Annotated in this window: 46 protein-coding genes and 1 riboswitch; of the genes, 37 read left to right on the top strand and 9 right to left on the bottom strand. The window is 59.9% G+C overall.

Going from position 1 to position 50,265, the window contains the following annotated elements:
• Positions 1-130: 130 nt before the first annotated feature.
• The 26 genes from DWZ22_RS10245 to DWZ22_RS09035 all read left to right on the top strand — a co-directional run bounded on the left by DWZ22_RS10245 (position 131) and on the right by DWZ22_RS09035 (position 27,172).
• On the top strand, positions 131-280 hold the full coding sequence (locus DWZ22_RS10245; protein WP_158573322.1) for a hypothetical protein: 150 nt from the start codon (positions 131-133) through the stop codon (positions 278-280).
• A gap of 178 nt (positions 281-458) precedes the next feature.
• Positions 459-2,120, top strand: a complete 1,662-nt coding sequence (locus DWZ22_RS09150) for a CTP synthase (RefSeq protein ID WP_118405967.1) — start codon at positions 459-461, stop codon at positions 2,118-2,120.
• A 2-nt stretch (positions 2,121-2,122) separates the two neighbouring features.
• Positions 2,123-3,064, top strand: a complete 942-nt coding sequence (gene xerD, locus DWZ22_RS09145; protein WP_199412325.1) for a site-specific tyrosine recombinase XerD — start codon at positions 2,123-2,125, stop codon at positions 3,062-3,064.
• A 462-nt stretch (positions 3,065-3,526) separates the two neighbouring features.
• Positions 3,527-3,961, top strand: coding sequence for a division/cell wall cluster transcriptional repressor MraZ (locus tag DWZ22_RS09140; protein WP_006234269.1), 435 nt, complete (start codon positions 3,527-3,529; stop codon positions 3,959-3,961).
• 20 nt (positions 3,962-3,981) lie between these two features.
• On the top strand, positions 3,982-4,947 hold the full coding sequence (gene rsmH, locus DWZ22_RS09135) for a 16S rRNA (cytosine(1402)-N(4))-methyltransferase RsmH (RefSeq protein ID WP_006234266.1): 966 nt from the start codon (positions 3,982-3,984) through the stop codon (positions 4,945-4,947).
• Positions 4,948-5,037: 90 nt separating this feature from the next.
• Positions 5,038-5,508, top strand: a complete 471-nt coding sequence (locus DWZ22_RS09130; RefSeq protein WP_022094483.1) for a hypothetical protein — start codon at positions 5,038-5,040, stop codon at positions 5,506-5,508.
• A 182-nt stretch (positions 5,509-5,690) separates the two neighbouring features.
• Positions 5,691-7,391, top strand: coding sequence for a peptidoglycan D,D-transpeptidase FtsI family protein (locus DWZ22_RS09125; protein WP_369833971.1), 1,701 nt, complete (start codon positions 5,691-5,693; stop codon positions 7,389-7,391).
• A 127-nt stretch (positions 7,392-7,518) separates the two neighbouring features.
• On the top strand, positions 7,519-8,943 hold the full coding sequence (gene murF, locus DWZ22_RS09120; protein ID WP_118405965.1) for a UDP-N-acetylmuramoyl-tripeptide--D-alanyl-D-alanine ligase: 1,425 nt from the start codon (positions 7,519-7,521) through the stop codon (positions 8,941-8,943).
• A gap of 3 nt (positions 8,944-8,946) precedes the next feature.
• A complete protein-coding gene (gene mraY / locus DWZ22_RS09115) occupies positions 8,947-9,966 on the top strand; it encodes a phospho-N-acetylmuramoyl-pentapeptide-transferase (protein WP_118405964.1) in 1,020 nt (339 codons plus the stop codon).
• A gap of 9 nt (positions 9,967-9,975) precedes the next feature.
• On the top strand, positions 9,976-11,409 hold the full coding sequence (murD, locus tag DWZ22_RS09110) for a UDP-N-acetylmuramoyl-L-alanine--D-glutamate ligase (protein ID WP_118405963.1): 1,434 nt from the start codon (positions 9,976-9,978) through the stop codon (positions 11,407-11,409).
• Positions 11,410-11,576: 167 nt separating this feature from the next.
• Positions 11,577-12,938, top strand: coding sequence for a putative lipid II flippase FtsW (gene ftsW, locus DWZ22_RS09105; protein ID WP_158573321.1), 1,362 nt, complete (start codon positions 11,577-11,579; stop codon positions 12,936-12,938).
• Positions 12,928-14,043, top strand: coding sequence for an undecaprenyldiphospho-muramoylpentapeptide beta-N-acetylglucosaminyltransferase (gene murG / locus DWZ22_RS09100; protein ID WP_118405961.1), 1,116 nt, complete (start codon positions 12,928-12,930; stop codon positions 14,041-14,043). Before ftsW ends, murG begins: the two co-directional genes overlap by 11 nt.
• A gap of 97 nt (positions 14,044-14,140) precedes the next feature.
• Positions 14,141-15,559, top strand: a complete 1,419-nt coding sequence (gene murC / locus DWZ22_RS09095; protein WP_118405960.1) for a UDP-N-acetylmuramate--L-alanine ligase — start codon at positions 14,141-14,143, stop codon at positions 15,557-15,559.
• A gap of 5 nt (positions 15,560-15,564) precedes the next feature.
• Positions 15,565-16,476: a UDP-N-acetylmuramate dehydrogenase gene (murB, locus tag DWZ22_RS09090; RefSeq protein WP_006234257.1), complete on the top strand. Its 912-nt coding sequence runs from the start codon at positions 15,565-15,567 to the stop codon at positions 16,474-16,476.
• Positions 16,433-17,689 (top strand): cell division protein FtsQ/DivIB, encoded by a 1,257-nt coding sequence (locus tag DWZ22_RS09085; RefSeq protein WP_233546485.1) that lies wholly within the window; start codon positions 16,433-16,435, stop codon positions 17,687-17,689. Before murB ends, DWZ22_RS09085 begins: the two co-directional genes overlap by 44 nt.
• A 199-nt stretch (positions 17,690-17,888) precedes the next feature.
• A complete protein-coding gene (gene ftsZ / locus DWZ22_RS09080) occupies positions 17,889-19,043 on the top strand; it encodes a cell division protein FtsZ (protein WP_117734951.1) in 1,155 nt (384 codons plus the stop codon).
• A 209-nt stretch (positions 19,044-19,252) separates the two neighbouring features.
• Positions 19,253-20,053 carry a polyphenol oxidase family protein gene (locus DWZ22_RS09075; protein ID WP_117734952.1) on the top strand — a complete coding sequence of 267 codons (801 nt, stop codon included), beginning with the start codon at positions 19,253-19,255 and terminating at the stop codon, positions 20,051-20,053.
• Complete coding sequence (locus DWZ22_RS09070) at positions 20,050-20,886, top strand: phosphate ABC transporter substrate-binding protein (RefSeq protein ID WP_117734953.1); 837 nt, start codon at positions 20,050-20,052, stop codon at positions 20,884-20,886. The genes DWZ22_RS09075 and DWZ22_RS09070 overlap by 4 nt, the downstream gene beginning before the upstream one ends.
• A gap of 1 nt (position 20,887) precedes the next feature.
• Positions 20,888-21,814 carry a phosphate ABC transporter permease subunit PstC gene (pstC, locus tag DWZ22_RS09065; RefSeq protein ID WP_117743761.1) on the top strand — a complete coding sequence of 309 codons (927 nt, stop codon included), beginning with the start codon at positions 20,888-20,890 and terminating at the stop codon, positions 21,812-21,814.
• Positions 21,815-21,817: 3 nt separating this feature from the next.
• On the top strand, positions 21,818-22,723 hold the full coding sequence (gene pstA / locus DWZ22_RS10350; RefSeq protein ID WP_117734955.1) for a phosphate ABC transporter permease PstA: 906 nt from the start codon (positions 21,818-21,820) through the stop codon (positions 22,721-22,723).
• Positions 22,724-22,735: 12 nt separating this feature from the next.
• The gene (gene pstB, locus DWZ22_RS10345) at positions 22,736-23,539 is read left to right on the top strand and encodes a phosphate ABC transporter ATP-binding protein PstB (protein WP_117647229.1); all 804 of its coding nucleotides are present in this window, start codon (positions 22,736-22,738) and stop codon (positions 23,537-23,539) included.
• 92 nt (positions 23,540-23,631) lie between these two features.
• Positions 23,632-24,489, top strand: a complete 858-nt coding sequence (locus tag DWZ22_RS09055; RefSeq protein WP_118405959.1) for a PhoU domain-containing protein — start codon at positions 23,632-23,634, stop codon at positions 24,487-24,489.
• Positions 24,490-24,609: 120 nt separating this feature from the next.
• Entirely contained in the window at positions 24,610-25,347 is a 738-nt protein-coding gene (locus DWZ22_RS09050; protein ID WP_117734957.1) for a YggS family pyridoxal phosphate-dependent enzyme, read from the top strand.
• A 60-nt stretch (positions 25,348-25,407) separates the two neighbouring features.
• Positions 25,408-26,133: a cell division protein SepF gene (locus DWZ22_RS09045; RefSeq protein WP_117734958.1), complete on the top strand. Its 726-nt coding sequence runs from the start codon at positions 25,408-25,410 to the stop codon at positions 26,131-26,133.
• 15 nt (positions 26,134-26,148) lie between these two features.
• Complete coding sequence (locus DWZ22_RS09040) at positions 26,149-26,436, top strand: YggT family protein (RefSeq protein ID WP_369832059.1); 288 nt, start codon at positions 26,149-26,151, stop codon at positions 26,434-26,436.
• Positions 26,437-26,497: 61 nt separating this feature from the next.
• Positions 26,498-27,172, top strand: a complete 675-nt coding sequence (locus DWZ22_RS09035) for a DivIVA domain-containing protein (RefSeq protein WP_118405958.1) — start codon at positions 26,498-26,500, stop codon at positions 27,170-27,172.
• 175 nt (positions 27,173-27,347) lie between these two features.
• Here DWZ22_RS09035 and DWZ22_RS09030 read toward each other — a convergent pair whose 3' ends face one another.
• From DWZ22_RS09030 to DWZ22_RS09020, 3 genes are all read right to left on the bottom strand, one after another.
• Positions 27,348-27,878, bottom strand: a complete 531-nt coding sequence (locus DWZ22_RS09030) for a nitroreductase family protein (RefSeq protein ID WP_118405957.1) — start codon at positions 27,876-27,878, stop codon at positions 27,348-27,350.
• 278 nt (positions 27,879-28,156) lie between these two features.
• Positions 28,157-28,780 carry a DUF47 domain-containing protein gene (locus DWZ22_RS09025; RefSeq protein ID WP_117734961.1) on the bottom strand — a complete coding sequence of 208 codons (624 nt, stop codon included), beginning with the start codon at positions 28,778-28,780 and terminating at the stop codon, positions 28,157-28,159.
• 67 nt (positions 28,781-28,847) lie between these two features.
• Positions 28,848-29,897: an inorganic phosphate transporter gene (locus DWZ22_RS09020; RefSeq protein WP_117734962.1), complete on the bottom strand. Its 1,050-nt coding sequence runs from the start codon at positions 29,895-29,897 to the stop codon at positions 28,848-28,850.
• A gap of 249 nt (positions 29,898-30,146) precedes the next feature.
• Here DWZ22_RS09020 and DWZ22_RS09015 point away from each other — a divergent pair, with 249 nt between their 5' ends.
• The 5 genes from DWZ22_RS09015 to DWZ22_RS08995 all read left to right on the top strand — a co-directional run bounded on the left by DWZ22_RS09015 (position 30,147) and on the right by DWZ22_RS08995 (position 33,956).
• Complete coding sequence (locus tag DWZ22_RS09015; RefSeq protein WP_147351590.1) at positions 30,147-30,485, top strand: hypothetical protein; 339 nt, start codon at positions 30,147-30,149, stop codon at positions 30,483-30,485.
• 82 nt (positions 30,486-30,567) lie between these two features.
• On the top strand, positions 30,568-31,263 hold the full coding sequence (locus DWZ22_RS09010; RefSeq protein WP_118405956.1) for a Bax inhibitor-1 family protein: 696 nt from the start codon (positions 30,568-30,570) through the stop codon (positions 31,261-31,263).
• A gap of 137 nt (positions 31,264-31,400) precedes the next feature.
• The gene (locus DWZ22_RS09005; RefSeq protein ID WP_118405955.1) at positions 31,401-32,531 is read left to right on the top strand and encodes a TIGR02452 family protein; all 1,131 of its coding nucleotides are present in this window, start codon (positions 31,401-31,403) and stop codon (positions 32,529-32,531) included.
• A gap of 74 nt (positions 32,532-32,605) precedes the next feature.
• A complete protein-coding gene (locus DWZ22_RS09000) occupies positions 32,606-33,265 on the top strand; it encodes an SGNH/GDSL hydrolase family protein (RefSeq protein ID WP_118405954.1) in 660 nt (219 codons plus the stop codon).
• 85 nt (positions 33,266-33,350) lie between these two features.
• Entirely contained in the window at positions 33,351-33,956 is a 606-nt protein-coding gene (locus tag DWZ22_RS08995; RefSeq protein WP_233505133.1) for a pentapeptide repeat-containing protein, read from the top strand.
• Positions 33,957-34,017: 61 nt separating this feature from the next.
• Here DWZ22_RS08995 and thiD read toward each other — a convergent pair whose 3' ends face one another.
• Entirely contained in the window at positions 34,018-34,848 is an 831-nt protein-coding gene (thiD, locus tag DWZ22_RS08990) for a bifunctional hydroxymethylpyrimidine kinase/phosphomethylpyrimidine kinase (RefSeq protein WP_118405953.1), read from the bottom strand.
• Between the two features lie 182 nt (positions 34,849-35,030).
• Entirely contained in the window at positions 35,031-36,365 is a 1,335-nt protein-coding gene (gene thiC, locus DWZ22_RS08985; RefSeq protein WP_117734969.1) for a phosphomethylpyrimidine synthase ThiC, read from the bottom strand.
• Positions 36,357-36,473: riboswitch (TPP riboswitch) on the bottom strand. Its footprint overlaps the gene before it by 9 nt.
• Positions 36,474-36,535: 62 nt before the next feature.
• Between thiC and DWZ22_RS08980 the strand changes: the two genes are divergently transcribed.
• Positions 36,536-37,057, top strand: a complete 522-nt coding sequence (locus tag DWZ22_RS08980; protein ID WP_118405952.1) for a hypothetical protein — start codon at positions 36,536-36,538, stop codon at positions 37,055-37,057.
• Positions 37,058-37,096: 39 nt separating this feature from the next.
• Here the strand turns inward: DWZ22_RS08980 and DWZ22_RS08975 are convergent, their stop codons facing one another.
• Together DWZ22_RS08975 and DWZ22_RS08970 are read right to left on the bottom strand one after the other, a co-directional pair.
• Positions 37,097-37,906 carry a YaaA family protein gene (locus DWZ22_RS08975; RefSeq protein ID WP_118405951.1) on the bottom strand — a complete coding sequence of 270 codons (810 nt, stop codon included), beginning with the start codon at positions 37,904-37,906 and terminating at the stop codon, positions 37,097-37,099.
• Positions 37,907-38,009: 103 nt separating this feature from the next.
• Positions 38,010-39,407, bottom strand: coding sequence for an aminopeptidase (locus DWZ22_RS08970; RefSeq protein ID WP_118405950.1), 1,398 nt, complete (start codon positions 39,405-39,407; stop codon positions 38,010-38,012).
• Positions 39,408-39,574: 167 nt separating this feature from the next.
• Here DWZ22_RS08970 and polA point away from each other — a divergent pair, with 167 nt between their 5' ends.
• Positions 39,575-42,325 (top strand): DNA polymerase I, encoded by a 2,751-nt coding sequence (gene polA, locus DWZ22_RS08965; protein ID WP_118405949.1) that lies wholly within the window; start codon positions 39,575-39,577, stop codon positions 42,323-42,325.
• A 278-nt stretch (positions 42,326-42,603) separates the two neighbouring features.
• Here polA and DWZ22_RS08960 read toward each other — a convergent pair whose 3' ends face one another.
• Positions 42,604-43,431 (bottom strand): Cof-type HAD-IIB family hydrolase, encoded by an 828-nt coding sequence (locus DWZ22_RS08960; RefSeq protein ID WP_118405948.1) that lies wholly within the window; start codon positions 43,429-43,431, stop codon positions 42,604-42,606.
• A gap of 553 nt (positions 43,432-43,984) precedes the next feature.
• On the opposite strand from DWZ22_RS08960, the gene DWZ22_RS08955 reads away from it, so the two are divergent.
• The 3 genes from DWZ22_RS08955 to ndk all read left to right on the top strand — a co-directional run bounded on the left by DWZ22_RS08955 (position 43,985) and on the right by ndk (position 47,852).
• Positions 43,985-45,211 (top strand): argininosuccinate synthase, encoded by a 1,227-nt coding sequence (locus tag DWZ22_RS08955; protein WP_118405947.1) that lies wholly within the window; start codon positions 43,985-43,987, stop codon positions 45,209-45,211.
• A gap of 423 nt (positions 45,212-45,634) precedes the next feature.
• Positions 45,635-47,065, top strand: a complete 1,431-nt coding sequence (argH, locus tag DWZ22_RS08950; protein ID WP_118405946.1) for an argininosuccinate lyase — start codon at positions 45,635-45,637, stop codon at positions 47,063-47,065.
• A 382-nt stretch (positions 47,066-47,447) separates the two neighbouring features.
• Positions 47,448-47,852 carry a nucleoside-diphosphate kinase gene (gene ndk, locus DWZ22_RS08945; protein ID WP_117776707.1) on the top strand — a complete coding sequence of 135 codons (405 nt, stop codon included), beginning with the start codon at positions 47,448-47,450 and terminating at the stop codon, positions 47,850-47,852.
• Positions 47,853-48,085: 233 nt separating this feature from the next.
• On the opposite strand, the gene rpiB is transcribed toward ndk, so the two are convergent.
• Entirely contained in the window at positions 48,086-48,553 is a 468-nt protein-coding gene (rpiB, locus tag DWZ22_RS08940; RefSeq protein ID WP_055251633.1) for a ribose 5-phosphate isomerase B, read from the bottom strand.
• A gap of 267 nt (positions 48,554-48,820) precedes the next feature.
• Between rpiB and DWZ22_RS08935 the strand changes: the two genes are divergently transcribed.
• Positions 48,821-50,143 (top strand): serine dehydratase subunit alpha family protein, encoded by a 1,323-nt coding sequence (locus tag DWZ22_RS08935; protein WP_118405945.1) that lies wholly within the window; start codon positions 48,821-48,823, stop codon positions 50,141-50,143.
• Positions 50,144-50,265 lie beyond the last annotated feature (122 nt).

Here is a 50,265-nt window from a genome sequence, read left to right as displayed (position 1 = left end):
GCCGACTATATTTGGCTAAATTTTTCCGACACTAACACCGTATGGTTTCTCGCGCAAAACGCTTGCCGAGTGCGTGGGGGTTTCGCCGTATCGTGCCCGCGCCGCAATCGATCGCTTGGATTCCGAAGGCATGATTGATGTCGTCTCGCGTTATAGCGACGACGGCGGTCAGCTTGCAAATGGAATTTGCCTCACCGAACGTGGCGAGTGGTATCTTGAGGGCGTCCGTGCCGGTATGCTCGTTCAAGAAATGCTTGAGGACGAGGTTGCTGATCGATAGCAGCGTGTAGCCCTTGCCATAGCGACGCTGCCTGGGACACCGGGCGGCGTTTTGTTTCAAGACTGAGAAATGCAATCGCACGCGAGAAAAATTGCGAACGGTCCGCGGCGCGAGTATTACAATGAAGACCCGTAAGATGTGGATAAACAACTTCTACGGGAAGCGCAGGTAACTCAATATGACCAAGCATGTGTTCGTAACCGGTGGCGTGGTTTCGTCCCTGGGCAAGGGTATTACCGCGGCCTCGCTGGGCCGTCTGCTCAAGTCGCGTGGCTACAAAGTAACGATGCAAAAGGCCGACCCGTATCTGAACGTCGACCCCGGTACCATGAGCCCCTTCCAGCATGGTGAGGTCTTCGTGACCGAGGACGGTTACGAGTCCGACCTGGACCTGGGTCATTACGAGCGCTTTATTGATGAGAACCTGACCCGCGATTCCAACTTTACGACCGGTGCCATCTACAAAAGCCTAATCGCCCGCGAGCGTCGCGGCGACTTTTTGGGCGGTACCGTGCAGGTGATTCCTCACGTCACCAATGCCATTAAGGACAAGTTTCGCCGCATCGAGGAGCAGACCGGCTCCGATGTAGTCATCACCGAGCTGGGCGGCACGATCGGCGACATCGAGTCCCAACCGTTTGTCGAGGCCATCCGTCAGTACCGCAAGGAGGCCGGCCCCGAGAACGTCTGCTACATCCACGTGTCGCTCGTTCCCTATATTGCCGCCGCCCACGAGGTCAAGACCAAGCCCACACAGCACTCCGTCAAAGAGCTCCGCAGCTTTGGTATCCAGCCCGACATCATCGTGCTACGCTCCGATCACCATATTGACGATGCCATCCGCGGCAAGATCGCGAGTTTCTGTGACGTCGACACCGACTGCGTCTTTACCAACGAGGACTGCGCGAGCATCTACGACGTGCCGCAGCTGCTTGCCGAGCAGGACTTTGACCTGCGCATTTGCGAGCGTCTGGGTCTGGATCCGCGTGAGCGCGACATGAGCGAGTGGAACGAGTTCCTGCGCAAACAGAATCACGCCAACCATCACGCTGACAAGGTAAAGATCGCCGTCGTGGGCAAGTACACGCAGCTGCCCGATGCGTACCTGTCGGTTATCGAGGCCCTGCACCATGCGGGCGTCTTCTACGATCGCCATGTGGACGTCCAGCTGGTCGACGGCGAGAGCCTCGACGAGCAGAATGTCTCCGAGGTTCTGGGCGACGCCTCGGGCATCCTGGTCCCCGGCGGCTTTGGCAAGCGCGCCCTGGAGGGCAAGATCCTCGCGGCCGAGTTTGCCCGTGAGCACAAGATTCCGTATCTGGGCATTTGCCTGGGTATGCAGGTGGCCGTGTGCGAGTTCGCCCGCAACGTCGTCGGCCTTGCCGGCGCCAGCTCCTCTGAGTTCGATCCGGACGGCCCGTTTAGCGTCATCGATCTGATGAGCTCGCAGGAGGACGTGACCGAGAAGGGCGGCACCATGCGCCTGGGCGCCTATCCGTGCAAGCTCGCCGCCGATACCCTCGCTCGCGAGGCATATGGCGAGGAGCTCGTCTACGAGCGTCACCGTCACCGCTTTGAGTTCAACAACGCCTTCCGCGACCAGCTCGAGGACGCCGGTTTGGTTATCTCGGGTCTGTCGCCCGACGAGCGCCTGGTCGAGATGGTCGAGCTGCCGCGCGACGTGCATCCGTGGTATGTGGCAACCCAGGCTCATCCCGAGTTCAAGAGCCGCCCGACCAACCCGCAGCCGCTGTTCCGCGAGTTCGTGCGCGCTTCGATCGGCCAGCACGAGGGTGTCGACCGTCTGCAGGTGACGCCCATGAACCTCGCTATGGACTAAGGGTGCCGGCGAACAAAGAACATACCGGAGCTACTCCCTCGTCGCTCGCCGTGGCGGCGGGGGAGTATCTCGATTACCTCGCGGTCGAGCGGGGTTTGGCGCGCAACACGATTGCGGCCTATCGTCGTGACCTGACGACGTACTGCGTCTATCTGGAGCGGGCGGGTATTGTGTCTTTTGAAGAGGTGACCCGTCAGGTCGTGGAGGGCTTTGTCGCCGATCGCCGCGACGGAGGCTATTCCGATGCCTCGGTGGAGCGTGCGCTTGCGGCCGTGAAGGGCCTGCATGCCTTTTTGGTGCGCGATGGGGCCGTGGCCCAAAACCCGACGGCGGCGTTGCGCCTGCCTAAAAAGGCTGAGCGTTTGCCGGAGTATCTATCGGTGGAGGATGTCTCGGCGCTGCTCGATCAAGACTTCCCCGAGGGCGAGATGGGCTTGCGCGACCATGCCATCTTGGAAGTGCTCTACGGATGCGGTTTGCGTGTGAGCGAGTTGGTGGGGCTCGATGTGGGCGATATCCATATCGACGATGGCTTTGTGCTCGTTCGCGGTAAGGGCTCAAAGGAACGCCTGTCCCCGCTGGTGGGAAGCGCGGCGCGAGCTCTGACGCTTTATGTAACTGAGGGGCGTTCTCGCTTGGCGGCCCATGCCCGCGGAACCGAGACCTCGGCGGTCTTTTTAAATAAGAACGGCCGCCGTCTGTCGCGCCAGGGCATCCATGCCATCTGTGAGCGCTATGGGCGCCAGGTGGGGCTGGTGGGGCTCCATCCCCATACGCTGCGTCACTCCTTTGCCACCCATATGCTTGCGGGCGGCGCAGACCTCCGTGTGCTACAGGAGATCTTGGGACATGCCGATATATCGACCACGCAGGTCTACACGCATGTCGATCGTACGCAACTGACCGAGGTCTATCTGGCGGCGCACCCGCTGGCGCATCGTTAGCACATCGCTGACCTGCAAATTTATAGGTATTTGAGGACGGGCCCCAGATTGCCGCGGCGTGCTTTTGCGCGCGCATGGGCAATCTGGGGCCCGTCCTATTTTTCGCCACATGTCGTCGCGGTGGTGGGCCGCACGTGCCTTGGGTGGGGGAGTTTGGGGGCGATGTGAACGGCATGTAAAGGGACGCAAAAATCGCCTCAAGGTCAACTTGAAGGTTGAGGATGAACGGCGGGGTGCCACAGGTGGCATCCCGCCGTTGCTGTAAACACAACATATTGTGTTTTCGAACATATGATTGGGGGTGTTTTGCAATATATGGTGGGTGGAGTGGTGGGGCGGAGTGGGGGAAGGGGTGGGGAAAGGTGTTGAAAAATGGGGCGGTTCCCCATATTATTAATGACGTCGACAGGCGGGGTGGTTCCCCGCGTACGTGCCATCTGAGTAACCGAGGGGAGGGCGCACATGGGAATGACTGGCGCATACGAGCGCAATCTCGATGCAAAAGGCCGTCTGTCCCTGCCTGCACCCCTTCGCGAGGAGCTTGGAGAGCACGTTCGCGTGTTCAAAGCCCTGGATGTCGATGCTCTGTACGTGTTCTCTGCCGAGGCCTTCGATAAGTGGGTCGAAGGACTCTTCGCGGGTCGTGAGGGCCACGAGGGTTTTAACCCGCGCGACATCAACGACCAGAAGCTCATGAGGGCGATCAACAAGCGCACCACGTCGATGGACGTGGACAGCGCCGGTCGTATCGGTCTTTCCGAGTCTCTCCGCAAGCAGGCGAACCTCGACCGCGAGGTCACGGTTGTGGGCAACTACGACCACCTTGAGGTTTGGGATCGCGCCGCGGCCGATGAGGACGATGACGACGAGGCCCTGCTGGACCTCTTCTTCTCGTAAGGGCAAGGCACGGGTAACGGATGGAGCGTGGGATCTTGACACAAGAATATCGGCATGAACCTGTCATGCTCGGCGAAGTGCTTGAGTCGCTGCGGCTAAAGAGCGGCTCCGTTGTCTGCGATTGCACCCTTGGCGGTGCCGGCCATTCGGTAAAGATGGCTGCGCAGGTGGGGGAGACGGGCCTTTTGCTCGGCGTCGATCAGGACGACATGGCCCTCGAGGCCGCTGGCGCCCGTCTGGACCGCGAGGTTCCCGGCGTTCCGCACCAGCTGCTGAAGGGCAACTTCGGCGACTTGGACGAGCTGCTTTGCTCGGCCGAGGTGCCCGGGGTCGATGGCTTCCTGTTCGATTTGGGCGTTTCGTCACCGCAACTCGATATCCCTGGCAGGGGCTTTTCGTATAACGAGGACGCCCCATTGGACATGCGGATGGATCCGGGTAATAACACCTTAAACGCAGCTGAGGTCATCAACACCTATAACGAACACGACCTCGCCCGGATTCTACGCGTCTACGGCGAAGAGAAGTTCGCCTCGCAGATCGCGCGCGAGATCGTGCGCCGCCGCGAGCAAGAACCGATCGAAACCACCGGCCAATTTGTCGAGATCATCAAGGCGGGTATCCCGGCTGCCGCTCGTCGGCATGGCGGACACCCGGCCAAGAAAAGTTTCCAGGCCATTCGCATCGAGGTCAATCACGAACTCGATGTGCTCGAACGAGGGCTTGATGCCGCCACCAGGTGGCTCAACCCGGGCGGACGTATCTGCGTCATCTCGTATCACTCGCTCGAGGACCGTATCGTAAAGAACCACTTTAAGGAGATGAGCCAGGGGTGCACGTGTCCGCCGGAGATTCCGGTGTGCGTGTGCGGCAACGTGCCGATACTCAAGGTCATCACCCGCAAACCCTTGGTTGCCCAGCCTGATGAGGTTGAGCGCAACCCTCGGGCGAGATCAGCCAAAATCCGCGTGGCGCAGCGTCTGTAGGCGCGACCGCGCGATATTGGACCTCCCGCTCGCACCATAAACGAAGCTTAAACACACTACCAACGTACTCGGGATGGGAGGCGGCATATCATGGGCTACAACACTTCAAGCGCAGCACTTGCCTATGATATGAACGCCATGCCCGCCTATCGTGAGACACCGCAGGCCCCCGTTGCTCCCCGTGAGCAGCGCACGCCGCGCTTTGATGTCTACACGGGCGCGGGCCGTCAGGCAAACCAGGCGGTAAGCCCGGTTTTCATGAGCGTTCTTAAAACGTTTTGCATCATTGCGGCTATCTTCATGACGATCGGCGTCGCCCGCGTGGCGCTCGCCGGCGTTACGGCCCAGGTGCTCAACAGCAACGCCGAGCTAACCAACACGCTCGAAAAGGCGACCGATGAGAGCTCCGACCTGGAGGTCATGCATTCGGTCTATGGCGCCGACACGCGCATTCGCGACCTTGCGGGCGCTTATGGCATGGTGGAGCCCAGCGAGAGCGTTACACTTGACTTTTCGCAGGATGCAGCCGCGGGCGCCAACGCGACCGCGACCGCTCAGTAGCAAGACGGTAGCTGAGTATGACAAATGACTATCGCCGCGGTTCCGATGGGGGCCGCGGTTCTGGACGTCCCTCGTCGCGGGGACGTTCTGGTTATCAAGGAACGGGTCGGCAATCTTACAACGCCGGGCGGTCCCGTGGCAACGACCCGGCGTCGCGACTTCGCGGCTCGGGCGGCCCTCAAGTGCATAACACCAGGTCGCGCAAGAGTTCGTCGACCGAATGGCTCACAGGCACGCCGCTGCCTCGCCGCAAAGCCGTCATGGGATTCATTGGGCTTGGCTTGGGCTTGGGCGTCTTTCGCCTTGCCGACTATCAAATTGTCGAAGCCGATAAACTGCGCGAGCGTGCCGATGCGCGGCGCCTGCTTGCGCAGACCCTCTATGCCAAACGTGGCACCATCTACGACCGCAACGGTAACGTGCTGGCGTCGTCGGTCGAATGTCGCAACATCGCCGTGAACCCGCAGCTTGTCGAGGATGTTGACAAGACGGTGTCGGCGCTGGTCAAGGCAACTGGAATCGATAAAATGACCTGCCGTAAGCTCGTCGAGTCCGATGGAACCTGGGTGTATATCAAGCGCCAGGTGGACGAAGACGATGCTGCGGCGCTGGAGAAGAAGAACCTGCCCGGCGTGCTTTTTGAGCAGGCCATGAAGCGCGTATATCCATACGGCAATCTGGCATCGCAGGTGCTGGGTGTAGTGAATGTAGACAACGACGGCTTGACGGGTCTCGAAAAGCAATACAACAAGCTTCTGACCGGCACGAACGGTTCTCTCGTACGCGAGCGCGCGAGGGACGGCAGCTATATCGCGGGCGGTGCCTATAAAAAGGTGGCTGCGGTCGACGGCGTTGATATCGTGACGACGCTCGATGTCAATATCCAGCGTACGGCTGAGGACGCTCTGGCAGAGGCTGTCGAGAAGACAAAGGCCAAGAACGGCTCGGCTTTGGTCACCGACCCCACGACCGGCGAAATTCTCGCCGCCTGCTCGTATCCGACCTACGACCAGACCGATTTGGAAAACGCCAAGACCGAGGATATGAACCTGCGCCTGGTAACCGACGCCTACGAGCCCGGCTCGGTCTTTAAGACACTCGTGGCGGGCGCCGGCTTCGACTTGGGCGTAGTGCGATCGAGTACGTCGTTTGAGGTGCCGGCGAGTATCAAGGTGGGCGACGATACCGTCACCGATGCCGACAAGCGCGACTATGCCATGACCATGGATGTGCGCGAGATGATGCGCCGTTCGTCCAACGTGGGCTTTGTCCTGGTGGGGCGCAAAATCGGTGCCGACGACTTTGCCGCCTATGTGGACAAGTGGGGCATCGGTCACAGCTCGGGTGTCGATTTTCCGGGCGAGAGCCTGGGTATCGTCAAGGAGCGTGACCAGTATGACGGCGCCACGCTGGGCTCGATGAGCTTTGGGCAGGCGCTGTCTGTCTCGCCGATTGAGATCGCACGTGCCGTGGGCGGCATCGCCAACGGCGGCGTGATGATGACCCCACACTTCTATAAGTCCAGCAAAGGCGACGAGAAGGACTGGGGCGAAGGCGAGCGCGCGATTTCGGAGGACGCCGCATCGCAGGTGACATCGTGCATGCAGACGGTCGTGTCCGAGGGAACGGGCGTTGGCGGCGCGGTTGACGGCTATGACGTGGCGGGCAAGACCGGTACGGCCGAACGTGCCGACGAGAACGGCGGCTACCTCAAGGAGAACTACATGTCGTCCTTTATGGGCTTTGCGCCGGCGCAATCGCCCAAGGTGCTGTGCTATATCACGCTCGACGGAACGCCGAGCGGCTCAGATGCCGCTGCGGTGCCGTTCCAGTCCATTATGGCCAACGCGCTCGACGTGCTGGGTATCCCGCGCACGAAGTAGGGGGTTACAATCTTTGGGGCGTGGTTTGTTGTCCCATATGAGGGGTGTTCACATGCCCTGCACCACGCATGCGCGGCGCTGGGATACAATACGCCGATAGCATTATTAGGTTTACAGGGGAGCTGCAATGATAGAGATCGCCGTCAACAACCTCGCGGCCGCAACAGGGACCCGAACCGTGACGGGAGAAGTCGATCGGGTATGCCGCGGGTGTGTTATCGACTCGCGCCAGGTCGAGGAAGGGACGATTTTCGTCGCCTTTCCCGGTGAAAACGTCGACGGCAATGATTTTGCTTCCCGTGCCGTCCAGTCGGGTGCCGGCGCCGTCGTGATGACGCGCGAGCCCGAGGCCGAGCTGGTCTCGCTGGCGCAAGACAAGGGCTGTGCCATCCTGCGGACCGATGATCCCGAGGAGTTTCTGCTGCGTTTGGCGCACGCGTATCGCCTGGAGCTTGGTTGCCTGGTCGTTGGCATTACCGGTTCCATCGGCAAGACGACGACCAAGGACGTGCTCGCCGCTGTACTCGCCAAGCGCTATCGTGTCTGGGCCACCAAGGGCAATTTCAATAACCTGATCGGCATGCCGCTCACGGTGCTTTCCGCCCCGGCCGATACCGAGGTTCTGGTGCTCGAGATGGGCATGAACCATTTTCACGAGATCGAGCGCCTGTCCCAGTCCGCCAATCCCAATCTTGCCATTGTGAGCAAGATCGGTACCTCTCATATCGGTATTTTGGGCAGCCGCGAGAACATCGCCCGCGCTAAGGCCGAGATTGTCCAGGGTATGTGCGCCGCCGGCGACTATTTGCCGCTGCTGGTTTTGGGCGGCGAGGACGACTTTACGCCGTTCATTCGCGATACGTTCGCCCAGCCTGCTGGTATCGACGTGATGCTTGCCGGCGTCTCGGACGATGATGAGGTCCGCGCCCGCGACGTTCGTGTTGATGACGAGGGCCGTCCGGTCTTTACGCTCGATTTTGGCCAGGGCGAGACGATCGATACCATGCTTGCCATCCCCGGCGTGCAGTCCGTTCCTAATGCCGTTAAGGCCGCCGCGGTTGCCTATCGCCTGGGCGTGACGCCCGAGCAGATCGATGCTGCCTTTAGGGGTCTCACGATCACCGGGCACCGCCAGGAGATCAAGCGCGCCAAGAGCGGTGCACGCATCATCGATGACTCCTATAACGCTAGCGCCGAATCGATGGCTGCCGGTCTCGATCTACTGTGCTCGCTTTCGTGCACGGGGTCTCGCATGGCGATCCTGGGCGAGATGGGCGAGATGGGCGATGAGGCTCCTCGCATGCATGAGCTCGTGGGCGCCTATGCCGCCGCCAAAAAGCTCGACATGCTGGCGTGCGTGGGTGGTGAGCTGGCCCAGCTTATGGCCGATGCCGCGCGCATGATGGGCATGGACGAGGACCGCATCCAGGTGTTCTCCGATTATCAGCAGGTGCTCGACCGCATGGGCGGCGCGCTTGAAAAACATGATGTTGTACTGGTCAAGGGTTCCCGCTTTGTTGAGCTCGACCGCTTTGTGGAAGGTGTGTGCTAGCCCATGTTCGGCAATCCCTCGTATCCAACGTATCAGGCTTTTTTGGGGCTTGGCATCGCCGCCGCCATTGCGCTGCTGCTCATGCCGTGGTGGATCAAGCTGCTCAAGGTTGAGGGTATCGGCCAGCAGGTTCGTGCCGACGGCCCCAAGCGTCATTTGGTTAAGCAGGGAACGCCCACCATGGGTGGTGTTGTCATCCTCGTCGCGATCTCGCTGACCTGCCTGCTGATGGGCAAGCTCACCACCGAGCTCGTGCTCGTGCTGCTCGCCACGCTGGCGACCGGCGTGCTGGGCCTGATCGACGACCTGACCTCCGTTACGCATGGGCGCTCGCTCGGTCTGACGCCCCATGCCAAGATGATCGGCCTAACCATTATCTGTGTCACCTTTACGGTACTTGCCGTCAACTGGTGCGGCGTCGCCCCCGAGATTCGTTTTCCCGGTGGGTTGACGATCGACCTTGGCGTACTTTCGACTACCATCTGCGGCTATTCGTTCCCGTGGCTCTATATTGTCTTTTGCTGGCTGATGATTGCCGGTCTTTCTAATGCCGTGAACCTGACCGATGGCCTTGACGGTCTTGCTGGCGGTACCTCCATGATTGCCATGCTCGCCATGGCTGCCATGGCATTTTTGTACGGAGACGTGAACCTGTCCATCTTCTGCACCGCGTGTGCCGGTGCCTGCTTGGGCTTTCTGTGGTTCAACTGCTATCCGGCGAGCATCTTTATGGGCGATACCGGATCGCTTGCCCTGGGCGCCGCGTTTGCCTGCACGTCCATCATGACCAACACCGAGGTCGTCTCCCTCATCATCGGCGGCCTGTTTATCGTTGAGACCCTTTCGGTCATGATTCAGGTTGTCTACTTCCACTTTACGCACAAGCGCGTCTTCCTTATGGCGCCCATCCATCATCATTTCGAAAAGAAGGGCTGGGCCGAGACCAAGGTCGTCATCCGTTTTTGGATTATCGCTGCGGCCTTTGGTGCCGTTGGCCTTGCTCTGTTCTTCCAGTTGGGATAGTGGTCTTTCATGCCTCTTGCTGATGTCTTTAGCCTGCTCGTTTTGGGTCAGGGCAAATCCGGTCTCGATGTCGCCCGCTGGGCGCTGGCGCATCCCGAGCGCGTAAGCGCCGTTACCGTGTATGGCGGCGGCACGTCTGAGCCCAATGACGCCACGCGTGCGCTCGAGGCTGCTGGTGTGTCGTTTGTCTATGGGACCGAACAGGTCGAGGGCGCCTATGACGTATGCGTGACGTGCCCGGGCATCTCGGAGTTCTCGGGCTTCTTTAAGGCCGGGCACGAGCATGCCGCCCAGATTATGGGTGAGCCCGAGTTTGCCTATCGCCTGTCGCCCGATAACTGGATTGCCATCACGGGCACCAACGGCAAGACGACCACCACGTCGCTGACTGATTATCTGCTCAAGGCTGCCGGCGAGGCCAGCGTAGCTGTCGGCAACATCGGCGAGCCGCCGGTCAACGAGATTGACGGCCGAGCCCACAACGAGTGGTTTGTGGCTGAGCTCTCGAGCTATCAGATTGCTACGACCACCGAGCTCCACCCTCGCGTGGCGGTGCTGCTCAACATCACTCCAGACCACTTGGGCTGGCATAAGAGCCATAAGAACTACGCGCTTGCCAAGGTCAAACTGTTTGACAATATGGACGATGACGATCTGGTGGTTGTCGACGTCGAAGACGCCGGCATTCACGAGTTCGATGAGTACATCTACACGCCGGGTCGTCGCATCTGCAAGGTTGCCTTTGACGAGCCTGAGGGCGAGGATGCCTTTGACGAGCCTGAGGGCGAGGATGCCGCCTTTGTGCGCGATGGCAAGATGATCGTGCGTCTGAAGGGTGTCGAGACCCCGCTCATCGCTACATCCGAGCTCAAGATCTCGGGCCATCACAATGTTATCAATGCCCTGTGCGCTGCCACGGCTGCCTTGGCAGTCGGTGCCGATGTCGACGGTGTCTGCCGCGGTCTGGCCTCGTTCCAGCCGCTCGAGCACCGCGTGGAGCCGTGTGGCGAGATTGACGGCGTGCGCTACGTCAACGATTCCAAGGCGACTAACACCGATGCGGTCGAGAAGGCACTGACGGCATTTCCCGATGACGACGTGATCTTGCTGCTCGGCGGCCACGATAAGGGCACTCCGCTCACGGACTTCGCGCGCGTCGTTATGGACAACGTGCGCTCGGTCGTCTGCTTTGGCGATGCGCGCGAGCGCTTCACCGCCGCTATGGACGAGGCCGATGTCGATGGCGATGTGGATATCGCCCAGGCGGATGACCTGCGCGACGCCGTGGACGTTGCCCGTTCGCTTTCGAGCCGTGGTGACGTGATCTTACTTTCTCCTGCCTGCTCTTCGTTCGATGAGTTCTCGGGCTATGAGGAGCGCGGCCGCGTGTTTAAGGACTACGTGGCTCAGCTTGCCGCTACAGCGAAATCACAAATGGAATAGGGGTTGCGGTGAGAGAGGAGAGCCCCCGACAAGGTATGAGGAGGCCCGACTCGGACCGTGCTTCCTCACGTCGCACCACACCGCGTTCCAGCTGCGGCGGGCAGTCGTTTAGCGAACGCTATATTGCCGGCGTTCCCGCCCGTATCATGCGCCCCCGATTGATATTCATGGCCTGCTTGTTTACCTTGGTATGCTTTGGCCTGCTGATGGTGTACTCGGCGTCTTCGGTCGAGGCGCTGCACGAGAATGGCTCGGCGACGTTTTTTCTGGGTCGACAGGCCGCGTTTGCCGTGGTCGGTGTTCTGGCGCTGATTGCCATCGTGCGCGTTTTGCCGGACAGCTGGTTTGGGGAGGATGTGCTCAGGATCTTCCTTATCGGCATGATAGGGCTACTGCTTCTGGTGTTCTTGGTGGGCAGCGGCAGCCGCGGCGCCACGCGCTGGCTCAACATCGCCGGTATTCAGTTCCAGCCTTCCGAGTTTTTAAAGCCATTTGCCATTGCGTATTCGGCCATCATGCTCGATCGCTTCTTTTCGCCCGGTGGCAACATCAACGAATTCCTTCGCAAGATGGGCATCTGCCTGGGCATTTCGCTCTTTCTGATCTTTATCCAGCCCGATTTCGGTACTGTCCTGATCATCCTGTTGACCCTCATGTGCATGGCGTTGTTTGCGGGTCTCGACCCCAGATTTATCATCGGCGTGCTAATCTTCGGCATTCTCGTGATCGTGATTGCGCTTGTCGCAGAGCCATACCGTATGGTGCGTATTCAGGTTGCCTTGAACCCTTGGGCCGACGAGTATGGTGACGGCTATCAGGCCACGCTTGCCATCATGGCCTTTGCCTCGGGCGGTCTGTTCGGCCGTGGCATCGGCAACTCAACCATGAAGTACTCGTATCTGCCCGAGGCACACAACGACTACATCTTGGCCATCATTGGCGAGGAAGTCGGTTTTGTCGGAACCGTGCTGTTCTTCTTGGTGTTTGCGATGCTGATCTACTCGGCGTTTCGCATTGCCGAGCAGGCGACCGATCGTCGGGGCGCGCTCATGGCGTCTGGCTCCGCGGTCATTCTCGCAGTGCAGTTTTTGATTAACGCGCTGGGCATCCTCAACGTGTTTCCCATGACGGGCAAACCGTTGCCGTTTATTAGCTACGGCGGTTCGTCGATTATTGTGTCGCTCATGCTTGCCGGGTTGATCCTGCGCGTTTCGTACGAGAGCGCCCGCCGCGATGAGTATGACCGCCGCCGTGAGAGCTTTGCCGTTATGGATGAGAGTACCGCCGGCGTGCCCCACGTGCGCGGCGAGCGATCTTCGCGTAACGGTTTTACCGTCCTGGATGGCTCTGCGACCGACCCCGCAGCCCGCCCGCGTCAGCGAACGGCGCCGCAAGGTCGTCCTCAGCGCCCCACTCCTCGCAATGCGGGCGGCGGATATAATCGAATCGATTTGAACTCAGACCCGTCGGCGCGTCTGCGCACCGACGACCAGGGACCGCGTGTACGAAGGGACTACCATGACCGATAAGATGACCGTTGCTATTGCAGCCGGCGGCACGGCAGGGCACATCAACCCCGCGCTCGCCTTGGCCGAAGAGCTCCGTGACCGTGGCCACCACGTTGTGTTCGTGGGCCAGTCGCGCAAGCTCGAGGGTCGTCTGGTCCCCGAGGCTGGGTTTGATTTTGTGCCCATTACGGTCACGGGCTTCGACCGCTCCCGTCCTTGGACGGCGCTGACCTCGCTGTGGCGTGTCAACAAAGCCAAGCGTGTGCTCGCCAGTCATTTCTTAAAGGTCGGCAAGCCCGATGCCGCCATTGGTTTTGGTGCCTATGTCGAGGTTCCGCTGCTGGGGTGGTGCAAGGGCGCGGGCGTTCCGTATCTGCTGCATGAGCAGAACTCTGTTCCGGGCCTGGCCAACAAGATGATGAACTCCCACGCCGCCCGCGTGTGCATCTCGGTGCCGGCATCGCGCGCGGTCTTTGAGCGCGAAGGCGACCCTGACCATGTGCTCATGACCGGCAACCCCGTACGTCGCTCGGTGATCGAGGGCGATCGCGCTCGCGGCCGCAAGGCACTTGGCGTTCCCGAGGACGCTACGCTGCTGCTCGTCTTTGGCGGTTCACTTGGCGCCCAGCACCTCAACGAGCGCGTGGTTTCGCTCAAAAACGAGCTGCTTTCGCGCAAGAACCTCTATGTGTTGCATTCGACGGGTGCCGACGGCTTTGAGGAGACCGAGCGCGCTTTGGCGCTGACGCCCGAGGAAGCGAAGCGTTACCGCGTCCAGCCTTACATCGACAACATGGGCGATATGCTGGCTTCTGCCGATTTGGCGCTCTCGCGTTCGGGCGCATCGAGCGTGGCCGAGATCGCTGCGCTTGCCGTGCCCTCGGTGCTCGTGCCGTATCCGCATGCGACGGCCGACCACCAAACCACCAATGCCCGTTATCTGGTCGACGCCGGGGCCGGCGTACTTTGCGCCGATGCCGATATCGACGGTTCTGCCTTTGCCGATGAGCTGCTGCACCTGGTCGATGATGCGTCGGCGCGCGACGCCATGCGTCAGGCGGCGCGTGGTCTGGCTCAGGATAGGGCCGCCGCTCTTCTGGCGGATGCGGTAGAGGGTTTGCGTTAGTTAGACGGGATATCGTCGGTCGCCCTCGCGCTGATGCGGTAGGTGCGGTACAGTTAACGGGTTACAGGCAGTGTTTACGCAAGGAGTACACGAGCACATGGCTGATTCCCAGACTGCAACCTCCGCGCCCAAGTTTAAGAGCGCCCACTTTATCGGTATCGGCGGCGCCGGCATGAGCGGCATCGCCCTCGTTCTGCACGAGCGCGGTTATGCCGTTACCGGCTCTGACCTTAAGACGTCACGTTATATCCGCCAGCTTACCCGCGCTGGCGTGAAGGTGCATGTGGGCCATGAGGCCGCCACGATCGACGAGGTCAAGCCCGACGTGGTTGTTGTCTCCACCGCTATTCCGGAGTCCAACCCTGAACTTGTGCGCGCTCGCGAGCTTGGTATTCCCGTGTGGCCCCGTGCCAAGATGCTCTCTGCTTTGGGCCACGGCTACACCACCGTCGCTGTTGCCGGCACGCATGGCAAGACCACCACGTCTTCGATGTGCGCCACCATGCTCGACCGCATGGGTCTGGATCCGAGCTTCTTGATCGGCGGCATCGTCGAGGGCTATGACACGAACGGCAAGAACGGCTCGGGCGACTACTTTGTCGCCGAGGCCGACGAGTCCGACAGCTCCTTCCTGTTCCTGAACCCCAACGTGGTCATTGTGACCAACGTCGAGGCCGACCACCTCGATCACTACTCGGGTATCGAGGAGATCGAGGCAACTTTCGCCAAATTCATGAGCCTGGTGGGCGAGGACGGCACCGTCATCGTCTGCGGTGAGGATCCGCATCTGGTCGAGCTCGCCAAGTCGACGGGCCGTCACGTGCTTTCCTACGGCTTTGCCGAGAGCAACGATGTCGTCTGCGTGCATCCGGATGTCAAGGGCATCCAGAGTGACTTTATCGTTCGCTTTGAGGACGGCACTGAGCACGCTGTGGAGATCAAGAGCAATCCCGGTCGCCACAACATGCTCAACGCCACGGCGGTGCTCACCGTCGCCCATGTCCTGGGCCTTGACATCGACGCCGCCGCCAAGGCGCTCTCGAGCTTTGAGGGCGTCCGCCGTCGTTTTACCCACGTGGGCGATATCGATGGCATCACCGTGGTCGATGATTACGGCCATCACCCCACTGAGATCAAGGCGACGCTTGCTGCCGCTTCGTCGCTGGGCTACAAGCACGTCGACGTCGTATTCCAGCCGCACCGCTATTCGCGCCTGCAGGCCCTGTGCGACGACTTTGCCGATGCATTTGCCAATGCCGATAAACTGCTGCTGATCGATGTGTTCTCGGCTGGCGAGATGCCCATTCCGGGTGTCACCTCTAAGATGCTCGCCGATACCGTGCGCGCCAAGCATTCTGGCAAGGAGGTCGTGTACTGCTCCAGCCGTCTTGAGCTCAATCAGGAGCTCGAGCAGATGGTGGGCGAGGGCGACCTGCTGCTCACCATGGGTGCCGGTGACGTTACGACCGTCGGTCCCGAGTTCATCGAGTATCTGACTGCCAAGAAAGACGCTTAAATCAAATGGGTCTGTTTAACGCCGTCATGGCGCTCTCGGGCATGATCGACACGGATGTGATCGAGGACGAGCGCCTTGCGCGTCATACGAGCTATCGTATCGGCGGCAAGGCCGACCTCTTCGTGACGTGCCATAGCTATCATGCCCTCCGCCGCGCCGTGGCGGTGCTCGATCGCGAGCAGGTGCCGTGGGTCATCATCGGCAAGGGCTCCAATCTGCTGGTTGCCGATGGTGGTTATCGCGGTGCTGTCATTTCGCTCGGACGTGAGTTTCAGCGCACGGTTGTTGCCGATGACGGCTGTACGCTGACGGTCGGTGCGGGCGTGATGTTTGCGCGCCTGGTCAACGATGCCCTGTCGCGTAGCCTCTCGGGCCTTGAGTTTGCCGTTGGCATCCCTGGTTCGGTCGGCGGTGCGATATCTATGAATGCCGGCACACGGACCGAGTGGATTGGCTCGCTGGTCGAGGATGTCGTAACGTTTGACCCGGCATCCGGTATCAAGCATTATGCGGGGTCCGAGATCACTTGGGGCTACCGCGAATGTAGCCTTCCCCGCAATGAGATTATCCTCGAGTGCGTGCTCAAGCTTAAACCGGCGCCCAAGGCCGACATTCGCGAGCGCATGGAGCGGTACCTGACGAGGCGCAAGCGTACACAGCCCATGGGTCGCGCATCCTGCGGGTCGGTCTTTCGCAACCCGCCCGATGCGAGTGTGGGCAAGCTTATCGAGGATTGTGGATTAAAGGGTTTTTCGATTGGCGGCGCGGAAGTTTCGCCCGTTCACGCTAATTTTATCGTTAATAACGGAACTGCCTCGGCCGATGACGTTGCCGCGGTTATCAGACATGTGCACGGAAAGGTGAGGGAGGCGTATGGCATCGAGCTCAGACCGGAAGTTAAATTCCTCGGCTTCTAGAGCATCGAAACCCACCTTCCGCCGCGCCGGAGGGCGTTCCGGCGCGCCTGCCAAACCTCAACGCAATACCGTCGCGCACTCTAAGTCTGTCGGGCATGCTCGACAGACCAGTCGTCCGGTCGTCGGCTCGCAGCTCGGTAATCGTCCGGCCGCAAAAAAGTCCTCGCGTCCCTCGGTGACGTCAAAGCCTGTTATGGGCGCCAAGCCTGCCCGTCCCATGGCAGCTCCTAAGCCCTCGACGGGAACTAAAGCGGCGCGTCCGGGTCGCATGCTAGGCGCATCGAAACCGCGCTCGCTGACATCGGTGTCGGCTACCGCCGAGAAGCCTTCGGGTAAAAAAGGCGTCAACCCGTTGTCTTCACTTGGGGCGATGGCAAATAAAACATCAGACGCCGCTTCTGTCGTTGCAGGCAAAGGCAAAATCCTGGGCGGCGTTCTAGCCGTCTTGGCCGTGCTCGTCGTCGTTGCCATCGTGGTGATCAACTCTGGATTGTTTACCGCCACTGATATTCAGATTCAAGGCAGCGAGCATGTGACGAAGCACGATGCTGTCCAGCTGATCGATTTGCCCGAGGGAACGTCGCTTTTTAACGTCAATCCCGACCAGATTACCGAGGACCTCAAGCAGAACCCGTGGGTCTCGGGCGTGGATGTCCAGCGTCAGTTCCCGCATACGCTCATCATTACGCCGATGGAGCGCAAGGTCATCGCAATTGCCTATATCAGCTCCGATGACCTTGCCTGGGCCATCGGTGATGATGACACCTGGATCGCCCCGCTGTCGACGTCGGTCGAAGTGGACGACCAGGGCAACGTCATCACGACAGGGCAGGGCTCAAATACCCTGACCGGCATTGATGCCGCACTGGCGCTCGCTAAACACTATGGCGCGGTGTTGCTGACTGATGTCTCGGCGGATGTCGCTCCGGTTTCCGGCCAGGCGGTGAGCTCCAAGGCCGTTAAGGCTGGCTTGGATTATGTGCGTGGTTTTTCGAGCGAGTTCTTGGGACAAGTCAAGGATATTTCCACGCCTTCGGTCGAAGCCATCTCGGCAAACCTCAATAACGGCATTGAGGTGTCGCTGGGCGATTCGGACGATATCGCCAAGAAAGAACGCGTAGTCACTAAGTTGCTTTCGCAGGTAGAGGGCGTAACGTATATCAATGTGCGCTCTCCGGGCAACTACACATTCAGGAACGCTCCGACCTCGTAGCGCTGGTTGATGCTTTGTTGAGGGGCCATACCACGCCGTTTATCTGGTTTGTTTGGTTTTCACGGTCAATTATTTGACTGATACGTTCATAATGTGCAAACATAATACGGTTTACCTTTGCATTTACTTTCAACCTGAAGGTTAATGTGCGCAGGGGTCGACCCATGCTATGGCTATAACCTTTGTTCGGAGGACCGACATGCACGAGACAGAGATCAACAACTACCTTGCCGTCATTAAGGTGGTCGGCGTCGGCGGCGGCGGTACCAACGCGGTCAATCGAATGATCGAAGAGGGCATTCGCGGCGTCGAGTTTGTTGCCATCAACACCGATGCTCAGGCACTCGCGATCTCTGATGCCGATATCAAGGTGCACATCGGCACCGACCTTACCCGCGGCCTGGGCGCCGGCGCCAACCCCGAGGTTGGCCGCAAGGCTGCCGATGAGTCCCGCGACGACATTGCCGAGGCGCTCGCTGGCGCCGACATGGTGTTCATCACCTGCGGCGAGGGCGGTGGCACCGGTACCGGTGCTGCTCCCATCGTTGCCGATATCGCGATGAACGAGGTCGGCGCACTGACCGTCGCCGTCGTGACCAAGCCCTTCACCTTCGAGGGCCGCAAGCGCAAGAAGAGCGCCGAGGAGGGCATCAAGACCCTCTCCGATTGCGTCGACACCATGATCGTCATTCCTAACGATAAGCTGCTCGATATCGCCGAGAAGAAGACCACCATGCTCGAGGCCTTCGCGATTGCCGATGGCGTCCTTTCCCAGGGCACCCAGGGCATCACCGACCTCATCACCGTCCCCGGTATCATCAACCTGGACTTCGCCGATGTTAAGACCATCATGAAGCAGGCCGGTACCGCCATGATGGGTATTGGTACCTCTTCTGGGGATACCCGTGCCGTCGACGCTGCCCAGCAGGCCATCTCCAGCCCGCTGCTCGAGAGCTCCATCGATGGCGCCACGCGCGTGCTGCTCTCCATCGCCGGTTCCAAGGATCTGGGCATCCAGGAGATCAGCGACGCCGCCGACGTTGTCGCCAACGCCGTCGACCCCGAGGCCAACATCATCTTCGGTACCGTTGTCGACGAGTCCCTGGGCGATCAGGTGCGTATCACCGTCATCGCTACGGGCTTCTCCGACTCCAACGTCAACCGTCAGGACGAGCTCTTTGCTGCTCAGCAGTCTCAGAGCAAGGTCGCTGCCTCCGCTGAGCCGCAGCGCACCGCTCCTGCCGCCAGCCCGGCTCAGGCCGCTCCGACCCGCAACGTCGGTGGCACCGAGCTTCCTAACTTCGGCAACGATCAGTTCGAGCTTCCCGACTTCCTGAAGCGCGGTAGCTTCTAAGTCGTTCTTTGCATTGTTGTGCACAGGGGCGTGTCCGTATGGATGCGCCCTTTTTATTTCGACTTTGTAAACTAGAACCTCCAATCTCTTTACGTTCCCTTTACGATTGCCTCCAGTGCAGCAGGTATCCTTTTAAGGAAGTATGACAGCCGTATAAACGCGGGCTGTAGCGGCGATGCCGCGTACTTGTGTTATTAGGAGGCTTTAGTATGGCAGCGCGTGCGGACAAAGTTTCGCGTGTCGACCATGATGGAGTTACGTTGGTGGAGGGCGCGACATCCTATGTTCGCTTTGCCTTCACCGAGCGCGTCGGTGGTGTTTCCGAAGATGCGTACTCCTCACTCAACTTGGGCTCGCATGTTGGCGATGATCCCTTTGCTGTTCAAGAAAATCGTCGTCGCGCGCTCGAGGCTATGGGTGCCGCCGAGTGCGAGCACAACCTGCTCGTTCCCAATCAGATCCATGGTGACCATATCGTTGCGGTGACCTCGAACGGCGCCGATGACCTTGAGGACGTTCGCGAGCAGATTGCCGAGGGCTGCGATGCCATCGTCTGTACGGCGCATAACGTGCCCGTGCTGCTCTGCTTTGCCGACTGCGTTCCCGTGGTGCTGGTGGCCCCCGGCGGATTTGCCGTGGTGCACTCCGGTTGGAAGGGCACGATTGCACGTATTTCCGCCAAGGCGTGCCAGGCGCTTTGCGATGCTGCCGGCTGCGATGCGAGCGACGTTTCCGCCTATATCGGTCCCCATATCTTGGGTGACGAATATGAGGTGTCCCAGGAACTCATGGATCGCTTTGCTGCCGAGTTCTCGTGCATCGATGCGAGCATCTCTCGCATGCTCGATCTTTCCGCTGCCATTTGCGAGGCACTGGTAGATGTCGGTGTCGACGCGGATAATATCGTGGATACCCAGCTTTCGACTGTGCGTCAGAACGACCGCTTTTATTCCTACCGTAACGAGAACGGCACCTGTGGGCGCCATGCTGCGATCGGCGTGATGCTATGAGAAAGATCGTATCGGTCCTGAGCGCCGCTGTGCTTACGCTTACGCTGTGCGCCTGTTCTTCGGGATCTTCTACTTCTTCCATTACCGTCGCCGGCTCGACCACCTGCCTACCCATTGCCGAGATTGCGGCCGAGGGCTTTAAGGAAGAGACCGGCATCGACGTACTTGTCTCCGGTCTGGGCTCCTCTGCGGGCATCGAGGCCGTCAGCAACGGCACGGCCGATATCGCCAGCTCATCTCGCGGCCTCAATGCCGACGAGCAGGATCTGGGCCTGACCCCGATTGTGATCGCGCACGACGGCATCGCGGTCATCGTGAACGACGATAACCCGGTCGATAACCTCTCGACCGGGCAGCTCCGCGATATTTACGCCGGCAAGATCACCAACTGGAAGGAAGTCGGCGGAGAGGACCTGAAGATCCAGGTCATCAACCGAGATGAGGCGTCCGGCACGCGTGAGGCCTTTCGCACCATCGTGATGGACGGCACCCCGTTCGATCGTCGCTCGGCCGTTCTTTCGGGCACGGGTCAGGTGCGCGACGTGGTATCTCGTTCGCGCGGTGCCATTGGCTACATTTCGCTGGGCTTCGTCGATAGCCTCAACGCCAAGACCTCGGTCAAGGCCGCCTCGGTCAATCATGTTGAGGCGTCCGAGAAGACGGTCGCGAGCGGCGGCTATCCCATCTCGCGTGACCTGTACTTCTTTGTGAAGGGTGCGCCTTCGCAGCAGGCGCAGGATTACATCGACTACGTGACGTCCGAAAAGATGGACAAGCAGATTCGCGAGGCGGGCTTTATCCCCGTCACCAACGACGAGAAAGGGAGTGAGTAGCATGGAAGCACAGGAAAACTCCCAGACTGAGCAGAATGTTCAGGCGCCCAAGAAGCGCGAGCTGGCGCTCGTATCGCGCAGTACCTATATCAAGGAGAAGGCGCTGCAGTGGATCTTCTTTGCCTGCGCGTTCTTGGCGGTCGTTACCGTCATCCTGATTTTTGTCTTTACCACGTACTCGGCGCTGCCCGTCTTTACCGACATTGGCCTGGCGGACTTCTTCAGCTTTACGTGGGCGCCCTCCGAGGGCCACTACGGCATTATGTCGCTGCTGGCCGGCTCGGGTCTCGTGACTGTCGGTGCGCTCGCCATGGGTGTGCCGCTAGGTGTGGGTACGGCCGTGTATCTGGTCGAGATCGCCAGCAAGCGCGTGCGCAAACTCATCAGCCCCGCCGTCGACCTGCTGGCGGGCATTCCCTCCATCATCTACGGTTTCTTTGGCATGATTATCATCCGTCCGTTTATCGCGCAACTGACCGGCGGTCTTGGTTTTGGTGCGCTGACGGCGTGGTTCGTGCTTGCTATCATGATCGTCCCTACCATCACCACGCTCACCATCGATGCTCTCAATTCCATTCCCATGGGCATTCGCGAGGCATCGTATGCCATGGGCGCCACCAAGTGGCAGACCATCTATAAGGTCGTGCTACCTGCCGCCAAGCTGGGTATCGTGGATGCCATCGTGCTGGGTATGGGCCGTGCCATCGGTGAGACCATGGCCGTGCTCATGGTCGTGGGTAACGCTCCGGTTATTCCCGACAGCATTGCGAGCCCCATCTCGACGCTCACGAGCCAGATCGCGCTCGACATGAGCTATTCCTCGGGTCTGCACCGCTCGGCGCTGTTCGGCATGGGTGTGGTCCTGTTTATCATCTCCGCCGCGCTGGTGGGCATCGTCCGTCTGATTTCCAAGAAGAAGAGGGGGTAGGCTATGTCCGATTCCGTTGACACGACGGTCGATGCGACCTCGTCGCGCGAGCGCATCAAGCGTGCCCTTTCCCACGGCAAGAAGGGCCGCATCAACAAAGACCTGTCCAATAAGATCATGCTTGGCGTGTTCCGTGCCGCAGCATACATCACCACGCTGGTGCTGGTCGCTATCATCGCCTACGTGGTCATTAACGGTCTGCCGCATATCTCGTTCGACTTTATCTTCGGTTGGCCCCAGGGCGTCAACGCCGAGGGCGGCATTTGGCCCACGATCGTCTCGACCGTCTACGTGACGGCGCTCGCCATGCTTATCTGCACGCCGATCGCTGTGCTGGCAGCCGTCTATCTGGCCGAGTACGCCAAGCAGGGCAAGGTCGTCGAGCTCATACGCTACGCTGCTGACGCTTTGGCGTCGGTGCCCTCCATCGTTATGGGCCTGTTTGGCTACGCCTTGTTTGTCGAGGCCATGGGCCTGGGCCTTTCGATGGTCTCTGCCGCTCTGGCGCTGGCGCTTCTGATGCTGCCTATCGTCATGCGCACCACCGAAGAGGCCATTCGCGCCGTTCCGCGCTATATCCGTTGGGGCGCGTACGGCTTGGGCGCCACCAAGTGGCAGGTCGTCTCCAAGATCGTACTTCCTTCGGCCTTTGGTCGCATTGCCACCGGCATCGTCCTTGCCATCGGCCGCGCCATCGGCGAGACCGCCGTGGTGCTCTACACCATGGGCCAGGCCATCAATCTACCTATTTCGCCGCTCGATTCCGGCCGCCCCATGACGGTTCACCTGTACCTGCTTGCCAACGACGGCATCAACATGAACGCGGCCTACGGCACCGCGCTTTTGCTGATGGCGATTATTCTGGCCTTCAACCTGTTTGCGCGCTACCTGTCGCGCAAACGCCGCTAATTAAGGAGTCCCATGTCCGTCTATCAGTCCGCTCCCACGCCGGAGCAAGCAGCCATCACGGCCAAGGATTTCAACTTTTGGTACGGTGACTTTCATGCGCTGACGGGGCTCGACCTCAACATCGCAAAAAACGCCATCACCGCCTTCATTGGCCCTTCAGGCTGCGGCAAGTCAACGTTTTTGCGTTGCATCAACCGTATGAATGACCTTATCGAGGGTACCCGCGTCGAGGGTACCATGACGCTCGACGGCAATGATATCTATGCCGAGGGTGTCGACCCGGTCGACCTCCGTCGTCGCGTGGGCATGATCTTTCAGCAGCCCAACCCGTTTCCCAAATCCATCTACGAGAATGTCGCCTTTGGCCCTCGTCTGCAGGGCGTGACTAGCAAAAGCGACCTCGATGACATCGTGGAAGAATCGCTCAAGCGCGCCAACCTCTGGAAAGAGGTATCCAATCAGCTCAACAAGGATGGTTTGGCGCTCTCGGGCGGTCAGCAGCAGCGTCTGTGCATCGCCCGCGTGCTTGCGGTGCAACCCGATGTCCTTCTGATGGACGAGCCCTGCTCCGCCATCGACCCCACGTCCGTCTCTAAGGTCGAGGATCTGATGGCCGAGCTGGCGCCCGAGATGACGATTATCATCGTCACGCATTCTATGCAGCAGGCAGCTCGTATCAGCGACTACACCGCATTCTTCTTGCAGGAAGTTGCCGGCGAGCCCGCCACGCTCATCGAGTATGGTCAAACCGACGCGATCTTCACCAGCCCGGTGGACTCGCGTACGGAAGACTATATCACCGGCCGCTTTGGCTGATCGGTGCGACTAGTCCCAAGCCGATCGGACCTGGTCCGGTGCGTATTCACTGTGCGGGCGGCATGACCGCACCCAACTGATTGGAGTGAACCATGCGCAAACTGTTTTCCCGTCAGCTCATCGAGGCCCGTCACGAGATGCTGAGCATCTATGAGGCCGTCGATCTGGCCCTCCACGATGCCGTAAAGGCCTATGTGACCGACGACCGCAAGCTCGCCACCAAGACCAAGAAGCGCACGCTTTCGATTGACGCACGCTGCGCCAACCTGGAGGCCGTCTGCTACAACCTGATTGCCACGCAGTCACCGGTCGCCTCCGACTTCCGCCTGCTTCAGACGATCATCTATGTTGACTTTAACCTGCAGCGCACGACCGATAAGGTCCGTCAGATTTGCCGCGCCACGCGTCATATGATCAAGGCCGACATCTCGCTGCCCAAGGAGCTTGTCGGCACGGTCGAGGCCGAGGCTGAGGCCGTCTACCAGGTGCTGGGCTCTTCGCTTTCTGCGCTTGTCACCGATGACATGTCCATCATCTGCAACCTGGCCGTCGAGGACGAGCCAGTGCACGCTGCCTACGAGAAGTTCTTCCGCACCTTTAACCGTATGGATACGGGCGACTTTATGGACGACGACAGCAACTATGACGACCTGCGTCGCGCCATCATGGTTTCACGCTACCTCGATCGCATCGCTTCGATTTCCATCGATGCCGCTTGCCGTCTGACCTTCCTGTTGACTGGTCAGCGTATGAACGCCGGCGATATCGCCCGCACTGATGAGGATGAGCTCGAGAGCATGCGCGTGCCTTCGGGCGAGGGTGTTATCATGAGGCCCGCCGTCGATGCTCGCTACGTTGCCAAGGTGCCTGCTAACGAGGTTAGCGAGGGCCTGCGCTACCTGCTGGATCATCTTGAGGATGAAGACGATGGCGAGGACGACGAGGAGTAGGGTAGCTCCGCTCGTTGAGAGATTGTAAATACCTGAGGGAGCGCGGCCTTGCGGATGCGGGGCCGCGCTCTTGCGTTAGCATGGGACTACTTGTTGTGCTGTCTGCGGAGGCGATTTGCCATGGATAACTATTTAGACTTGATGCGCGCTCGCCGCGAGCAGATACTCGAGCGCTTTTATGCCGCGCTCGATCGCGCTGGGAGGCCCCACGATGCCGCGCGTTTGATTGCCGTGTCCAAGACCGTCGGCGTTGACGAGACCATCGCTGCCATTCGGGCGGGGTATCGCCATTTTGCCGAGAACCGCCCGCAAGAGCTCGTCCGCAAGCTTACGGGTCTGGCGGAGCATCCGGAGCTGCCCGAGGTGCGTTTCGATATGATCGGCAACCTGCAGACCAATAAGATCAATGCGGTGCTGGGCTCAGCCGAGCTAATCCATTCGGTGGGGTCGCTTCATCTGGCGCAGGCTATCTCGAGCCGTGCGACTCGTAAGATCGAAGCGGGCGAGCTGGTTGCTCCCCAGCAGGTGCTGATTGAGGTCAACGTGAGCGGCGAGGAGTCCAAGGGCGGTTTTTCGCCCGATGAGATTCGCGCCGCCGCGGGTGAGCTTGCAGAGCTTGAGGGAATTTGCGTGCAGGGGCTTATGACTATGGCGCCCCGGGGGAATAAGGATGTGGCACGCCGCACCTTTGCGGGGCTTCGTGAGCTGAGGGATGAGCTGGAGGCAGCGCATCCCGATTTGAACCTGCCTGAGCTTTCCTGCGGCATGAGCGAGGACTTTGAGCCTGCCCTTGAGGAGGGCTCTACGCTCGTTCGCCTGGGCAGGGTAGTATTTAGCCCGGAGTTTGCAGTAAAATAGGGCTCTGAAGTGCGCACTGGTTTACAGAGCGCCTGCACTAAACCGTGAGAGGACACAACCATGGGCTTCCTTGACGAGATTAAAAATAAGATGCACCTGGGCGGCCAGCAGGGTTACGACCAGGGCTATAGCCAGGATGACGACTACGGCTACGATGACGGCTACGACGACGGCTATCAGGGCGGCGGCTACAGTGGTGCTTCGGGCGAGGGCTTCTATACCCAGGACGAGCCGAGCAACGGCTTGCTGGGCCAGACGCGCCGCGGTGAAGCTGAGTCGGTTGCCGTGTATACGCGCTCCGGTCAGCTGGTCGGCGATGACTCGCGTCATGCAACGACGTACAATCCGCCGTCGCGTTCTCAGGATACGGTCACCGGTGGCTATCGTCCCGGCGCCTACGACACGCCGTCGAGCTATGCCGAGAGCGCCCGTGCTCGCGCCGCGGCGCCTGCGCCCGCCCCTGCGCCGAGCGACGCCTCGGCCTATGCGAGCAACATCATCAACGCCACGCCGCAGCTGCCTGCCTATGTCCTGCGTCCCGAGAGCTATGATGACGTTGAGACCGTTGTCCGTCGTGTGCGTACCAAACAGCCCGTCGCGCTGATTTTTGTCGGCGTTCGCACCGAGGTCGCCAAGCGTGTCCTGGACTTTAGCTATGGCTTTGCCTGTGGCCTGGGCGCTACGGTCAAAGAAGTGGGCGATCGCGTGTTCATGGTGCTGCCCGCCGGCTGCGAGGTCAAGGATTCGGACCTCAAGAAGCTTCGTGCCGACGGCTATCTTAAGTAAACCCAAGACGAGGAGATTCTCATCAACATCTACACCATTGTCCAGCTGGTCAACACGCTGTTCAACTTCTACTCCACGCTCATCGTGGTCTATTGCTTTATGACGTGGATTCCCATGAAGCAGGGCGGCCTGCTGCAGGATATCGCTGCAGTGCTCGATAGCGTCTGCGGCCCGTGGCTCAACCTCTTTCGTCGGTTTATCCCGCCGATGGGCGGCGTTGATTTTTCGCCGGTCGTTGCGATTATTGCGTTGCAGTTGGTGCAGAGACTGGTTCTGCAGCTTCTTATAGGTATACTCGTATAGAACTGACTTAGTAACTTACGTCGGGCGTGTAGCGCCGAGGCGATGAAAAAGGAGACTTGTTATGGCTATTACCCCTGCAGACATCCAGGCTCAGACTTTCTCTGAGGCCAAGCGTGGCTACGATCCTGCCGAGGTCGACGTCTTCTTGGAGACGCTGTCTTCCGAGGTTGACGCTATGCTCGCTAAGATCGTCGACCTTAAGGGCCGTCTGACTGCTACTGAGCAGCAGCTTACCGATGCACAGGCCCAACTTGCCCAGGCTCAGGATACCGCCGCCCAGGCCGCCCCTGCCGCCCCCGTGGCCGCTCCCGCCCCTGACTTCTCCGCTCAGGAGCGCCAGATTTCCGCTGCCCTGATCGCTGCTCAGCAGACCGCTGAGACCATCGTCAACGATGCCAATGAGAACGCTGAGCGTATCCGCAACGAGGCTGACGCCAAGGCCCGCGAGGTTATCCGCCAGGCTCTGACCGAGAAGCAGGCCGAGCTCGAGGAAATCGACCGTCTGAAGGCTTCCCGCGAGGAGTTCAAGGCCGAGTACCTCAAGCTCATCCAGCACTTTATGGACGACGCCCAGAACTCCTTCCCGGCCGACCTCATGGCCTCCACGCCAGTTGGTTCTGCCGCTTCTCCTGCGGTGACTGTTCCCGCCGAGCCGCTGCCCGTCGCCGATCCGGTTGTCCCCGTGGCCGATCCCTTCGCCCCGATCGACAACTTCGCTGCCGACGACCTGGACTAACATTAGGCCTACAATTTAGTGCCTAGAAAGGACCCGCAGCTTGCGGGTCCTTTTTTATGACTGTGCAGGGTGTGCAGGGGTGCGCAACATAAAAAACCGAGCCCTGCACATAGTGGCGCAGAACTCGGCGAACGGGTGAGCGGTCAAGGGTAGGTTTGCGGCATGTCCCAAAAATCTACTTGAGGAGGAAGTCGGAGAGGGGAATGGTGCGGGCCTCTCGATGCTCGGGGTCGGTGATATGGTCGGCAGGATAGCCACAGACGAGCATGTGATAGGGATAGACACCCTCGGGCAGGTCGAACTGCTCACGGGCCACCTCAGGCTTAAAATGGCACACCCAGCACGTTCCCAGGCCCTGCTCGGTGGCCTCCATCATCATCTGATCACACACGATGGACGTATCGATTTCACTGGAATTCATCTGATCATACGGGCGCACCCAAGCATCATCGGTAACGCTGCAAATGAGGAAGACAAGCGGAGCCCCAAAGATAGACCCATCACGAGCAAACCGAGGCTGACAAGCAGCAGCCTTCTCCAACAGCTCGGGCGTATCCAGCACCATCACACGAGAAGGATGATTATTACAAGCAGAAGGAGCAATCCGTCCAGCTTCAACAACAGCATCCACCACCGACTGCTCCACAGCCCGATCCTCAAAAGAACGACAAGAATACCGACCACGAGCCAAATCCAAATAACCCATAACCAAGCCCTCCAAAGTCAACGAATCGATCCAAAGCAAAATAAAGGGTACCCAAAGCACCATCCAGCCAAACGTTTGAGGCGGTCCCAAAGTTCCCAACCGGGCCCAAAGGCCCTGCTAACAAAAGCCCCATCGCTTTCAAAGTATCAGCCAAAGTTCCAATGGAGGTGCGTAAGGCGAAGGGCCGGCCACGGTTTACTTTCGAACGACTCTGCAAAGCAGCCGGAGTGAGAAAGCAAACCGTGGCCGGCCCTTCGCCGCCGGGACACGTACCCCAATTAACTGTTCTTCATGACAATCGAATCCACGACATCGGCCACATTCTCACAGCAGTCGGCGCAGTACTCCAGGAAGGCATATACGTCACGCCAGGCGATGACCTCGAGCGGGTCCTTGCCGTTGACGTGCAGGTTGCGCATGGCGTTGATGTAGAGCTCGTCGGCCTCGGACTCGATGGTGTTGATCTGGATGACCAGTTCGCGCAGCGTTTTGGACTTGCGGTAGTTGGGCAGCTCGACCATCAGGTCCTTCATGGCGCGGCAAGCGTCGGTCACCTTGTGGGCGATGACGATGGCGTCGGGATGGATGCTCTGAATGTTGGTGAAGTAGACGCGCTGCACGACGCCCTCGATGCGGTCGAGCACGGTGTCGAGTGAGCAGCTCATCAGGTTCAGATCCTCGCGCTCGAGCGGGGTGATAAAGGCGGTGAGCAGGGCGTCTTCAAGCTCGTGGTGCTTCTTGTCTGCCGCATGCTCAATGGCATGCATCTCCTCGAGCATATCGTGAATCTTCGCGGGATCGAAGTTCTCAAAAATCTGGGTAAGCAGCTCGGCGGCCTGGACGGCGAGGTCGGCGCAGGCGACGTAGTTGTCAAAGTAGAACGAATTGGGTTTCTTTGCCATGGGTGGGTCCTTTCGAGGCGAAGACGGGTAGGCGAAGTGTTGCGGTCCGGATGGACACTCGGTTTGACTAGAGGAACATCATGAACAGCTTGGCCATGAAAAAGCTGATGAGTCCGCAAGCGGGGAAGGTGAAGAACCAGGTGAACATCATGTCCTTGACGACGCCGAAGTTGATGGCTGAGAGGCGCTTGACGGCGCCGACGCCCATGATGGCGCAGGTTTTGATGTGCGTGGATGACACGGGGATGCCGGTAAGGGTGGCAAGTAGCAGGTTCGCGGCGCCCGCGAGGTCGGCAGAGAAACCCTGATACTTCTCGAGCTTAACCATGCTCTGGCCGACGGACTTGATGATGCGCTCGCCGCCCACGCTGGTGCCGATACCCATAGTGGCCGAGCACAGCAGCATAATCCAGATGGGGATGCCGGCATCGCCGACGCTCGTCTGGCCGTTGGCGAAGGCCACGCCTAAAAAGAGCACGCCGATGAACTTCTGTCCATCCTGCGCGCCGTGCATGAAGCTCATGGCCGCGGCACTCGCGATCTGAGCGTATTTAAAGAAGACGTTGGCACGTCGCCTGTTGGCGGCGGCAAAAAGAATCGAGACGAGCTTGCACAGGACCCAGCCCATGACAAAGCCCAGGCCGATGGAGAGCGCCAAGCCGTAGATGACCTTCATCCACTCGTGGACGTTGACGCTGCTCGCGCCGCCGAGGGCGATAGCGGCACCGGTCAGGCCGGCGATAAGGCTGTGGCTTTGCGAGGTGGGGATGCCAAAACGCGACGCTGTGGCGCCGTAGACGACGATGGAGAACAGCGCCGCGCACAGGCACGCGAGCGCCATGGTGCTATTTCCGCCAAAGTCGACGATATGTGAGATGGTGTTGGCGACGCTCGCGTTAAAGTGCGTCATGATGAGCACACCGAGGAAGTTGAATGCGGCGCTCATGAGAATGGCAGCGCGGGCGGGCATGCAACGCGTAGTGACGCAGGTCGCGATGGCGTTGGGCGCGTCGGTCCATCCGTTGACGAAGATGGCGCCGAGCGCGAGAATCACGGTGACGGCAAGGACTGGGTTCGACACAAGTTGGCCGAGGAAGGTTGAGAACGTTACGTCCATATATGGGCTTTCTCGAAGTTTGCAGAAACGTTACAAAAACATGATAAATCGTATCACCTCCTGCGGGTTTCTTTACCGAGTTCTGATGGGAGAAGTGAATTTTTGGGTACTAAAATTGAATATTAGCCCTGTTGACCTCCGGTGTTCTTTTTGCTAACACGTCGTGCGGACATGCGCATGCGGTCCGACACGCCAAAACCACAGCCTGTTCGCTTTACAATATGCAAACATGCGTTCGATAATAGGGGCATGGAATATCGACAGACAGATGGCAAAACTCGGCGCGTGCACAAGCAGTATGTGGACGTCGTGGCTCGCATCCTCGCGGGCGGACAAGTCGTGCCGGTCACCGTCTGCTGGGTTGACGGTCGCTGCTTTACGATTGACGAGATTGTCTCGACCACTGGGTTTGGCCTGACGGTTCACGGCATTCGTACGGCAACCTATAAGGTTCGTTTTGGCGGTCATGCGACCGAGTTGTATCTGGAGGACCAGGCGCGCGAACGGCCGGACGGCTTGCAGACCCACGTGATGCGTTGGTGGGTCTGGGCGTTTGATTGCACGCTCGAGGGTGGGCGCCGCAGGTAAAACGTGTGGCATTTGGGTACAATGGCAGAAATCTTGTCGCTTAAGGCGCTGCTGTCGCGGCGCTATCTGAAAGGACGAAAGCATGAATGATATCCAGGGCTATCAGAACGGCCCCATCGAGACCGGTGCAAGCCGTGCCAAGGAGATGTCGCCGCGTGCGTACAACCTTGTCATGTCCGCCCTGATCTTTTTGGGCTTTTGCGCCATGGGTGCCGGCGCCTACTTTACGAGCACCATGGCGTTTGCCCGCATGATGATGAGTGGCGCCGCTTTGCCGCTGGTCTTTGGCTCGTTTATTTTGACCATCGTCGGCATTGTCATGATGTCGGCTGCCGCGGGCAAGCAGTCTGTGGGCCTGTCGCTCACGGGTTACGTGATCTTTGCGAGCACCTTTGGCCTGACCGCGTCGTTTGGCCTTGCCAACTACGACCTGCCCACCATCAACACCGCCTTTATCGCCACCGCCGCCATTACCTTTGTCTTTGGCGCGCTGGGCGTGACCTTCCCCAAGTTCTTCCAGCGTGTGTATGGCATCGGATTTGGTATTCTGCTTGCCACCATTTTGGTCGAGATCGTGCTGATGTTTATGGGTGTTTCGCAGTCTATTACCGACCTGATCGTAATCGTGGTGTTCGCCGGTTTTATTGGCTATGACACCTATGTGGCCACGACGGTGCCGCCCACGCTGCCCAACGCCGTGCTCATGGCGTCCAACCTGTTCGTGGATATCATCAACGTGTTCCTGCGCATCCTGAATATCCTTGGTCGTCGCGACTAGCGGCGAGTTGCAGCGGTGCTTGCCGCGCGCGTAAATCAATGCGAAAGGCGGTCCTTCGGGGCCGTCTTTTTTGTACGCGGCGGGGTATCATGGATGGGAAAAGCCGATAACGGCAGCGACAGGAAAGGTGACCACTTATGGCAGACGTCGACAACAGGAACCGTAACCGCAGGACCGGCCGCGCAGGGCAGCCCAACCCCAAGCGCGAGGCCCGTGCCAAGGCCGCCGAGCGTCACGTGGCAACTGTGTCCGAGGCGTGTGCCAAGGATATCGAGCGCTCGCTTGCCGGCGTGCGCGAATTCGACGGTATGCCTGCCGGTTTTGTCGCGGCGATGAAGGCCAAGGCCCAGGCGGCTGCGGCTGCCGAGGAGCAGGTTGCCGAGGAGTCTGAGTCCGCCGAGGTCGAGGCCGCTGAGGCTGCGTCCGTCGAGACCGAGGTCACGGACGATTCTGCGCCTGCCGAGGAACCCGCAGAGACCGAGTCCGCGCCTGCCGAGGAGCCCGCTCCGACTCTGCCCGAGGTCACCGTGCTTGATGCCTCCGCCACGCAGGCCATTCTGGACAACGGCCGTGGCTATGCGCAGTTCTGCGACATGGCAGTGCTCGCCTTTGCCTCGTTCACCAACCCGGGTGGCGGCTACATCCAGGGCTATCTGGGCCAGGAGGCTACGCTCTGCGCCGATTCGTATCTGTACAACGTGCTCGACAAGCAGCGCAAGTGGTACGGCGAGAACCGTCGCCGCAATATCAACTGCGAGCTCTACCGCAACCGTGCGCTGGTAGTGCCTGCGGTGCGTTTTGACCGCAACCACGTGCATGCGTATGCCGATGTGATCGTGGCCGCCGCGCCCAATGCCAAGCGCGCACGCCAGGAGTACCGCGTGAGCGACGATGCGCTGCTGGACGCGCTGCGCGACCGTATCCGCTTTGTGCTCGCCATCTGCGACGAGCTGGGTCGCGAGAAGCTCGTGCTGGGCGCATGGGGCTGCGACAACAACGGCTTTGACGCCGAGGCCGTGGCTGAGCTCTTCCGTAAGGAGCTCGCATCGGGCGACTTCAAGGTCAAGCAGGTCTTCTTTGCTGTGCCCTCTACGCGCTGGGACGAGGACTTCGCCAAGTTCGAGCACGTGTTGGCAAACTTCCCCGAGCGCAACGAGGAGTCCTATGCCCAGGTTGCCGCCCGCGCTGCGGCCGCCCGTGCCGCCGAGCAGGCTCGGGCCGCTGCCGAGGACGATGAGGATGACGACGACTGGCGCAAATACTTGTAAACTGTGCGCGTGATGCGACATGCCGAGCCGACGGGGGCTGCTCCCGTCGGTTTTTATTGAGTGGGGAACTTACGATGAAAAACGTTCTATGCTTTGGCGACAGCAACACCTATGGTTACGATCCGGCTGGTATGCGCGACGGCACCGCGGTGCGCTATGCGCAGGATGTGCGCTGGTGCGGCGTGGCGCAGCGTGACCTGGGCGAGGGCTGGCATGTGATTGAGGAGGGGCTCAACGGCCGCACGACGGTGCGCGACGATATGTGCCACCTGGACACTAACCTCAACGGCATTCGCGCGCTTCCGATGCTGCTCGAGGCCCATAAGCCGCTGGACGCCATTGTGATCATGCTGGGCACCAACGACTGTAAGACGGTCTTTAACGTGACGGCTTCCGATATAGCCCGTGGCGCCATGGCGCTGATTCGCGCCGTCCGCGCGTTTTCGTGGACCGACGCTGCGCCTTGTCCGCGCATTCTGCTGATGGCTCCCATCAAGATCAAGCCGCAAATCGCCGATGTGTATATGACCGATTTTGACGAGCATTCCGTCGAGGCCTCGGAGCATTTTGCCGAGTACTACGCGCACGTAGCCGAGCAGTTTGGCTGCGACTTTTTGAATGCAGCGGAGTTTGCCGAGCCGGGCGATATCGACTATCTGCATATGATGCCCGAAAGCCACGAGAGCTTGGGACATGCCGTGGCAGCCAAGCTCCAAGAGATGCTCGGTGAGTAGCGCAGCCCCAAACCACCACAAAGGGGACAGGCACTTTTGTGGTGGTTTTGCCCGGGTAAACGAGCGGCTTGGCTGCCACATGGGCATGGATGAGCTCATTGACCTGTTTGCCGAGGGGGATGAGCTTGTCTCAAATACCGCTTTTGAGGAGCTGGAGCTCGCCTATGACGTGGCGAACGGTGCGACCTTTGACGGCATCGTGTTCCGCTCCTGCGTATTCGATGGCGTCGATTGGAGTGGTTCGACGTTTCGTGACGTCGTATTTCGCGGTTGTCGCTTTATCCGCTGCAATATGGAAGGCTGCTGGCTCAACCGATGCGACTTTGTTGATTGCTCGGCGCCGGGGCTCAACTTGGTCAAGGCGCGCCTGTCGAACGTTTCGTTTGCATCATGCGACCTGAGCTACGCGAACCTTTCGGAGGGACGCATTGGCCCCATCACGGCGTGCGATGTGCGCCTGACCGAGGCGGCGCTCCAGGGGGCCAAGTTGGGGCAGCTGCGCCTGGATAGCTGCGACCTGACGCGAGTTGATGTGTTCAAGACACCGCTATGTGGTGTTGATGTATCGCGCTGCACGTTTGAGGCTCCCGTTGTTTCGGGTGACTACCGTGAGTTGCGTGGCCTGACAGTCAATGCCGAACAAGCGCTCGCACTTTCGGGCTTGCTCGGCATCCAACTCGCAGACGATTAAGTGTTAAAAGAAAAACCACCACAAAGGTGCCTGTCCCCTTTGTGGTGGTTTTGCTGCAGGGCTAGTAATTCCACATATGGTTGACGGGGCCGGAACCTTTGCCCATGTCAAAGCCAGCGGCGAGGGCGCCCGTTAGGTAGGCCTTGCCGGCGTTGACGGCGTCGGCAAGATCCATGCCCTGTGCCAGCGCGCAGGCGATGGCGGACGAGAGCGTGCAGCCGGTGCCATGCGTGTTGCCGGTCTCGATGCGCTTGTGACGGAACCACGTGGTGAGCGGATCGCCCAGGTGGTTGCCCTCGTCATCGAGCGGCGCGGGCTCCGCCAGCACGTCGTTGGCCTCGTTGACAAGATGTCCGCCTTTAACCAAAGACGCGCATCCAAAGCGGCGGGTGAGGAGCATGGCGGCATTTTGCTGCGTGCGCTCGGAATCGACCTCGTAGTCGAGCAGTGCCATGGCCTCGGGGATATTGGGCGTGATGACGGTCGCCAACGGGAACAGGCGACGCGTGAGCGCCTCGGCCGCATCCTCGGCAATGAGGCGAGCGCCCGAGGTGGCTACCATGACGGGGTCCACGACCACGTTCGTTGCGTTCCAGGAGCTCAAGCGGTCGGCGATGACTTCGATAATCTCGACAGAAGAAACCATGCCGATCTTGACGGCGCTCGGGCGGATGTCGTCAAAGACGGCGTCGATCTGCGCGGCGACGATATCTGGCGAGATATTCTGCACGGCGGTGATGCCCAGGGTGTTTTGCGCCGTGATGGCGGTTATGGCCGTCTCGGCATACAGACGGTGCGCCGTAATGGTCTTGATGTCGGCTTGAATGCCGGCGCCACCGCTGGAATCGGATCCTGCGATGGACAGGACGGCAGGTACCTTGCTGCGATCCATGTTCGCTCCCTTGTTCGGTCGGAATCAAATGGGTCTTTAAGCCAGCATTATAAAGATGCCCGGGCCGACTCTATGTCGAACCCGGGCGGGCGATGCAATCTTTACGCAAATGTAAGCAAATGTTCACACGTCAACAATTGACAGGTACCAGCTCGCCGCCAGAAGCGGCCGCGGCGACAGGGTTAGTCCTCCATGCCGAGATCGATTGTCGTGCCCTCGAACACCTTGTTGACAGTGCGAACGGCGCACATCTTGCCGCACATGGTGCAGGTGCCCTCGGTGGCGGCGGGGGATTCCTCGTAGCGCTTCTTGCCGGTGACCGGGTCGAGGGCGCACTTCCACATGGCGTCCCAGTCGAGCTTGCGGCGTGCCTGACCCATCCTGTCGTCCATGTCACGGGCGTGCGGTACCTTCTTGGCGATGTCGGCGGCGTGTGCGGCAATCTTGGTGGCCATGAGGCCATCGAGCACATCCTGAGCGTTGGGCAGGCACAGGTGCTCGGCCGGCGTCACGTAGCACAAAAAGTCGGCACCCGAGCTCGCGGAGATGGCGCCACCAATGGCGGCGGTGATGTGGTCGTAGCCCACGCCGATATCGGTCACCAGCGGCCCCAGCACATAGAACGGGGCGTTGTGGCACAGGCGCTTCTGCAGCTTCATGTTGGCAGCGATCTCATCGAGCGCCATGTGGCCCGGGCCCTCGACCATGACCTGGACGCCGGCGGCCCAGGCGCGCTTGCACAGCTTGCCCAGCTCGATCATCTCGGCGGTCTCGGTTGCGTCGTTGGAGTCGTAGAGACAGCCCGGGCGGCAGGAGTCGCCGAGCGAGATCGTCACGTCGTATTCGTGGCAGATCTCGAGCACCTCGTCGTAGAACTCGTAGAAGGGGTTCTCGTTACCGGTGACCTCCATCCAACCAAACAGCAGCGAGCCGCCGCGGCTGACGATGTTCATGAGGCGGCCAGTCTCCTTAAAGGTCTTGATGACCGACTTGTTGATGCCGCAGTGGATGGTCATAAAGTCCACGCCGTCCTCGGCATGCGCGCGCACGACCTCGAGCAGATCGTCCTTGGTCAGCTTGACCAGCGGCTTTTCCATGTAGCCGATGGCATCGTACATCGGCACCGTGCCCACCATGAGCGGTGTCTCGTCGATGAGCTGCTGGCGGAACTGGCGCGTCTTGCCCGAGTTGGAGAGGTCCATGATGGCGTCGGCGCCAAAGTCCTCGGCGATCTTGACCTTCTTCCACTCCTCGGCGGCATCGGCCTTATCGCCCGAGATGCCCAGGTTGACGTTGACCTTGGTGGACAGGCCCTCACCGACGCCAAAGGCACGCATGCCTTTTTTGATATGCACGATGTTGGCGGGGATGGCGATGCGGCCGTCGGCCACGCGCTCGCGGATGTACTCGGGGTCGCGATGCTCGCGCTCGGCGACTTCTTTCATCTGCGGCGTGATTTGCCCGGCGCGGGCGAAGTCGATTTGCGTGACGAGCTTGGGCTCGGTCTGTGTGCTCATTGGCACGGCTCCCTTCGTTGGCATTACCCATATCAGGTTTGCGGGTCAGGGCGGGCGCGCCCAATCTCAGCCTGCCGTCTTGTCCTGCAAGCTCCCCGTTATGTCATGGGCTCAAGTATAGCCTGAATGGGTACGATTGGGCCAACGAGCGTGCTTGCGGGGAGGCGAACATGGAAGACAAGCATCTATATCGAGAGACGCAATGGGATGTATCGGCCGAGGAAAGCCGTGCGCACCATGGCCTTGTCGCGATTGGTTTTGCGGTGCTTGCCGTGCTGGTGATTGCCTTTTGTATCTGGACGTTTGGTGGTCGCGGCGGCGCTGCATGGGAGTGCGAGGCTGATGATAGCCTACCGATTATGACGGTGAGGAGTACTGGCGGTAATGCCAATACGCTCGCCGTTCCGGGCGATTATTGGTACCCGCGCGATGAGTTTGTGCAGTTGCAGCTGAGTGGTGGGTCCATTCCAGGTGAAGAAATCGAACGCGTGACGTTTGATGCGGCGCTCAAAACGCTGACGGTGAAGCTCAAAAATCAAGGAGACGTTCCCACGACGATGGATATCGCGCTGACGGAATGGCGCCTGGAGCCCCCGTCGGGCGTCAAAGTGTCCGAGGTGGAGCACGTCAAGATTACCTATCAGGACGGCTCGACAAATGAAATTGCCAAAGCCGACGGCTTGGCGGAATAGACGCCGTGCCTAGGTAGCACATTCAAAGTAGCGGTGGTCCTACAAGGCCTGTTCGTTCAGGAAGACCAAAGTGTTTTTATTTGAAAGCTCGGGAAAGTGACGATAACCAACGTCGAACGCGGTGAGCCCGCTTATATCCTCGAGCTTGTTTTCTGCCATCCACCGAACCATGGAGCCGCGCGCCTTTTTGCTGGCGGTCGACCGTTGGATGGGCTTCCCGTTGCGGATACCCTCGCCAAAGAGGCATGTGACGGCCGTGGCGTCGCCCGCGAGGTGGGGCAGAACGGCTTTGGCATACTCTACGCTGGCGAGGTTGACGATCGTGGTGTTTGAGTCCGCCGGGGCGATAGCCCGCGCGAGCTTGTCGCTCCAAAACGCGTAGAGGTCTCGGGCATCGTCAACGGCGAGCTTCGCGCCCATCTCCAGCCGATACGGTTCGACGGCATGAAAGGGACGAACGCACCCGTAGAGGCCGGAGAGGATCCATAGATGGTCTTGTAGCCATGCGAGCTGCGCGGAATCCATCACCTCGGGCGCCATACTCTGGTATTGAATGCCGTGATAGGACATGACGGCAGGGGAGAGGTGACGGGCGAGTTCGGGATTGTCGAGATCGCCGTTTTTCAGGATGGGCCCGAACTCATGCAGGGTGTTGAGGCAAGGCCCCAGCAGTTTGTCACTCACGTTCCATAGCGCTTGCAGGCCGCCGCTGCCTTCATTCCGCTCGATATCTAGCAGTGCGCAGTGGAGGCGAGCCGTCTCGTGCGCAAAGGGTGGAATGCCCTGGACTTCAAAAGCATCTTGGGCCGCGCGCATTTGCTTGGCGGGCGAAATGATGACCTGTAGCATGGACTCTCCTCTGCCAAAAAGGAAGTTGCGGTGGAATACAGTCTGTTTGGGCCGTTTATGGGCCAGTTTAGTCCGTATTTCACCGCAACTGATGAAGGGCTGGTTAGGCGCGCTCGATGAAGGCCTTGTAGCCGCGATAGGCCTCGTAGATATCGGCCTTGTTGGCGACCTCCCACAGGGCGTGCATGGACAGGACGGCAACGCCGGAGTCGATGACGTTCATGCCATACTCGGCCATGATGTAGGCGATGGTGCCGCCGCCGCCCGCGTTGACGCGGCCGAGCTCGCAGGTCTGGAAGTCCACGCCGGCCTCGTCCATGATGTCGCGGACGAGGGCCACATACTCGGCGTCGGCATCGTTGGAGCCGCCCTTGCCGCGGCTGCCCGTGTACTTGTTAAAGCACAGGCCGCGACCCATAAAGGCGGCGTTCTTGGTCTCGAACTTGCCGGCGTAGCCCGGGTCAAAGCCGGCAGACACGTCAGAGGAGAGCATGCGGCTGCGGGCGAGTGCGCGGCGCAGGGCCAGCGGGCTGCTCTCGCCCCCGAGCGTCATGATCTCGGCGACGGTGTTCTCGAAGAAGCGGCTCGTCATGCCGGTGGCGCCCACGGAGCCGATCTCCTCCTTGTCGACGATGAGCGTGATGCTCGTGCGCTCGACGTCTGCCACGTTGATCTGGGCGAGCATGGAGGGGTAGGCGCAGACGCGGTCGTCGTGGCCATAGCCCAAAATCATGGAGCGGTCGAGGCCCATGTCGCGGGCGGGGCCGGCGGGCACGACCTCGATCTCGGCGGAGAGGAAGTCCTCCTCCTCGACGTCGTACTGTTCCTTGAGGATATCCAGGAACATCTGCTTGACGGGCTCCTTGGGGGCGTCCTTGTCGTCCTCGTCAAACTTGACGGGGCGGCCGCCCACGATCACGTCGAGGATCTCGGCGTCGACGGCGTCCTTGGCCGGCTTGGACATCTGTTCGCTCGAGAGGTGGATCAGCAGGTCGGAGATGGTAAAGACCGGGTCGTCTGCCTTGTCGCCGATGTTGATGTCGACGGTGGTGCCGTCCTTTTTGCAGATGACGCCCACAAGCGCGAGCGGGGAGGCCACCCAGTGGTAGCTCTTGACGCCGCCGTAGTAGTGCGTGTCGAGGTAGGCCATGTCGCCGGCCTCGAAGGCGGGATTCTGCTTAAGGTCCAGGCGCGGCGAGTCCACGTGGGCGCCCAGGATGTTAAAGCCCTGCTCGAGCGGGGCGGTGCCAAGGTTGACGAGCATAAGGTCCTTGCCGTGGTTGGCGGCGTACACCTTGTCGCCTGCCTTGAGCTCGCGGCCCTCGGCGATCACGGTCTCCAGGTTGACGTAGCCCGCCTCCTCGGCCATCTTGATGCCGGCCTTGACACACAGGCGCTCGGTCTTGTTCTCACTCAAAAACTTCTTATAGCCGCGGCAAAGCTCCTCGAGCTCCTCGATTTGCTGTGGCGTGTACTTTTTCCATGCGCAGGGACGCTCCATGACGCAGGCTCCTTTCGGATCGATCGTGCTGGTTAATGTACCGCGAGCCATCGTATCACGCGCGGGCGCGCGGTGGCGGGGGGAGCTTGATGTGCGGTGGCCGCGAGGCGGGGAGCGTGTAAACTGGTGGGAGCAAATCGTGCCCAGCCCAAAGCGAGGTATTCAATATGTCTGACAAGCACCGCACCTTTGCCGTTATCGACGGTAACTCGCTCATGCACCGCGCCTTCCACGCCGTGCCGCCCACCATGAACGCGCCGGACGGTCGCCCCACCAACGCGATCTTTGGCTTTTTAAACATGTTTCTCAAGATGATCGACGCCTTTAACCCCGACGGTGTGGTCGTGGCGTTTGATAAGGGCAAGCCGCGCGTGCGCATGGAGATGCTGCCGCAGTATAAGGCGCAGCGCCCGCCCATGGACCCCGACCTGCACGCGCAGTTCCCCATGATTAAGGAGCTGCTCGCTGCGCTCAACGTGCCGATTTTGCAGTCCGAGGGCTGGGAAGGTGACGATATCCTGGGCACCATGGCGCGCCTGGGCGAGGAAGCCGGCTGCGACATGCTGCTGGTGACCGGCGACCGCGACATGTATCAGCTCGTGACCGAGCACGTCAACGTGGTCTCGACCCGCAAAGGCCTGTCCGACGTGGCGATTATGACGCCCGAGAGCGTGGACGACCTGTATCACGGCATTACGCCGGCGCTCGTGCCCGATTTTTACGGTCTGAAGGGCGATACGTCGGACAACATTCCCGGCGTACCGGGCATCGGCCCCAAAAAGGCGAGCGCACTCATCGCGCAGTACGGCAGCCTGGACGAAGTCATCGCGCATGCTGACGAGGTCAAGGGCAAGATGGGCGAGAACCTGCGCGCGCACATCGACGATGCACTGCTGAGCCGCAAGGTTGCGACTATTCGCACCGATGCGCCTGTCGAGCTCGACTTTGGCGCGACGTCCTTCCCGGCGTTTTCTGCCGATGAGGTTTCCGCGGCGCTGGGTACGCTTGGTATCACCGCCATGCAGAACCGTTTCTTGGCGCTGATCGGCGGCGAGGGTGGGGCTGCGGCCGCTGCCGGCACGTTCGAGATGCCTGCTGTTTTGCGTGCCGCCGCCGGCGATGCCGAGGCGCTTGCTGCTGCCGCCGCCGAGGTCGCTCGCGCGATTGATGCGGGCGAGTGGATTGCCGCTGTGGTGGACGATGACAAGGAGGAAGGCGCACTTTTTGGCCTGACGCGCACGCTGTGGCTGGCGACGTCCAAGGGGTTGCTTGCGCTCGAGGAGGGCGACGGCGGTGCGTCTGCCGTGGTCGATGGCTTCAACGTTGCCCACGGCGTGATCGCCGGCGTGCTCGCGCGCCTGTTTATGGAGGGCCGCGTGGCGAGCCCGGACATGAAGGCGCTGCTGCACGAGCTTTCGCCCATCGATTCCTCTGAGCCCGAGCTCATGGATCCGCTGGCCGTCGATTCCACGCGCATCTTCGATACTGTGGTCGCCGCCTATCTGTTGGATTCCGACCGCTCCGAGTTTGATGAGGCGTATCTGGCCGATACCTATCTGCAGATGACGCTGCCTGCGGCGCGCGGCGCGGAGGGTGCTGGCGAGGACGCTCCTGCGCCTGCTGCCCGCACTGCGGCCCTGACGCTGGCGCTCGTGGCGCCGCTGCGCGACCGCATGGCCCGCGAGAACGCCGCCAACGTGTTCGATGGCATCGAGATGCCGCTCGTGCCGGTGCTTGCCAAGATGGAGCGCGCGGGCATGCTCGTGGACCCCGATCGCCTGCATAGTCTGTCCGAGGGCTTGGCGACCCAGATTGCCGAGGTCGAGCGGAGCATTCGCGACCTGGCCGGTGACGAGGCCTTTAACATCGGCAGTCCCATGCAGCTCTCGCACGTGCTGTTTGACGTGATGGGCCTTCCGACCAAGGGCCTCAAAAAGACCAAGCGCGGCTATTATTCGACCAACGCCAAGGTACTGAGCGACCTTGCCCGTGACCACGAAATCGTGCGTCTGATCTTGGACTGGCGTGAGAAGTCCAAGATCAAGTCCACCTATCTGGACACACTGGGCCCGCTGCGTCGCGGTGACGGTCGCGTGCACACTACGTACAACCAAACCATCACGGCGACGGGTCGTCTTTCCTCGAGTGACCCGAACTTGCAGAACATCCCGACGCGCTCGGAGCTGGGCCGTACCGTCAAGACGGCGTTTTCGGCAGGCGAGGGAAGCGTCTTTTTAGCGGTGGACTACTCGCAGATCGAGCTGCGTCTGTTGGCGCATCTCTCGGGTGACGAGCACCTGGTGCGTGCCTTTAACGAGGGCGAGGACTTCCATGCCGAGACAGCCGCGCGCGTGTTTGGCGTACCGGTGTCCGAGGTAACGCCCGATTTGCGCAGCCGCGCCAAGGCCGTGAACTTTGGCATCGTGTACGGCCAGCAGGCCTACGGTCTGTCGCAGTCGCTGCATATCTCAATGGCCGAGGCGCGCGATATGATCGATCGCTACTACGAGGCCTACCCGGGCGTGCGCACGTTCCTCGACAACGTGGTGGCACGTGCCAAGCAGACGGGCTACGCCGAGACCATGTACGGCCGCCGTCGCCATATTCCTGAGCTCAAGGCCAAAAACCCGCAGCTCCGCGGCTTTGGTGAGCGCACGGCCATGAACCACCCCATGCAGGGCACCGCCGCCGACATCATCAAGATCGCAATGGCCCGCGTGAGCCGCCGTCTGGAAGAAGAGGGCTTTGCTGCCCACATGATTCTGCAGGTACACGACGAACTGGACTTTGAGTGCCCCGTCGACGAAGTCGAGCGCCTCACCGCCATGGTCCGCGACGTCATGGAGCACGTAGTAGACCTCCGCGTCCCCCTAATCGCCGAAGCTTCGACTGGAGTGACCTGGGCAGACGCCAAGTAAGGGCATGACCACAATTCCAAAGTAATACAAAATCAGCAGGACGCCCCTCATCAACAAGGAGCGTCCTTCGTTCAATAAAAATCAGCCAAAGTATCTAGGCGCCAAGACGTCATCCAAGCGGCAAGCAAGTCACCGCAGGACCTGGCCGGGCGAGGCGGGTAAGTTTTTCGTAGATTCCACACGAGCCGGAAAGCACTTAATGTGCTTTCCGAGCGAGCCCAGGACCTGACCGAACGAAAAACTTACCCGCCTCGCCCGGCCAGGTCCGACGAGCAACGTTAACGAGCCGCCAAGATGGCATCGATGAGCGTCAGTACGCCCCCGTCGTTGTTGCTCGGAATGCGCCACTTGGCGTGCGCGTTCATATGCTCCTCGGCGTTGTCCACGATAAAGCTATGCCCGACGCGCTCCAACATGGGGATGTCGTTGTAGGTATCGCCCACGGCGGCGGCATCGGCGATATCGATGCCGAGTTGCTCGCACAGGTGCGCGACGCCCGAACCCTTGTCGACGCCCAGGTTCATAAAGTCGATCCACTCGCGGCCGGCATTGGTGACGTAGAGCTGGTCCGAGAACGCGGGGTTATAGTCCTCGCGAAATGCGGGCTCGGCATCGTAGGCGGGGAAGAAGATCGAGATCTTGTTGGAGTCGACGTCGAGGCCCTCAAAGGTATCGACGTAGTTGATCGTGTTGTAGTAAACGCTGAGCTCGTCGTGGTATTGATGGTCGCGAGCAAGCACGTAAAACTCGTCGAAGCAGCACAGGACGGGGACAGCGCGCGGATCCTCCGAGGCGCGGCTCAAGACCTGCTGATACAGCGCCACATCGATAGTGCTCTTATAGATATAGTTGCCGCGGTAAATCACGCAGGCTCCGTTATCGGGGCAGAAAGCAAGGCGGTTTTTGATGCCCTCGAACATCTCCTCGAGCTTGGGGGCGGGACGTCCGCTGGCGGGGCAGAACACGATGCCAGCCTCGGCGAGCTTTTCCAGGCGCTCATCGAGGCCCTGGGGCAGTACGCGCTCGTCGGTCAGCAATGTCTTGTCCATATCGACGGCAAGGATCTTGATGTTGCCGATAGCGGCGTCCGATTCGTAAGTTTGCATAAAAGCGCCTTTCCGTTTCTAAATTGTTTCGGGCGGAATAACCCTCCGGTTGGTAATCGAGCGTATTTTCGCAGGAACGAAGCCTGTTTGCATCACGATTCACAAAGTAATGAAAAACTTTTCAGAAATTTGAATTTGTCGCTTGTACTGCGGGCACTTTAGCGTAATATAGCGACCATCGAAAACGGAGACGGAAAAACAACCGCTTACCGAGGAAAAGGTACCGTTTGCGATATTTGAATTGCGCCCGGCGATATGTGAAAGGAGAGGCAGATGCAGTTCGTAAAGATCATCACCACTGCAGACAATGCCATCCGACGCCAGCGCGCAATTTCCCGACGACGATAACAATCGTCTCTGTCCGCATGGGGCGAATTGCCTCAACAGAGTCATTTTGAGGTCGTTGGGTTTTAGCACGACATTGCTGCATGTTTCTAGGGCATGTATGTGCTGATTTTTGCTTTTTAACCTGATATTGCACGGTATTTGACCTTGAAATGACTTGCAACTGACCGATGTTCTAACTAGCTACCAAGGGCGAAAGGAAACAGCCATGAGCAAGGAAAAAGTCGTTCTCGCATATTCTGGTGGCCTTGATACATCCGTATGTGTCAAGTGGCTCCAAGACGAGAAGAATCTCGATGTCGTTTGCGTCTGCGGCAACGTGGGCCAGGAGGAGACCGGCCTGGACGCCAAGAAGCAGAAGGCGCTCGACCTGGGCGTTCTCGATTGCCAGGTGCTCGACCTGCGCGACGAATTCTCCGATGAGTTCCTGACTAAGGCCATCGCCGCCAACTCCATGTATGAGAACAAGTACCCGCTGCTCTCCGCCCTGTCTCGTCCGCTGCTCGCCAAGAAGCTCGTCGAGGTCGCTCACGAGTTTGGTGCGACCTACGTTGCCCATGGCTGCACCGGCAAGGGTAACGACCAGGTTCGTTTTGAGGCTGCCGTCAAGGCCCTCGATCCCGTGCTCAAGGTTATCGCTCCGGTTCGTGAGTGGGATCTGAAGTGCCGCCCCGACGAGGTCGCCTATGCCCACGCCCACAACGTGCCGGTTCCCGAGGGTGCCAACGACAACCCCTATTCCATCGACGACAACCTGTGGGGTCGCGCCATTGAGTGCGGCCATCTGGAGGATCCCTGGAACGAGCCGCTCGACGACGCTTGGGTTATGACCAAGAATCCCGAGGACACGCCCGACACCCCGACCTACACCGAGATTGAGTTTGAGGCCGGCAAGCCCGTCGCCGTCGACGGCAAGAAGATGAAGCTCTCCGAGATCGTCATCGCCCTCAACAAGATCTCCGGCGACAATGGCTTTGGCCGCCTCGATCTGGTCGAGGACCGTCTGGTGGGCCTCAAGAGCCGTGAGTGCTATGAGGTTCCCGGAGCCCTGACGCTCATCACCGCCCACAAGGCGCTCGAGGACATCTGCGTCGAGGGCGACCTGCTCAAGACCAAGATCAAGCTCGAGCAGGATTGGGCCACCGCCGTGTACAACGGCCAGTGGTATAGCCCGCTCAAAAACGCGCTCGATGCCTTTATGGCCGATACCCAGAAGTTCGTGACCGGCACCGTCCGTCTGAAGTTCTTTAAGGGCAACTGCCACGTTGTCGGCCGCAAGAGCCCCTTTAGCCTCTACGACTACGGTCTGGCCACCTACGACCGCGACACTACGTTTGACGAGAAGGCCAGCGCCGGCTTTATCGAGATCGACACGCTGTCGCTCAAGACGTGGGCTAAGGTCCAGGGTCCCAGCTCCGCTGCCGCCCAGGCCTAAGGCTTTTCCTTCCCTTGGTATCCGCGCGGCCCATCCGCGTGATACAAAACGGGCGCACGGGGTCCCTACCTTTCGTTATGCTTGCTGACACTTCTTAACATCGGTGGCCCCTACGTTCCGCCCGCATATATGATGCCGCATCTGCGGCTGAGTCCGAGCCCCGCCGGGGTTGTCCGGCGGGGCTCTTTCTATCAATTTGAGGGCTTTACACCTTTATTTATTCGAGGAGTATCCATTATGTTCAATGCGGTTGGCGGGAGTCGAAGGGCGCCAAGTGACAGGCGCGTCACTTCTTTGCAAATTAGCTACATGGCTCCGCACACGGTGGGGAATGTGTAAAACTAGCGGTTGAAAAATCGCTTTAGCGATATGGCGCATTGCTTTGGGCGCTTGTTTTGGTATTTGGAGAAAGGGGACGGTTCCATGGCTCTTTGGGGCGGTCGTTTTGAGGCAGGCGTGGCCGAGGTCACGCAGGAGTTTGGCGCGTCGCTGCCGGTCGACAAACATCTCTATAAGCAGGATATCGCTGGCTCTAAGGCACATGCCAAGATGCTGGCGGCCCAGGGCATTATCAGCGCCGAGGACGAGCAGGCGATCTCCGAGGGCCTGACCGGAATCGAACAGGATATCGATGCCGGCAACTTTACCTTCGATATCAACGACGAGGACATCCATATGTCCATCGAGAGCGAGCTGACGCGCCGCATCGGCGAGGCGGGCAAGCGCTTGCATACCGGACGTTCGCGCAACGACCAGGTTGCGACCGATACGCGCCTGGGCGTCAAGGCGCTCGCCAAGGAGCTCATGGAAGCCAATCTTTCGCTTCGCCATGTGCTGGTGGATGCCGCTAAGAAGTACGACAAAGTGATTCTACCTGGCTACACGCACATGCAGCATGCTCAGCCCGTGCTGCTGTCGCATCATTTGCTGGCGTATTCCTGGATGTTCGCGCGCGACTTTACGCGCCTGAAGGCCGCCTTTGATGCCGCCGACGACTGCCCGCTGGGTGCTGCCGCGCTTGCCGGCACGAGCTATCCGCTCGATCGCCAGATGACGGCTGCCGAACTTGGCTTTGCGGGTGTGATCCCTAACTCGCTCGACGCTGTTTCCGATCGCGATTTCCTGCTCGATCTGCATTACGCTGGCTCCGTTATGGCCATGCATCTGTCGCGTCTTTCCGAGGAGATCGTGCTGTGGTCGAGCTCCGAATTTGGCTTTATCACGCTTTCCGACTCTTACTCCACCGGCTCGTCCATCATGCCGCAGAAGAAGAATCCCGACTTTGCCGAGCTTATCCGCGGCAAGAGCGGCCGTGTGTATGGCAACCTGGTGCAGCTGCTCGTGACCATGAAGGGCCTGCCGCTTGCTTATAACAAGGACTTGCAGGAGGACAAGGAGGGCGCGCTCGATACCGCCCATACGCTCATGCAGTGCCTGTCGGTTATGGCCGGTATGATTTCGACTTGGACCGTCAACGAGGATGCCATGGCGTGCGAGTGCGGCGTGGGACACCTTGCCGCCACCGATGTTGCCGATTACCTGGCTAAGCGTGGTCTGCCGTTCCGCGAGGCGCACGCCGTGGTGGGCCATCTGGTCCTGATGTGCGAGAAGCGCGGCTGCAATCTTGAGGACCTGCCGTTCGAGGTGTTCCAGGAGGCAAGCCCGCTCTTTGAGCGCGATATTACCGAGGCGCTCGATATCCCGTCGATCGTTGCCGCGCGCACGACCGAGGGCGGCACCGCTCCTGCCGCCGTTGCCGTGCAGCTGCAGCGTGCCGAGGCGCAGCTCGTGGCCGATGAGGACGTGGTTGGATTGCTGACCAAGGTCGTCGAGATGGGCCACGGAGCTAATTAGCTTATTGGATGCGTCTGTCTGGTGTGTTCATCATATCTTGCCTTTACGGGTGCCCGCTACGGTGGGCACCCGTTTTGTTATAGAGAAGGAAGGGGCTTGTCGAGAACTTCTGTAGGACCTTTGGGCAGGTTGTGAAGGGGGGGGGGTACGTTCACAGGCGGCAACCGACCGTCCGCTCGGTTCGGTGCGGTTGATGGGCAATCGGATGGTACTCTAGTCGGGCTTCGAAACAGAAGTGACACATATAGAACGCTTCAATTAATTGCAGCGCTTCAATAAACAGTTTTTTGTTTAACTGCAGCTAAAACTCTGTTACGATGCAGTCCAGGCGAGTGCCGGAATGGGACTTGGGCACGCGCGAACCTACTTGAAAGGCTACCTTATGGCTATCGAGAAGACCTTCATCATGATTAAGCCCGACGCCGTGCGCGATCGCAAGATCGGCGAGATCGTTACTCGCATTGAGCGCAGCGGCCTTGTCATCGAGTGCATGGAGATGACCACGCTCGAGCGCGCTACCGTTGAGGAGCACTACGCTCATCTGGCCGACAAGCCTTTTTTTGGCGGTCTCTGCGACTTTATGACGAGCGGTCCGGTCGTCAAGATGGTCGTTTCCGGTCTTTCTGCTGTCTCCAAGATGCGCACTCTTATGGGCGCTACCAACCCGCTTGATGCTGCCCCCGGCACCATCCGCGGCGACTTCGCTGTCGATGTCAACGCCAACGTGATTCACGGCTCCGACTGCCTGGAGAACGCCGAGATCGAGATCAAGCGCTTCTTTGGCTAAACCAGCTTTGACTCCTTAAAGCTGTTAGCGTGTGGCTTAGGCGCCGCGGAATTCCATCCGCGGCGCCCTTTTTATCCCAGTAGATTTTTGGGACATGGCTAGAAATCTACCTTTTGTCGCACATGGACTGCGAAAGGTAGATTTCTAGGCATGCACCAAAAATCTAATAAAGAGCCCCCGCCCGGATTGCGTTCCGGACGGGGGTTTTCGTTGGCGTATGGCGTTGTAGGTCTTTAAGCTTCGTCGACGACCTTGAGGCCGCGGGTCTGGTCGATCTCGTTGAGGAGATTGACGCGACGCTCGTGACGGCCGCCCTCGAACTCGGCATCGAGCCACTCGTCGACGATCATCTTGGCGAGCTCGGAGCCCACGACGCGGGCGCCAAAGGCGAGCACGTTGGTGTTGTTGTGCATGCGCGAGAGCTTGGCGCTGAAGGGCTCGGAGCACACGACGGCACGAACGCCCTCGACCTTGTTGGCGGCCAAGCTAATCCCGACACCGGTGCCGCAGATCAGGATGCCCAGATCGACGTCGCCGTTGGCTACGGCTTTGCCCACCTTGTAGCCGGCGATGGGGTAATCAAAGCTCTCGGAGGTGTCGGTGCCAAAGTTCACGACCTCGCAGCCGCGCTCCTTCAGGTGCTCGGAAATGATGTTCTTGAGCTCGACGGCGGCGTGGTCGTTGCCGATACCGATCTTCATGAGTGGTTCCTCTCTGGTCCGTGCGGCGGAATTGCTAAAGGTTTTACCGCGTTCGACTGCATGATAGCGCGTCTTTTGCCTAAACACTCGGGCGTTTTTTGGTCAAACGCTTTAGCGGACGCGAACATCAGCCCATCACGAAAAATGCCGCCAATTTGCTTCTGGCGGCCGTCTGCCGGAACTCGACTTGCGGTTTTTGGTGCCTTGTTATCAAATGGAGAAGTTGATACTTGCGAGAGCAACCCGTTATACATGTAGGAGATACCTATGCCTACCGATTCCATCCGTGATACCGCGTTTTGTGATGTTTTGAACCGCGAGCTTGTCTGTGCGCTCGGCTGCACCGAGCCCATTGCCGTTGCCTATGCGGCGGCGCTGGCGAGCCAGACGCTCGGTTGCGAACCCGAACATATGGTTGTTGCCTGCTCGGGCAACATCATCAAGAACGTAAAGAGCGTGACCGTGCCCAACTCGGGCGGTATGCACGGTATTGAGGCCGCGGCCGTGCTGGGTGCTGTGGGCGGTGACGCCAAGAGCGCGCTCGAGGTGCTCGAGAGTGTTGGCGATGCAGACCGTGCTCGCGTGACCGAGCTGCTCTCCGATGCCGACTACTGCGATGTGTCGCTTGTCGAGGGTGTGCCCAACCTCTACATTAAGGTGACTGCCACGGCCGGAGGTCATACTGCGGTCGTCGAGATCACCGACCATCACACCAATGTTACGTGCCATACACTCGATGGCATTCCGGTGTGTGGCAAGTCGGCGGGGGAGTGTGCCGCCTGCGCCGAGCGCGTCGTGGCCGAGCGTGCCGCCGATAACGCCGATACGCCCATGTCGATTGAGTCTATCATTGACTTTATCGAGGACGGCGACATCGAGGGCGCCCGCGCTGCCGTTGAGCGTCAGATTGAGCTGAACGGCGCTATTAGCGCCGAGGGCTTGGCGAACGCTTGGGGCGCCGAGGTGGGCCGTACGCTGCTGGGCGCTCGCGCCGACGACGTCGCCTGCCGTGCGCGTGCGCGTGCGGCCGCCGGGTCTGACGCCCGTATGAACGGCTGTGCGCTACCGGTCGCCATTGTGTGCGGCTCGGGCAACCAGGGTATTACCTGTGCGTTGCCCGTTATGGAATATGCCGACTACCTGCGCTGCGACCACGAGCGCCTGGTGCGCGCCGTGATGCTGTCCGATCTTATTGCTGTGCATATCAAGAGCTATATTGGTGCGCTCTCGGCGTTTTGCGGTGCTATTTGCGCTGCGTGCGGTGCCGGCGCGGCGATTACCTGGCTGTGCGGTGGCACGCGCGAGCAGATCGGCGCGACGGTCTCCAATACGCTCGGTAACGTGGGCGGCATCGTGTGCGATGGCGCCAAGGCAAGCTGCGCCGCTAAGATTTCCGCTGCCGTTGATGCGGCGATTCTGGGCCACGATATGGCCATGCAGGGCCGCGGCTTCCGTGCCGGCGAGGGCCTGATTCAGGATACGGTGGAAGAGACGATCGCCAGCATGGGCTATGTGGGCCGCGTTGGCATGAAGGATACCGACGTCGAGATCCTCAACATCATGATCGGCAAGACCATCGTCGACTGCTAGGGGCTCTGGGGCACTGCATCTTGTTGTTGAAACTATCGCGCTTGTGGCTGTAAAGCACCTGTCTGCATTGCGGACAGCGAGGATCTCGCGGTATGTCACCAGGTCGTTCTCGCGCTTGATGC

The sequence above is a fragment of the Collinsella sp. AF31-11 genome (genome assembly GCF_003475605.1).
Taxonomy (GTDB): domain Bacteria; phylum Actinomycetota; class Coriobacteriia; order Coriobacteriales; family Coriobacteriaceae; genus Collinsella.
This window is presented reverse-complemented; position numbering and strand designations above follow the sequence as displayed.

Coding starts and splice junctions, on each gene's coding strand:
- DWZ22_RS08955 (WP_118405947.1), top strand. CDS start 43,985: ATGAGCAAGGAAAAAGTCGTTCTCGCATATTCTGGTGGCCTTGATACA.
- DWZ22_RS09005 (WP_118405955.1), top strand. CDS start 31,401: ATGGCAGACGTCGACAACAGGAACCGTAACCGCAGGACCGGCCGCGCA.
- ftsW (WP_158573321.1), top strand. CDS start 11,577: ATGGCCTGCTTGTTTACCTTGGTATGCTTTGGCCTGCTGATGGTGTAC.
- DWZ22_RS09150 (WP_118405967.1), top strand. CDS start 459: ATGACCAAGCATGTGTTCGTAACCGGTGGCGTGGTTTCGTCCCTGGGC.
- DWZ22_RS10245 (WP_158573322.1), top strand. CDS start 131: ATGATTGATGTCGTCTCGCGTTATAGCGACGACGGCGGTCAGCTTGCA.
- mraY (WP_118405964.1), top strand. CDS start 8,947: ATGTTCGGCAATCCCTCGTATCCAACGTATCAGGCTTTTTTGGGGCTT.
- polA (WP_118405949.1), top strand. CDS start 39,575: ATGTCTGACAAGCACCGCACCTTTGCCGTTATCGACGGTAACTCGCTC.
- DWZ22_RS08995 (WP_233505133.1), top strand. CDS start 33,351: ATGGATGAGCTCATTGACCTGTTTGCCGAGGGGGATGAGCTTGTCTCA.
- ftsZ (WP_117734951.1), top strand. CDS start 17,889: ATGCACGAGACAGAGATCAACAACTACCTTGCCGTCATTAAGGTGGTC.
- DWZ22_RS09085 (WP_233546485.1), top strand. CDS start 16,433: ATGGCATCGAGCTCAGACCGGAAGTTAAATTCCTCGGCTTCTAGAGCA.
- DWZ22_RS09000 (WP_118405954.1), top strand. CDS start 32,606: ATGAAAAACGTTCTATGCTTTGGCGACAGCAACACCTATGGTTACGAT.
- DWZ22_RS08960 (WP_118405948.1), bottom strand. CDS start 43,431: ATGCAAACTTACGAATCGGACGCCGCTATCGGCAACATCAAGATCCTT.
- murD (WP_118405963.1), top strand. CDS start 9,976: ATGCCTCTTGCTGATGTCTTTAGCCTGCTCGTTTTGGGTCAGGGCAAA.
- DWZ22_RS09015 (WP_147351590.1), top strand. CDS start 30,147: ATGGAATATCGACAGACAGATGGCAAAACTCGGCGCGTGCACAAGCAG.
- DWZ22_RS09050 (WP_117734957.1), top strand. CDS start 24,610: ATGGATAACTATTTAGACTTGATGCGCGCTCGCCGCGAGCAGATACTC.
- DWZ22_RS09055 (WP_118405959.1), top strand. CDS start 23,632: ATGCGCAAACTGTTTTCCCGTCAGCTCATCGAGGCCCGTCACGAGATG.
- DWZ22_RS08975 (WP_118405951.1), bottom strand. CDS start 37,906: ATGCTACAGGTCATCATTTCGCCCGCCAAGCAAATGCGCGCGGCCCAA.
- murG (WP_118405961.1), top strand. CDS start 12,928: ATGACCGATAAGATGACCGTTGCTATTGCAGCCGGCGGCACGGCAGGG.
- DWZ22_RS09025 (WP_117734961.1), bottom strand. CDS start 28,780: ATGGCAAAGAAACCCAATTCGTTCTACTTTGACAACTACGTCGCCTGC.
- DWZ22_RS09030 (WP_118405957.1), bottom strand. CDS start 27,878: ATGGGTTATTTGGATTTGGCTCGTGGTCGGTATTCTTGTCGTTCTTTT.
- ndk (WP_117776707.1), top strand. CDS start 47,448: ATGGCTATCGAGAAGACCTTCATCATGATTAAGCCCGACGCCGTGCGC.
- murC (WP_118405960.1), top strand. CDS start 14,141: ATGGCTGATTCCCAGACTGCAACCTCCGCGCCCAAGTTTAAGAGCGCC.
- murB (WP_006234257.1), top strand. CDS start 15,565: ATGGGTCTGTTTAACGCCGTCATGGCGCTCTCGGGCATGATCGACACG.
- thiC (WP_117734969.1), bottom strand. CDS start 36,365: ATGAGCACACAGACCGAGCCCAAGCTCGTCACGCAAATCGACTTCGCC.
- pstB (WP_117647229.1), top strand. CDS start 22,736: ATGTCCGTCTATCAGTCCGCTCCCACGCCGGAGCAAGCAGCCATCACG.
- rsmH (WP_006234266.1), top strand. CDS start 3,982: ATGGAGCGTGGGATCTTGACACAAGAATATCGGCATGAACCTGTCATG.
- argH (WP_118405946.1), top strand. CDS start 45,635: ATGGCTCTTTGGGGCGGTCGTTTTGAGGCAGGCGTGGCCGAGGTCACG.
- rpiB (WP_055251633.1), bottom strand. CDS start 48,553: ATGAAGATCGGTATCGGCAACGACCACGCCGCCGTCGAGCTCAAGAAC.
- DWZ22_RS08970 (WP_118405950.1), bottom strand. CDS start 39,407: ATGGAGCGTCCCTGCGCATGGAAAAAGTACACGCCACAGCAAATCGAG.
- DWZ22_RS09010 (WP_118405956.1), top strand. CDS start 30,568: ATGAATGATATCCAGGGCTATCAGAACGGCCCCATCGAGACCGGTGCA.
- DWZ22_RS09070 (WP_117734953.1), top strand. CDS start 20,050: ATGAGAAAGATCGTATCGGTCCTGAGCGCCGCTGTGCTTACGCTTACG.
- DWZ22_RS08935 (WP_118405945.1), top strand. CDS start 48,821: ATGCCTACCGATTCCATCCGTGATACCGCGTTTTGTGATGTTTTGAAC.
- DWZ22_RS09035 (WP_118405958.1), top strand. CDS start 26,498: ATGGCTATTACCCCTGCAGACATCCAGGCTCAGACTTTCTCTGAGGCC.
- murF (WP_118405965.1), top strand. CDS start 7,519: ATGATAGAGATCGCCGTCAACAACCTCGCGGCCGCAACAGGGACCCGA.
- DWZ22_RS08980 (WP_118405952.1), top strand. CDS start 36,536: ATGGAAGACAAGCATCTATATCGAGAGACGCAATGGGATGTATCGGCC.
- DWZ22_RS09045 (WP_117734958.1), top strand. CDS start 25,408: ATGGGCTTCCTTGACGAGATTAAAAATAAGATGCACCTGGGCGGCCAG.
- thiD (WP_118405953.1), bottom strand. CDS start 34,848: ATGGATCGCAGCAAGGTACCTGCCGTCCTGTCCATCGCAGGATCCGAT.
- DWZ22_RS09020 (WP_117734962.1), bottom strand. CDS start 29,897: ATGGACGTAACGTTCTCAACCTTCCTCGGCCAACTTGTGTCGAACCCA.
- pstA (WP_117734955.1), top strand. CDS start 21,818: ATGTCCGATTCCGTTGACACGACGGTCGATGCGACCTCGTCGCGCGAG.
- pstC (WP_117743761.1), top strand. CDS start 20,888: ATGGAAGCACAGGAAAACTCCCAGACTGAGCAGAATGTTCAGGCGCCC.
- DWZ22_RS09140 (WP_006234269.1), top strand. CDS start 3,527: ATGGGAATGACTGGCGCATACGAGCGCAATCTCGATGCAAAAGGCCGT.
- DWZ22_RS09075 (WP_117734952.1), top strand. CDS start 19,253: ATGGCAGCGCGTGCGGACAAAGTTTCGCGTGTCGACCATGATGGAGTT.
- DWZ22_RS09130 (WP_022094483.1), top strand. CDS start 5,038: ATGGGCTACAACACTTCAAGCGCAGCACTTGCCTATGATATGAACGCC.